The sequence below is a fragment of the Streptomyces sp. NPDC048434 genome, from assembly GCF_043200375.1.
Lineage (GTDB): Bacteria > Actinomycetota > Actinomycetes > Streptomycetales > Streptomycetaceae > Streptomyces.
Window position 1 is genome coordinate 1 of sequence record NZ_JBICXQ010000044.1, and the last position, 48,914, is coordinate 48,914.

General features: G+C 73.5%; 46 protein-coding genes, 1 pseudogene and 1 riboswitch. Of the genes and pseudogenes, 22 read left to right on the forward strand and 25 right to left on the reverse strand.

The annotated features are described in order from the left end of the window. Positions 1–140: 140 nt before the first annotated feature. The gene (locus ACGFWI_RS36020; RefSeq protein WP_393910288.1) at positions 141–1,778 is read right to left on the reverse strand and encodes a cation acetate symporter; all 1,638 of its coding nucleotides are present in this window, start codon (positions 1,776–1,778) and stop codon (positions 141–143) included. Next, entirely contained in the window at positions 1,775–2,119 is a 345-nt protein-coding gene (locus ACGFWI_RS36025) for a DUF485 domain-containing protein (RefSeq protein ID WP_393910289.1), read from the reverse strand. The genes ACGFWI_RS36020 and ACGFWI_RS36025 overlap by 4 nt, the downstream gene beginning before the upstream one ends. Before the next feature lie 220 nt (positions 2,120–2,339). On the opposite strand from ACGFWI_RS36025, the gene ACGFWI_RS36030 reads away from it, so the two are divergent. Then, positions 2,340–2,537 carry a hypothetical protein gene (locus ACGFWI_RS36030; RefSeq protein WP_393910290.1) on the forward strand — a complete coding sequence of 66 codons (198 nt, stop codon included), beginning with the start codon at positions 2,340–2,342 and terminating at the stop codon, positions 2,535–2,537. Positions 2,538–2,735: 198 nt separating this feature from the next. Further along, the gene (locus ACGFWI_RS36035; RefSeq protein WP_393910291.1) at positions 2,736–4,250 is read left to right on the forward strand and encodes a S8 family serine peptidase; all 1,515 of its coding nucleotides are present in this window, start codon (positions 2,736–2,738) and stop codon (positions 4,248–4,250) included. Positions 4,251–4,345: 95 nt separating this feature from the next. Here the strand turns inward: ACGFWI_RS36035 and ACGFWI_RS36040 are convergent, their stop codons facing one another. From ACGFWI_RS36040 to ACGFWI_RS36060, 5 genes and pseudogenes are all read right to left on the reverse strand, one after another. Continuing rightward, on the reverse strand, positions 4,346–5,761 hold the full coding sequence (locus ACGFWI_RS36040; RefSeq protein ID WP_393910292.1) for a TIGR03086 family metal-binding protein: 1,416 nt from the start codon (positions 5,759–5,761) through the stop codon (positions 4,346–4,348). 3 nt (positions 5,762–5,764) lie between these two features. Beyond that, positions 5,765–5,854, reverse strand: a pseudogene (locus ACGFWI_RS36045) (hypothetical protein); the annotation flags it as partial. Between the two features lie 195 nt (positions 5,855–6,049). Continuing rightward, positions 6,050–7,093, reverse strand: coding sequence for a zinc-dependent alcohol dehydrogenase family protein (locus ACGFWI_RS36050; RefSeq protein WP_393910293.1), 1,044 nt, complete (start codon positions 7,091–7,093; stop codon positions 6,050–6,052). Between the two features lie 39 nt (positions 7,094–7,132). Further along, positions 7,133–7,840 carry a lysoplasmalogenase gene (locus ACGFWI_RS36055; RefSeq protein ID WP_393910294.1) on the reverse strand — a complete coding sequence of 236 codons (708 nt, stop codon included), beginning with the start codon at positions 7,838–7,840 and terminating at the stop codon, positions 7,133–7,135. Beyond that, complete coding sequence (locus tag ACGFWI_RS36060) at positions 7,837–8,748, reverse strand: sterol desaturase family protein (RefSeq protein WP_393910295.1); 912 nt, start codon at positions 8,746–8,748, stop codon at positions 7,837–7,839. The genes ACGFWI_RS36055 and ACGFWI_RS36060 overlap by 4 nt, the downstream gene beginning before the upstream one ends. A 133-nt stretch (positions 8,749–8,881) precedes the next feature. Here ACGFWI_RS36060 and ACGFWI_RS36065 point away from each other — a divergent pair, with 133 nt between their 5' ends. Further along, the gene (locus ACGFWI_RS36065) at positions 8,882–9,586 is read left to right on the forward strand and encodes a Type 1 glutamine amidotransferase-like domain-containing protein (protein WP_393910296.1); all 705 of its coding nucleotides are present in this window, start codon (positions 8,882–8,884) and stop codon (positions 9,584–9,586) included. Positions 9,587–9,621: 35 nt separating this feature from the next. Here the strand turns inward: ACGFWI_RS36065 and ACGFWI_RS36070 are convergent, their stop codons facing one another. From ACGFWI_RS36070 to ACGFWI_RS36085, 4 genes are read right to left on the reverse strand one after another with little or no spacing between them, the layout of a single operon-like run. Beyond that, on the reverse strand, positions 9,622–10,860 hold the full coding sequence (locus tag ACGFWI_RS36070) for an amidohydrolase family protein (protein WP_393910297.1): 1,239 nt from the start codon (positions 10,858–10,860) through the stop codon (positions 9,622–9,624). Continuing rightward, on the reverse strand, positions 10,857–12,182 hold the full coding sequence (locus ACGFWI_RS36075) for an amidohydrolase family protein (RefSeq protein WP_393910298.1): 1,326 nt from the start codon (positions 12,180–12,182) through the stop codon (positions 10,857–10,859). Before ACGFWI_RS36075 ends, ACGFWI_RS36070 begins: the two co-directional genes overlap by 4 nt. Positions 12,183–12,195: 13 nt before the next feature. Then, positions 12,196–13,089: an SDR family NAD(P)-dependent oxidoreductase gene (locus ACGFWI_RS36080; RefSeq protein ID WP_393910299.1), complete on the reverse strand. Its 894-nt coding sequence runs from the start codon at positions 13,087–13,089 to the stop codon at positions 12,196–12,198. After that, positions 13,089–13,886 carry an acetoacetate decarboxylase family protein gene (locus ACGFWI_RS36085; RefSeq protein ID WP_393910300.1) on the reverse strand — a complete coding sequence of 266 codons (798 nt, stop codon included), beginning with the start codon at positions 13,884–13,886 and terminating at the stop codon, positions 13,089–13,091. The genes ACGFWI_RS36080 and ACGFWI_RS36085 overlap by 1 nt, the downstream gene beginning before the upstream one ends. Positions 13,887–14,013: 127 nt before the next feature. Here ACGFWI_RS36085 and ACGFWI_RS36090 point away from each other — a divergent pair, with 127 nt between their 5' ends. The 6 genes from ACGFWI_RS36090 to ACGFWI_RS36115 all read left to right on the forward strand — a co-directional run bounded on the left by ACGFWI_RS36090 (position 14,014) and on the right by ACGFWI_RS36115 (position 19,755). Then, positions 14,014–14,646, forward strand: a complete 633-nt coding sequence (locus ACGFWI_RS36090) for a TetR/AcrR family transcriptional regulator (protein WP_393910301.1) — start codon at positions 14,014–14,016, stop codon at positions 14,644–14,646. 164 nt (positions 14,647–14,810) lie between these two features. Continuing rightward, entirely contained in the window at positions 14,811–15,839 is a 1,029-nt protein-coding gene (locus tag ACGFWI_RS36095; protein ID WP_393910302.1) for a DEDDh family exonuclease, read from the forward strand. A 63-nt stretch (positions 15,840–15,902) separates the two neighbouring features. After that, positions 15,903–16,136 carry a hypothetical protein gene (locus ACGFWI_RS36100; RefSeq protein ID WP_030087516.1) on the forward strand — a complete coding sequence of 78 codons (234 nt, stop codon included), beginning with the start codon at positions 15,903–15,905 and terminating at the stop codon, positions 16,134–16,136. Positions 16,137–16,247: 111 nt separating this feature from the next. Then, positions 16,248–17,156: an SURF1 family protein gene (locus ACGFWI_RS36105; RefSeq protein ID WP_393910303.1), complete on the forward strand. Its 909-nt coding sequence runs from the start codon at positions 16,248–16,250 to the stop codon at positions 17,154–17,156. Positions 17,157–17,210: 54 nt separating this feature from the next. Further along, positions 17,211–18,995, forward strand: a complete 1,785-nt coding sequence (locus ACGFWI_RS36110) for a glycoside hydrolase family 15 protein (protein WP_393910304.1) — start codon at positions 17,211–17,213, stop codon at positions 18,993–18,995. Between the two features lie 4 nt (positions 18,996–18,999). Further along, positions 19,000–19,755 (forward strand): SDR family oxidoreductase, encoded by a 756-nt coding sequence (locus ACGFWI_RS36115; RefSeq protein WP_393910305.1) that lies wholly within the window; start codon positions 19,000–19,002, stop codon positions 19,753–19,755. Between the two features lie 33 nt (positions 19,756–19,788). On the opposite strand, the gene amaP is transcribed toward ACGFWI_RS36115, so the two are convergent. Genes amaP through ACGFWI_RS36140 form a run of 5 tightly spaced genes read right to left on the reverse strand, consistent with a single transcriptional unit; the run spans position 19,789 to position 22,155 of the window. After that, complete coding sequence (gene amaP, locus ACGFWI_RS36120; RefSeq protein WP_393910306.1) at positions 19,789–20,394, reverse strand: alkaline shock response membrane anchor protein AmaP; 606 nt, start codon at positions 20,392–20,394, stop codon at positions 19,789–19,791. 7 nt (positions 20,395–20,401) lie between these two features. Further along, positions 20,402–21,067 (reverse strand): DUF6286 domain-containing protein, encoded by a 666-nt coding sequence (locus ACGFWI_RS36125; protein WP_393910307.1) that lies wholly within the window; start codon positions 21,065–21,067, stop codon positions 20,402–20,404. Beyond that, positions 21,064–21,453 (reverse strand): hypothetical protein, encoded by a 390-nt coding sequence (locus ACGFWI_RS36130; RefSeq protein ID WP_393910308.1) that lies wholly within the window; start codon positions 21,451–21,453, stop codon positions 21,064–21,066. Before ACGFWI_RS36130 ends, ACGFWI_RS36125 begins: the two co-directional genes overlap by 4 nt. 6 nt (positions 21,454–21,459) lie before the next feature. Beyond that, the gene (locus tag ACGFWI_RS36135) at positions 21,460–21,657 is read right to left on the reverse strand and encodes a hypothetical protein (protein WP_393910309.1); all 198 of its coding nucleotides are present in this window, start codon (positions 21,655–21,657) and stop codon (positions 21,460–21,462) included. A gap of 36 nt (positions 21,658–21,693) precedes the next feature. Next, positions 21,694–22,155 (reverse strand): Asp23/Gls24 family envelope stress response protein, encoded by a 462-nt coding sequence (locus tag ACGFWI_RS36140; RefSeq protein WP_393910310.1) that lies wholly within the window; start codon positions 22,153–22,155, stop codon positions 21,694–21,696. 221 nt (positions 22,156–22,376) lie between these two features. On the opposite strand from ACGFWI_RS36140, the gene ACGFWI_RS36145 reads away from it, so the two are divergent. Beyond that, complete coding sequence (locus ACGFWI_RS36145; RefSeq protein WP_393910311.1) at positions 22,377–23,102, forward strand: hypothetical protein; 726 nt, start codon at positions 22,377–22,379, stop codon at positions 23,100–23,102. 48 nt (positions 23,103–23,150) lie between these two features. On the opposite strand, the gene ACGFWI_RS36150 is transcribed toward ACGFWI_RS36145, so the two are convergent. The 6 genes from ACGFWI_RS36150 to ACGFWI_RS36175 all read right to left on the reverse strand — a co-directional run bounded on the left by ACGFWI_RS36150 (position 23,151) and on the right by ACGFWI_RS36175 (position 30,075). After that, a complete protein-coding gene (locus tag ACGFWI_RS36150) occupies positions 23,151–23,930 on the reverse strand; it encodes an enoyl-CoA hydratase/isomerase family protein (protein WP_393910312.1) in 780 nt (259 codons plus the stop codon). Positions 23,931–24,043: 113 nt separating this feature from the next. Further along, positions 24,044–24,265: a helix-turn-helix domain-containing protein gene (locus tag ACGFWI_RS36155; RefSeq protein ID WP_006606369.1), complete on the reverse strand. Its 222-nt coding sequence runs from the start codon at positions 24,263–24,265 to the stop codon at positions 24,044–24,046. A gap of 335 nt (positions 24,266–24,600) precedes the next feature. Continuing rightward, complete coding sequence (abc-f, locus tag ACGFWI_RS36160) at positions 24,601–26,199, reverse strand: ribosomal protection-like ABC-F family protein (RefSeq protein WP_393910313.1); 1,599 nt, start codon at positions 26,197–26,199, stop codon at positions 24,601–24,603. A 329-nt stretch (positions 26,200–26,528) separates the two neighbouring features. Beyond that, entirely contained in the window at positions 26,529–27,968 is a 1,440-nt protein-coding gene (locus ACGFWI_RS36165; RefSeq protein WP_393910314.1) for a hypothetical protein, read from the reverse strand. A 218-nt stretch (positions 27,969–28,186) separates the two neighbouring features. Then, positions 28,187–29,314, reverse strand: a complete 1,128-nt coding sequence (locus tag ACGFWI_RS36170; protein WP_393910315.1) for an alpha/beta hydrolase — start codon at positions 29,312–29,314, stop codon at positions 28,187–28,189. A 104-nt stretch (positions 29,315–29,418) separates the two neighbouring features. After that, complete coding sequence (locus ACGFWI_RS36175; RefSeq protein ID WP_393910316.1) at positions 29,419–30,075, reverse strand: class II aldolase/adducin family protein; 657 nt, start codon at positions 30,073–30,075, stop codon at positions 29,419–29,421. A 386-nt stretch (positions 30,076–30,461) separates the two neighbouring features. Here ACGFWI_RS36175 and ACGFWI_RS36180 point away from each other — a divergent pair, with 386 nt between their 5' ends. Next, on the forward strand, positions 30,462–31,787 hold the full coding sequence (locus ACGFWI_RS36180; protein WP_393910317.1) for an anion permease: 1,326 nt from the start codon (positions 30,462–30,464) through the stop codon (positions 31,785–31,787). Positions 31,788–31,809: 22 nt separating this feature from the next. After that, positions 31,810–32,046 (forward strand): hypothetical protein, encoded by a 237-nt coding sequence (locus tag ACGFWI_RS36185; protein ID WP_393910318.1) that lies wholly within the window; start codon positions 31,810–31,812, stop codon positions 32,044–32,046. Positions 32,047–32,103: 57 nt separating this feature from the next. Here ACGFWI_RS36185 and ACGFWI_RS36190 read toward each other — a convergent pair whose 3' ends face one another. Genes ACGFWI_RS36190 through ACGFWI_RS36200 form a run of 3 tightly spaced genes read right to left on the reverse strand, consistent with a single transcriptional unit; the run spans position 32,104 to position 36,583 of the window. Next, positions 32,104–33,504, reverse strand: a complete 1,401-nt coding sequence (locus ACGFWI_RS36190) for an extracellular solute-binding protein (RefSeq protein ID WP_393910319.1) — start codon at positions 33,502–33,504, stop codon at positions 32,104–32,106. Further along, positions 33,501–36,134, reverse strand: a complete 2,634-nt coding sequence (locus ACGFWI_RS36195; protein ID WP_393910320.1) for a caspase family protein — start codon at positions 36,132–36,134, stop codon at positions 33,501–33,503. The genes ACGFWI_RS36190 and ACGFWI_RS36195 overlap by 4 nt, the downstream gene beginning before the upstream one ends. Positions 36,135–36,139: 5 nt before the next feature. Next, a complete protein-coding gene (locus ACGFWI_RS36200; protein ID WP_393910321.1) occupies positions 36,140–36,583 on the reverse strand; it encodes a hypothetical protein in 444 nt (147 codons plus the stop codon). 202 nt (positions 36,584–36,785) lie between these two features. Continuing rightward, positions 36,786–36,939, forward strand: a riboswitch (cobalamin riboswitch). Between the two features lie 132 nt (positions 36,940–37,071). On the opposite strand from ACGFWI_RS36200, the gene ACGFWI_RS36205 reads away from it, so the two are divergent. From ACGFWI_RS36205 to ACGFWI_RS36250, 10 genes are all read left to right on the forward strand, one after another. Further along, positions 37,072–38,133: a cobalamin biosynthesis protein gene (locus ACGFWI_RS36205; RefSeq protein ID WP_393910322.1), complete on the forward strand. Its 1,062-nt coding sequence runs from the start codon at positions 37,072–37,074 to the stop codon at positions 38,131–38,133. Between the two features lie 10 nt (positions 38,134–38,143). Next, the gene (locus tag ACGFWI_RS36210) at positions 38,144–39,685 is read left to right on the forward strand and encodes a cobyric acid synthase (RefSeq protein ID WP_393910323.1); all 1,542 of its coding nucleotides are present in this window, start codon (positions 38,144–38,146) and stop codon (positions 39,683–39,685) included. Positions 39,686–39,755: 70 nt separating this feature from the next. After that, positions 39,756–41,885, forward strand: a complete 2,130-nt coding sequence (locus tag ACGFWI_RS36215) for a putative cobaltochelatase (protein WP_393910324.1) — start codon at positions 39,756–39,758, stop codon at positions 41,883–41,885. Beyond that, a complete protein-coding gene (gene cobO, locus ACGFWI_RS36220; protein WP_393910325.1) occupies positions 41,885–42,481 on the forward strand; it encodes a cob(I)yrinic acid a,c-diamide adenosyltransferase in 597 nt (198 codons plus the stop codon). The genes ACGFWI_RS36215 and cobO overlap by 1 nt, the downstream gene beginning before the upstream one ends. Before the next feature lie 16 nt (positions 42,482–42,497). After that, complete coding sequence (locus ACGFWI_RS36225; RefSeq protein WP_393910326.1) at positions 42,498–43,907, forward strand: cobyrinate a,c-diamide synthase; 1,410 nt, start codon at positions 42,498–42,500, stop codon at positions 43,905–43,907. After that, positions 43,904–44,581 carry a VOC family protein gene (locus ACGFWI_RS36230; protein ID WP_393910327.1) on the forward strand — a complete coding sequence of 226 codons (678 nt, stop codon included), beginning with the start codon at positions 43,904–43,906 and terminating at the stop codon, positions 44,579–44,581. Before ACGFWI_RS36225 ends, ACGFWI_RS36230 begins: the two co-directional genes overlap by 4 nt. Further along, positions 44,578–45,177 (forward strand): cobalamin biosynthesis protein, encoded by a 600-nt coding sequence (locus ACGFWI_RS36235; RefSeq protein WP_393910328.1) that lies wholly within the window; start codon positions 44,578–44,580, stop codon positions 45,175–45,177. The genes ACGFWI_RS36230 and ACGFWI_RS36235 overlap by 4 nt, the downstream gene beginning before the upstream one ends. Next, positions 45,174–46,082 (forward strand): sirohydrochlorin chelatase, encoded by a 909-nt coding sequence (locus ACGFWI_RS36240; RefSeq protein WP_393910329.1) that lies wholly within the window; start codon positions 45,174–45,176, stop codon positions 46,080–46,082. Before ACGFWI_RS36235 ends, ACGFWI_RS36240 begins: the two co-directional genes overlap by 4 nt. A 2-nt stretch (positions 46,083–46,084) precedes the next feature. Next, positions 46,085–47,176 (forward strand): Rv2231c family pyridoxal phosphate-dependent protein CobC, encoded by a 1,092-nt coding sequence (gene cobC / locus ACGFWI_RS36245; RefSeq protein ID WP_393910330.1) that lies wholly within the window; start codon positions 46,085–46,087, stop codon positions 47,174–47,176. A 122-nt stretch (positions 47,177–47,298) separates the two neighbouring features. Further along, positions 47,299–48,663: a vanadium-dependent haloperoxidase gene (locus ACGFWI_RS36250; protein ID WP_393910331.1), complete on the forward strand. Its 1,365-nt coding sequence runs from the start codon at positions 47,299–47,301 to the stop codon at positions 48,661–48,663. Positions 48,664–48,914 lie beyond the last annotated feature (251 nt).

A 48,914-nucleotide genomic window follows, 5' to 3' on the forward strand; every position in this document is an offset into this window, starting at 1 on the left:
GTTGTCCCCTCCCCGCGTCGCGCGGGGGGGGTGGGGGGGGGGGGGGGTGGGGGGGGGGGGGGGGGGGGGGGGCCCCCCCCCCACCACCCCCCCCCCCCCCCCCCGCCCGGGGCCTGCAGGGACGGCTGAGCGGGACCGCCTCAGTGGGCTCCGGTCCCGGTCAGCGAGCGGACCTCCAGCTCGGCGTACTTCTGGACGTCCGGCTCCTCCTTGGACAGCAGGGACCCCAGCCAGCCGAGCAGGAAGCCCAGCGGGATGGAGATCAGGCCCGGGTTCTCCAGCGGGAAGACGTCGAAGTCGGCGCCGGGGAACATCGAGGTCTCCTTGCCGGAGACGACCGGGGAGAAGAGGACCAGGACGACGGAGGAGACCAGGCCTCCGTAAATGGACCACAGGGCGCCCTGGGTGGTGAAACGCTTCCAGAACAGGCTGTAGAGGAGGGTGGGGAGGTTGGCGGAGGCGGCGACCGCGAAGGCGAGCGCCACCAGGCCCGCGACGTTCAGCCCGCGTGCGAAGACCCCCAGAACGATGGCGACCGCACCGATGCCGACGGTCGCCCAGCGGGCCGCGCCGACCTCTTCCTTCTCGGTGGCCTTGCCCTTGCGCAGGACATTGACGTACAGGTCGTGCGCGAAGGACGAGGACGAGGCGAGGGTGAGGCCGGCGACCACCGCGAGGATGGTGGCGAAGGCCACCGCGGAGATGACGGCGAGCAGGATGGCGCCGCCGGTCGAGTCGGCGCCGCCGCCGATCTGCTGGGCGAGCAGCGGTGCCGCGGTGTTGCCCGCCTTGTTGGACGCGATGATCGTCTCGGGCTTGATGAGGGCCGCGGCGCCGAAGCCGAGCGCGATGGTCATCAGGTAGAAGACGCCGATGATGCCGATCGCCCAGTTCACGGACTTACGGGCGGCCTTGGCGGTGGGGACCGTGTAGAAGCGGATGAGGATGTGCGGCAGGCCCGCGGTGCCCAGGACGAGGGCGATGCCCAGCGAGATGAAGTCGATCTTCGAGGTGGCGGTGGCGCCGTACTTGAGGCCGGGCTCCAGGAAGGCTGCGCCCTTGCCGCTGTTCTCCGCGGCGGCGCCGAGCAGCGTGGAGATGTTGAAGTCGAACTTGAGCGCCACCAGGAACGTGATCAGCAGGGTGCCGGCGATCAGCAGGACCGCCTTGACCATCTGGACCCAGGTGGTGCCCTTCATGCCGCCGATGGTGACGTAGAGGATCATCACGATGCCGACGAGGACGACGACCAGGATCTTGCCCGCCTCGCTGGTGATGCCCAGGAGCAGGGTGACCAGGGCGCCCGCGCCCGCCATCTGGGCGAGCAGGTAGAAGATCGAGACGATGATGGTGGAGGTGCCGGCGGCCGTACGGACCGGGCGCTGGCGCATCCGGTAGGCGAGGACGTCGCCCATCGTGAAGCGGCCGGAGTTGCGCAGCGGTTCGGCAACCAGGAGCAGCGCGACGAGCCAGGCGACGAGGAAGCCGATGGAGTAGAGGAAGCCGTCGTAGCCGAAGAGGGCGATGGCGCCGGCGATGCCGAGGAAGGATGCGGCCGACATGTAGTCACCGGAGATGGCCAGGCCGTTCTGGAATCCGCTGAACTGCCGGCCGGCCGCGTAGAAGTCCTCCGCGCCCTTCGTCTGCCGGCCGGCCCAGACGGTGATGCCGAGGGTGGCGGCGACGAAGACCGCGAAGAGGGTGACGATCAGGGCGCGGTGCTCGCCGGCGCCGCCGGCCGCGAGCTGGAGCGCGAGCGGCTGCTGGAGAGGGCTCATGCGTCACCCTCCAGGCGGGACTTGATGGCCTCGGCCTTGGGGTCGAGCTTGGTGGCGGCGTGCCGGGAGTACCACCAGGCGATGAGGAAGGTCGTGACGAACTGGGCGATGCCGAGGACGAAGGCCACGTTGATGTGGCCGAGGACCTTGGTGCCCATGAAGCCGCCGGCGTAGCTCGACAGCAGCACGTACGCGAGGTACCAGAGGATGAAGGCGACGGTGAGCGGGAAGGCGAACGAGCGGTGTGCGCGGCGGAGTTCGTCGAATTCCGCACTCGACTGCACCTGGATGTAGTCGGGCGGCTCGTGCGTCCCCGGGTCGAGGGTCGGTGCGGCGCTCACGGAATCTCCTGACGCGAAGGGGCGGGTTCCCGTGCCGGTCCGGCGGATCGGCACGGGAAGAGGCCCGGGCCGGCAATAAAGCTCACATAAGTGATCCAGATCACGCATGGTAGAGGCGCATCAGACGATGCGACAGGGGTGCGTTCGTTGAATCCCAGAAGAAAACCGGGAATGACCGCGCCGACCGCCACCGTGGGCGGGGCGCTTCGTTGAGCCCGGTGTGAATCCGCCGCCACAGCAGGCCCCGCAGCCACCCGCTCCCCGCCGGCGCCCCTACGGCAGCATCCGGCTGCCGGCGCCGCTCGACCTCGCCCCGTCGGAGCCGCGACCGGGGACGGCCACCACCGCTCGCCGCTGGTACGGGCCGCGGATCGCGCTGCCCCCGCTGAGCATCGCCACCCTGCGACGCCACGGCTGACCGGCCCTGTCGGGTCCTCACCACGGGGCCGAGATCGGCTGACGCGCTATCAATTCCACACTCCTGGCGGGTTTTCTCCCTGTTTTTTCTCCGCATTCCATTGCTGTGTACGAGTGATCGCCGATAACTTCACATCGCATTGCATCCGCCCGTGCGCAACCCGTGCACGGGCGGTCTCACGGATGATGTGGAGTACCCATGGCACATCCCCGATCCAGACGCATGCGGGCGCTGGCCGTACCGCTCGGACTGGCTCTGACGGCGTCCCTCGGTTTCCTGCCGAACGCGGCCACCGCCGCGTCCCAGGACTCCGCCCCGGCCGCCGCGGTCTCGGCCGACGGCCCGCTGCTCTCGTACGTCGTTAACGCCACGCCCGGCCACGCCGCGGTCGGCAAGGTCGAGAAGGCGATAGCCAAGGCCGGCGGGAAGGTGATCATCGCCCATGAGCAGATAGGCGTGATCGTCGTCCACTCGGCCAACCCGCAGTTCGCCGCCTCCCTGCGGACGGTGCCGGGCGTGCAGTCGGCGGGCGCGACCCGCACCGCGCCGCTGAAGGCACAGGGCACCACCGACGTCGGCAAGCCGCAGAAGATCGACCTGCCGAAGTCCCAGCTCATGGCGGCCGGCAAGGCGGCGAAGGCGAACGGCGAGGAGCCGCTCGAACCGCTGCAGTGGGACCTGCCCGCCATCAAGGCCGACAAGGCCGCGAAGGTGAACCCGGGCAGCAAGAACGTCACCGTCGCCATCATCGACACCGGTGTGGACGACACCCACCCCGATCTGAAGGCCAACTTCTCCGCGAAGCAGTCCGCCAACTGCGTGGGCGGTGTGGCCGATACCTCCAAGGGCGCCTGGCGCCCCTGGGACCCGGACAACGACTACCACGGCACCCATGTCGCGGGCACGATCGCCGCGGCCCGTAACGGCGTCGGCGTGGCGGGGGTCGCGCCGGGGGTGAAGATCTCCGCCCTCAAGGTCAGCGAGCCGGAGACGAGCCTCTTCTACGCCGAGAGCGTGGTGTGCGCCTTCGTCTTCGCGGCCGATCACGGCGTCGAGGTCACCAACAACAGCTACTACGTCGACCCGTGGATGTTCAACTGCAAGGATGACGCCGACCAGGCCGCCATCATCGACGCGGTCGGACGCGCGGCGAGCTACGCCCAGCGCAAGGGCGCGATCAACATCGCCGCGGCGGGCAACTCCGGTCTCGACCTGGCGGCGCCCCAGCTTCCCGACGCCTCCAGCCCGAACGACTCCACCCCGGTCGAGCGCACCATCAACCCGAAGACCTGCTGGGACGTTCCCACCCAGCTGCCGGGCACGGTGACGGTCGCGGCGACCGGTGTCAACAAGCTCAAGTCGTACTACTCGAACTACGGCCTCGGCCAGATCGATGTGGCCGCACCGGGCGGCGACTCGAAGCAGGTGCCCGAGCTGCCCGCCAAGAACGGCAACATCCTCTCCACCATGCCGGGCGGCGACTGGGCCTACCTGGCCGGCACGTCCATGGCGACCCCGCACGTCACGGGCGTCGCGGCGCTGCTCAAGAGTGCCCACCCGAAGTCCAGCCCGCAGGAGATCCAGTGGCTCCTCAAGGAGCAGGCGGACAACCCCGGCTGCGCCACGGGTGACGCGACCTGCACCGGCACCAAGCATGTCAACAGCCACTTCGGCTATGGCATCGTCGATGCGCTGGACGCGGTGAAGAAGTAACTCCCGGACAGTTTCCGGTAGTTGCGGGGAAGGGCCGGGTGGTGCGTCACCCGGCCCTTCCGTTGCGGTGTGAGTGGGCCCGCGGGGCGGGCCGGTCAGGCCGGGTCGCGGCCGAGGAAGGCCGCCAGCCGGTCCGTGGCGCTCGCGCCGGGCGGCGCGGGGCGCTCCGGGGCGAACGAGCTGCCCTCGGTGCGCGGTGCGGCGCCGTAGATCCGGCGGGCCGCCGCCAGGGTCTCCTCGGCGACCTCCGGCGCCGGCCCGGTCGGTGCGCCCGTCGCCCGCGCCAGGTCCCAGCCGTGCGCGAGGAGTTCGACCACGACCTGCTGGACGATCATCGCGCCGGGCGCCTCGTACGGCCCGTAGGTGCGCTGGAGCATCCCGCTGCCGGTGAAGGCGGCGAGGGCGGCGCGCGTGGAGTCCTCGAAGGCGGCGCGGTGATCGTCACCGAGGTGGTCGGCGGTGTGGTCGCCGCGCGGGGCGTCCTCGGCGATCGAGGTGGCCATCAGGTTCTCCCACACCATGTGGTCGAGCAGCTGCCGTACGGTCCACCCCGCGCACGGCGTCGGCAGCGCGAGGTCCTCCGGCGGTACGGCGGCGACCAGGGCGGCGACGTCCCGGGTCACCTGCTCGTAGGCGTGCAGCACCCGGTCCGGATCGGTGTCCTCGAACGCGGACCGGTCCAGCCGGTACGGCCCGGGGTGGGCACGCAGCGCGGCCGCGGTCCAGGCGCCCGCGGTGTCCCAGCGGGGCGGGGCGGGCCGGCCGGTGACGGTGCACAGCAGCTGCCAGTAGCGCGCGACGGCCGGCTCGGCGGCGGCCTCCAGTTGCTCCAGCAGCCGGCCGCGGGCCTGCGGGCCGTCCTCGGCGGGCGGGTCGGCGGTGCCGGTCTGGGTGGGGAGCCAGGCGGCGACCAGCTCGGCGACGACGGGCTCCGCGGCCGGGGAGTCCGGGGCGACGCCGACCGCGACGGCCGCCTCACCGCGCACCCGCATCAGCTCCGCGACGCGCACGGCGGCCTGCTCCTGCCCGGCCGCGTCCGGCTCCCCCTCGGCGTGCGGCTGCCCCGCCTGTGGTGCCGTCCGGGCGCTGTACTCGGCCAGCCGGCGCAGCGCCGCCCGTAGTTCCGGTTCGCGGACCAGGGCGGCCAGCTCGATCCAGGCGCCGAACTGCTCGGGGGTGGGGTCGTCGGGAAGATCGGGGGTGGCGGCCAGCAGACCGCTGCGGTAGGCGGGGGCGTGCACACCGTCGAGGGCGTCATCGACGAAGTCCGTGATGATCCGGCGGCGTTCCCGGGCCGACAGGCGGGCCAGTTCGGTCATGTGTGGCAGCTCCTCTGCTGCGCTGCCCCGCGCGGCCACCGACCGCAGCACGGCGCGCTGCAACTGCAGGGTGCGGATCTGCGCGTCCAGCGCGTCCGCCCACTGCGCGGCCGTCTCGGCGACGGTGCGCTCGCGGTGCAGCACGGACCGGATCGCCACCATGCCGATGCCCAGGTCGCGCAGACTGCGCACGATCTCCAGGCGGGCCGGGGCGTCCGGGCCGTAGAGCCGGTAGCCCGCGGGGGTGCGGGCGGCGGGCGGCAGCAGGTCCTGGTCCGACCAGATGGGGGTCCCCCCTGCTCCTCAAGAGCTCGGGGGAGGATCGTCTTGACCGGGACACCGGTCAGCCGCGCCAGCGCGCCGATGGTGAGCAGGCCCGTGCCGTCCTCGTACATGCCGTCCACTGTCGGGTCTCCCACGGGGGGAGACTCAAGCGGCGGTGCGTCCGGCCGCCTGCGGCCGCCCTTCACCGGCCGCCGCTCAGGGCTTGACCAGCACCTTCAGGGCGGTGCGGTCGTCCATGGCGCGGTAGCCGTCCGGTACGCCCGCCAGGTCGACGGTGAGGTCGAAGACCGGCGCGGGGTCGAGGGTGCCGTTCAGGATGTCGGGGAGGAGTTCCGGGATGTAGCTGCGGACCGGGGCGACGCCGCCGCGGACGGCGATGTTGTGGTCGAACAGGGTGCGCATGTCCAGGCCGCTGCCGCTGCCGTGCGGCACGCCGACCCAGCCGATGGCGCCGCCGGGCCGGGTGATGCCGAGCGCGGTACGCATCGACTGCTCGGTGCCGACCGCTTCGATGACGGCGTGGGCGCCCTGGCCGCGGGTCAGTTCGCGGACCGCGGCGACGGCCGCCTCGCCGCGCTCGGCGACGACGTCGGTGGCGCCGAAGGTCCGGGCGATATCGGTACGTGCCCGGTGGCGGCCGAGGGCGATGATCCGCTCGGCGCCCAGCCGCCTGGCGGCCAGCACCCCGCACAGGCCGACCGCGCCGTCGCCGACCACCGCGACCGTCGAGCCGGGCCGTACGCCGGCGCCAAGGGCGGCGTGATGACCGGTGCCCAGGACATCGGAGAGCGCCAGCAGACCGGTGAGCAGCCGTTCGTCGCCCACCGCCGCGGCGGGCAGCTTGACCAGGGTGGCGTCGGCGTACGGCACCCGGACGGCCTCGCCCTGGCCACCGTCGGAGCCGGGCTCGCCCCAGAATCCGCCGTCCACACAGGAGGTGGTCAGGCCGTCGGCGCAGTACTCGCAGCTGCCGTCGGACCACATGAAGGGCGCCACCACCAGGTCGCCGACGGCGAGGCCGGACACCTCGGCGCCGGTCTCGGCGATCACGCCGAGGAACTCATGGCCGATCCGCTGCCCCGCCTCGCGCTCGGCCTCGCCGCGGTACGCCCACAGGTCGCTGCCGCAGATACAGGCCCGCAGCACCTGCACCACCGCGTCGTGGGGCTTGAGGACGGCGGCGTCGGGGACCTCGTCGATGCGGATGTCGTGGGCGGCGTGGATGGTGGTGGCGCGCATGCGGGGCGTTGTCCTTGCGTATCCGGAGGGTGTACCCGGTTACGGTACGCCTGCCTTCCGCGGCGTCTGCGCCCGGTCCGGTGCGGGCCGGGGAGCCGTGGCGGCGGAGCGCAACACCCCACCGGCCAGCGCGTACTGGGCCGCGAGATAGGTGAACATGATCCAGAACTGCGGGCCCGGCAGCTGCGGCCAGTGGGCGATACCACTCGCGATCAGGGTGTCGGAGAGCAGGAAGAGCAGCCCGCCGACGGCGGCCCAGGGACCCGCCCGGAGCGCGCCGAACGCCATGGCGGTGAGCAGCAGGCTGTAGCCGGCGACCGGGATCCGCAGATCTGCCGGGAGATCCGGCCACAGGAGCACGACCGTGCCGGCCAGCAGTACGGCATACGCGGCGCCGGCCGCGGCTGTCCGGCCCCGCCGGCCGTCCCCGGGCGCCGTCCCGTGCCGGGCGAAGAGCAGCAGATAGCAGACGTGCCCCGCGGCGAACGAGCCCATCCCCACCAGGAAGGCGATGTCCCCGCCGATCTGGAGGAAGGTGTCGCCACCGCAGCCGAGGAGCAGCGCACCGGCGAGCAGCGGCGGGCCGCCGCGCGCCAGCGCGTATCCGGCGAGCACCGGCATCAGCGCGGGCTTGGTGAGCTGTCCGACAGCCGTGCTGCCGGCGAGCAGCGCCGCCAGGTGCACGACGGCCAGTACGGCGAAGGCCCACAGCAGCGGCCGTACGGCCCGCGGCCACCGTGCCGTCACGCGGCCGGCTCCTCGACGGAGGCGCGCGCCCCGGCTCCCGGACGGCCGGCCTGCGGGGTCTCCCCCGCGGCGGCCGGCCCGGCCGGCTGCCAGCCCGGCCCGCGGAACACCCGTCCGGCGCGCTCGCGCCAGCTGTCCGCGGCCCGTACGTCGCGCGCGATGGCGGCGTACTCATGGGTGGCCACCCGCAGCGGGTTGAAGGACTCGATGTTCTTGGTGAGTCCGTAGACCGGCCGCTCGGTCTCGGCGGCGAACGAGCCGAACATCCGGTCCCAGATGATCAGGATGCCGCCGTAGTTGCGGTCCAGGTAGCCGCCCTGCGAGGCGTGGTGGACCCGGTGGTGGGACGGGGTGTTGAGCACGAACTCGAAGGGCCGGGGCAGTTTGCCGATCCGCTCGGTGTGCACCCAGAACTGGTAGACGAGGTTGGCCCCGGAGGTGAAGGCGATCGCGGCCGGATGGACGCCGAGGGCGATCATCGGGACGTAGAACGGCCAGACGGTCCAGGTCGTCCAGGGCTGCCGCAGGGCGGTGGTGAGGTTGAAGTTCTTGCTGGAGTGGTGCACCACATGGCAGGCCCACAGGACGCGGATGACGTGGTGGCCGCGGTGCGACCAGTAGTAGAAGAAGTCCTGCGCGAGCAGCATCAGCAGCATCGTCCACCACAGCACGGGTATCCGCAGCGGGGTGAGTTCGTAGACGGTGGCGTAGATCGCCACGATGGGGATTTTCCACAGCGCGTCGAACACGAGGCTGCCCAGGCCCATACCGACGCTGGTGGCGGCGTCCTTGGCCTCATAGCCCGTCGCCTCCTCGTCGGGATGCAGGCGGTAGCTCACCATCTCCACCACGGTGAGCAGGACAAAGGCGGGTACGGACCACAACACGACATCGGGCAGGTGCGGCATGCTCCGCACCATAAAGCCGTGGACTGCGGCGCCGCTAGAGGTTGTTACCGAGAAGTATGTAAGACGTGCTGTCAGCTGTGCCGCCACGATGTTTTCCGCGGCAGGTCCCCACGACGACCGGAATCGAGGTCCCATGACCGGCACCCCCACCATCGCCCTGCTCGGCGGCGGCTTCTCCGACGACCCCGACACCCTGCTGGACGACTTCGTCCTGGAGGCCGCCGGGCGGACCCGTCCGAAGATCTGCTTCCTGCCGACCGCGAGCGGTGACGCGCCGGGGTACATCGAGGGATTCCACGCGGCATTCGGTCCGCGCGCATGCGAACCGAGCCATCTGGAGCTGTTCCGGCGCACCGTGACCGATCTGCGGTCGTTCGTCCTGGCGCAGGACATCGTCTACGTCGGGGGCGGCAACACCGCCAACATGCTCGCCGTCTGGCGGGTGCACGGCCTGGACACGATCCTGCGCGAGGCGTACGAGTCCGGGGTGCTGCTGTGCGGCATCAGCGCCGGGGCGTGCTGCTGGTTCGAGACCGCGTTCTCCGACTCCTTCGGCCCGCCGGTGCCGCTGACCGACGGGCTGGGGCTACTGCCGGGCAGTGTGTGCCCGCACTACGACAGCGAGCCGGAGCGCCGGCCCGGGTATCTGACGGCGGTCAACGACCGTGTGCTGCCGGGAGGTTGGGCGGTCGACGACGGCGCCGCCGGGTTGTTCACCGACGGCCGCCTCGTGGACGTCGTCACCCGCAGGCCGGGCGCCACGCTCCGCCGGGTCGGCGTCGGCGAGGACGGCTCGGTGGCGGAGGTGGCGCAGACGGCGCGGGCGCTGGGGGCGTAGCGCCGTTTCCCGTCACCGTCCCCGCGGGCCGGCCCTCACCACACCCGCACCGCACCGCCCCGTGCGAACGCCGGACTGGTGGCGTCCGCGGGGATCTTTTCCAGGGGTGCGGCGATATCGGCGACCGTGGGGCCGACGCGGGCGGCGTGCGGGGCGAGGCGGGTGAGGTCGAAGCCGTAGACGCGGGCCGCGTTGGTGCCGAGCATGGCCGCGGTCTCGTCGGCCGGGAGGCCGGCGTAGGCGAGGCGGAGGGCCTCGCGGGAGTAGGGGTGGGTGCCTTCGTCGTGGGGGTAGTCGCTACCCCACATGATCTTGTCGAGGCCGATGCGATGGCGCAGCGGGACCTCGTGCGGGCGCATGAAGCTGGCGCCCACCGAGCAGTTCTCGCGCCAGATCTCGGACGGGGCAGAGCCCATGGTGGCCGCCAGGCCGGAGCCGAACCTGGACTCGGCGGTGGTGGCCCGGGACGCGGCCGCGACCAGCCGGCCGTGGTAGTAGTCCAGCATGTCCAGGACGCCGGGGATCCAGCCGGAGCCCTGTTCGGTGAGGACGAGGCGGAGGCCGGGGTGGCGGCGGAAGGCGCCGCCGAAGATCAGGTGCCACAGGGCACGGTGCGAGAACCAGGTCGTCTCGACCATGAAGACGGCGCGGGCGGCCGGTTCGTCGCCGAGCGGCGGGGAGGCCGAGCCGCCGTGGTGGTTGACGGGGACCTCCAGCTCCGCGCAGACCGCCCAGAGGGGGTCGTAGTACTCCGAGTGGAGTTCGGGGAGGCCGGAGCCGGGCGGGGTGCCCGGGAGCATGATGCCGCCGGTGAGACCCGCCGCCTTGGTGCGGCGGACTTCCCGTACGGCCTCGTCGACATCGTTGAGCAGGATCTGGGCGACACCGGCCCGGCGGCCGGGGGCCTCGGCGCAGAAGTCGGCGAGCCAGCGGTTGTGGGCGCGCAGGCCCGCCCAGCGCTGCTCGGACTCCTCGCGGGTGGGCGCCGGGGCCATGAGGGAGGCGCTGGGGAAGAACGGCGGGATGGTGTTCGGGAAGACGACCTCGGCGACGATGCCGTCGGCTTCCAGTTCGGCCAGCCGGCGGCCGGAGTTCCAGTTGCGGTCGGCGGTGTCGGCGAGCAGGTCCTCGTGCGGATTGACGTAGACCGCCGCCCAGACGTCGAAGGCCTCGTGGTGCCGGGCCTCCAAGTACGGCCGGTAGTCCAGGAGGTCGGCGCCGGCGTGGCAGTCGGCGGAGATGACGGTGTAGCGGTCGTCGGCTCGATGCGTCACTGTGCGGCCCCCAATACCGGGAAGTCGTGGTCCGTCAGCCAATGGCGGCCCACCTCGCGCGAGCGGGCCCAGGAGGCCTCAACCGCCGGCTGGTCGGCGCTCTGACCGAGTGCGGCCGGGGTGGGGCCGATGCGGCGGGCCGCCGGGGCGAGCGCGGCGCTGTCGAAGCCGAAGGCCTCGGCGGCGGCCAGGCCGAGCATCCGGCGGGTCTCCGTGACCGGGATGTCGTGGAAGGTCTTCTTCAGCCAGGCGCGGGTGTCGGGCCAGGTCCCTTCGGGGTGCGGGAAGTCGCTGCCCCAGAGGATGTTGTCGACGCCGATCTCGTAGCGCTGGGCGAGCTCGCGGCGTTTGGTGTTGGTGGCGCAGACGAAGACCTGCCGGTCCAGGTACTCGTGCGGCGGGCGCCGGAGCGCCGCGAACGGGGAGAGTTTTCGGCCGCCGTGGGCGCCCAGGTAGAGGCGGTCCATGAACCACAGGAGGTTGGGCAGCCACCAGCAGCCGGATTCGGCGATCCCGAACCGCAGGTCCGGGTGGCGCTCGAAGACGCCGGACCAGAGCAGGAACCACAGGGGCCGCGCGGGCCACCAGGTCACCTCGGAGACATAGATCCCGAGGTGGTCGCCGTACTCGTGGCGGGGCGCGGCCCCGGAGTGGGTCACCACCGGCATCGCGCATGCGGCGGCCGCCGCCCACACCGGGTCGTAGCGGCGGTCGTGGTACGGCGCCTGGTCGACCCACATGGAGGGGATCATCAGGGCGCCGAGCCCCGACTCCTTGGCGCGGTAGATCTCGGCCACCACCCGGTCGGTGTCGGCGGTGACCGGCAACAGGGCCACTCCGCAGTGCCGTTCGGGGTGTACGGAGACGAAGTCGGCGAGCCAGCGGTTGTGCGCCTGTGCACCCGCCATGCCGAGGTCGGGGTCCTGGTCGCCGGAGAGGCCGAGGCCCACGCCGAAGGGAGCGGCCGTACCACTGTCCACGGCGTCCGCGTCCGGGAAGACGACCTCGGCGGCCACACCGTCGCCGTCGAGTTCCTTGATGCGCTGTGCGGGGTCCCAGCCGCCGCGCAGGCCCTCCTCGTTGTCCCGGAACCACCGTTCGGCGAAGGCCTCGTTGCGGATGCCGAGGCGGGTGGCCTCCGCGCGGCGGGCGTCCCGCCCGCCGAGGAACTCGTCGAAGGCGCGGTGGAAGCGGGCGTCGAGGTAGGGGCGGTACTCCTCGGTGGGGAGCCCGGCGTGGCAGTCGGAGGAGATGATCAGGTACGGCTCGTGCAGGGTGTCCTGCGCGTCCGGCGGGTCCGTGGGGCCCTGTGGGTCCGTCATGGCGGAACCTCCCTCAGTCGTCCGGGTCGAGAATGAAGTGCTCCAGATACGCGGGGGCGGTGCGGTCGAGCATCGAGGCGGACCGCGCCCGGATCTGTGCGTCGGTGTGTTCGCCGGGCGGCAGCAGCCAGAAACGGCCGGCCCGGATGCCGTCCACGACCTGCGCCGCGACATCCTCGACCGGGGTGAAGACGACCTCCTTCCCGGCGTGCCGCATGGCCGACTCCCACTGCGCGAGGCTGCGGTACGGGCTGCGGCGCGGCCGGGTCTTGGCGTAGCGCGCGGGCCGGTTGCGGTGCGACTCCCACAGGCCGGTGCGCAGCATGTGCGGGCCGGGGAAGAGCACCGAGGCACCGATGGGGGCCCGCTCGGCCTTCAGATGGGCGTAGAGCGACTCGGTCATGGTCACCACGGCCGCCTTGGTGACGGCGTAGACGGACGCGGTGGGCAGCGGCGCGATGCCGCCGTCCGTCGAGGAGGTGTTGACGACATGGCCGGGCCCGCCGCCCGCCAGCATCCGGGGCAGAAAGCACTGGATGCCGTGGAAAACGCCCCAGACGTTCACCGCGAACGCCCATGCCCAGTCGCGGGGTTCGTGTTCCCACATCCGCCCCTCAGCGCCGGAGCCCACCCCCGCGTTGTTGCACAGCACATGGACGGCGCCGAAGGCGTCGTACGCGGCGTCGGCGAGCGCGGCGACCTCTTCGCGGACGCCGACGTCCACGGTGTGTGCCATTACGTGGGCGCCGTCCGCGGTGAGTGCGTCGGCGGCGGCGCGCAGCGGCGCCTCCTCGACGTCCGCGAGGACGACCTTCAGCCCGTCCGCGGCGAAGCGGCGCGCCATGGCCAGACCGATTCCGCTCGCGGCGCCGGTGACGACCGCGACCTGTCCCGCCCGCAGCTCCATCAGGCGCTCCCCTCGGGCGGTTTGTCGAGGAGCTGGTGCGGATCGTCATAGCGCTGGTGGGCGTACGGGAGCAGGGACCGGGCGCTGACCCGCTCGACGACCCGGCCCCGCTGGTCGGTGGTCTTCTCGCCGAGGGTGAGCTCGACGAGGGTGCGTACGGGGAGGTCGGCCACCGGGTCGTACACCGACTCCCGCAGGACGACATCGCCGGTGATCTTCTCCAGTCTGCGGACCTTCTCGTGACGGACGCAGTGCACCAGCACCGGGTCGAGGTCGAACCCCGAACCGTCCACGGCGGGCAGGAACTTGAAGTAGAAGTCGGTCTTCCGGGCCGGCTCCGGGACCGGCAGCGGGCCGCTCACCGCACCGCGCACCTCGACGAAGGCGATGCCGTGCCGGGCGAGCGCGGCCCGCACGACCGGCCCCTCGCGCTCGACGGTGACCTCGCCCAGCTTCTTGGGTTCGCCGAAGACCTCACGGCCGCCGGTCAGAGCCCGCTCATGGGTCATCGGCATGACCAGCGGATACCAGCCCTCGACGCCCCGGTGCCGGGCCGCGACGGCCACCGAGCCCGCGCCCAGGGGGTAGCCGGGCAGCGCGACCCGGCTGATGGTGACGCGGACCAGCGGGCGTCCGGTGGGCGCGAGCGGCGGTGGCAGGACGGCCGCGACCGCGTCCGGGTCGCTCTCCCAGACGGCGACCACGCCGGTGGACCAGATCTCGGGGAGCCGGGAGCTCGCGGTGCGCGCCGCGGTGATCTCCGCCTCGGTACGCGCTCCGTAGCGAATGCGTGCCATGTCGTACCACCCTTCGTCGTCGGTGACTTACGGGGGTTGCGCGAGACGCCTGTAACACTGTTACACCGAGCGGGACGAAGGGTAAAGGGCCTTGTGCCCAAGGGAGTTGAGGGATAGTGAGAGGGATATGACACGTACCGCGCTGACCGGCGAAGAGGTGCTGACGACCGCCGCCCGGCTGGTGCGGGCGCACGGCCCCGGGGCGCTGACCATGCGCCGCCTCGCCACGGAACTGGGCACCGCCGTCACCTCCATCTACTGGCACGTCGGCAACCGCGAGTCACTGCTGGACGCCCTCGTCGAACGCACCGTCCGGGAGATGGGCGAGATCCACCCCGCAGGCCGCACCCCGCATGCGCGCATCGTCTCGGTCGCCCGCACCCTGCACACGGCGCTGCGCGAGCGCCCGCAGCTGATCGCGATGGTGCACGAACGCGGCCTGACGGAGCGGATGTTCCTGCCCGCGCAGCAGGCCCTGGTCCATGAGATGCACGCCGCCGGGCTGCGCGGCGAGACGGCCGCCGAGGCGGTGCGGGCCGTCCAGTTCCAGGTCGTCGGGTTCGTCCTGGTCGAGCGCAACCGCGAACGGTCGCCCGCGCAGCATCCGAGCGAGGGCGAGCTGTGGGACTCCCCCACCGCCGGGCACGATCCGGCGCTGGCCCGTGCGCTGGCCGGCCCGGTCGACACCGAGCGGCTGTTCCTCGTCTCGCTGGAGGCGCTGGTGGCCTCGCTGCTCGCCCCCGCGCGGCCCGGCTCCTGAGGCCGCCGCTGCCCGGCGGGGCCCGGCCGCGTCGGCGCCCGGACTCCGGCCCGCCGTCAATTCCGGTACCGGCCCCGCGACTACGGGGCGACGGGCGCGCGGGCGCCCCGTGCGCCCCACACCGGTTCGGTGGCTGTCAGTGGCGGCCCGTATCCTCAGTGACCATGCTCGAAGACCGCATGGCAGCAGCCGACCCGATCGCGCCGAAGATCGGGCAGCAGCCGGGCCCGCAGACGCCGCCGGCTCCCTGGCCGTCCGCCTATCCCGAGGGATACGCGGTGGTCGACGTCGAGACCACGGGCCTGGCCCGCGACGACCGGATCATCTCCGCCGCCGTGTATCAACTCGACGCACACGGCGAGGTCCAGGACCACTGGTACACCCTCGTCAACCCGCAGCGGGACCCGGGGCCGGTCTGGATCCACGGGCTCACCAGCGCCGTGCTGGCCGACGCCCCGCTCTTCCCGGAGATCGTCCCGGAGCTGTCCCGGCGCCTGGCGGACCGGGTACTGGTCGCGCACAACGCCATGTTCGACTGGTCGATGATCGCCCGCGAGTACGCCCGCGCCGCGACGAAGGCACCGGTGCAGCAGCGGCTGTGCACCATCGCCCTGTCCAAGGAACTGCGGCTCCCGCTGCCCAACCACAAGCTGGAGTCCCTCGCCGCGCATTACGGCGTGGTGCAGGAGCGCGCCCACCATGCGCTGGACGACGCCCGGGTGCTGGCCGAGTCGTTCCGTCCCAGTTTGCGAAGGGCCGCACAGGAGAATCTGCGGCTGCCGCTGCTGAGCTGCCAGCCGCTGACGGAGTGGTCGGACGCGCCCGCACCCCGGCAGCACTCCAGTGCCTCGGCGTACCGCCCCACGTCCTGGCGGCCCTCCCGTAAGCGCCCGGCGTGCCCGTACCCCAACCCGGGGCGCTACGAGTCGGGCGGCCGGCTCGTCCAGGGGATGCGGGTCGCCTTCTCGGGCGACACCTCCGTGGACCGCGAGCTGCTGGAGGACCGGGCGATCGAGGCCGGGCTCCATGTCGCCACGAGCGTGTCCCGGCTGACCAGCCTGCTGGTGACCAACGACCCCGACGCCAAGACCTCCAAGACCGCCAAGGCCGCCTCGTACGGCACGGTCGTGATCGACGAGGCGGCCTTCATGCAGCTGCTGCAGGATGTGACCCCGGCGCCTGCGTCCGGGTGAAGCCCGCCCAACACACCCGTCGGCACCTCGCACCGCAGGGGCGCCGCCCGCACCCTGTGGCGCATGGCACGTTGTGAGGTCTGCGGAAACGAATACGGCATGACATTCGAGGTGCACGCGCAGGGCGCGGTGCACGTCTTCGACTGTTTCGCCTGCGCCATCCACCGCATGGCGCCGATCTGTGAGCACTGCCGGTGCCAGATCATCGGCCAGGGCGTGGAGGCCGACGGACAGTGGTACTGCGGTGCGCACTGCGCCCGGTCGGACGGGAGGGTGGGCATCGTCGACCGGGTCTGAGCCGGACGGTCCGCCGGACCGGCGCGGGCGGCGCCCGGCCGGCCCCTCCCCGGCCACGTCGGAGGGGACCCCCGGCTCGGGGGCGGCGGCGCCCCAGGTACCGTCGAGGCCGTGTACCGCTTCCTGTTGTCCCGGCAGTGGGTGATCCTCACCCTCGTGGCTCTCGTGCTGATCCCCGTCATGATCAAGCTGGGCTTCTGGCAGCTCCACCGCCATGAGCACAAGGTGGCGCAGAACCAGCTGATCGCGAGCAGCCTGGCCGCCAGGCCGGTCCCGGTCACCGAGCTGGCCGCGCCCGGCCGGGACCTCCCCCACCACGACATGTGGCGCACGGTCAACGCCACCGGCACCTACGACACCGCGCACGAGGTCGTGGTCCGCCAGCGCACCGCCGCCGACGAGCAGAGCATCGGCTACTACGTACTCACCCCGCTGGTCCTCGGCGACGGCAGGGCCGTGCTGGTCAACCGCGGCTGGATCTCGGCGGGCAACGACCTCACCAAGTTCCCGGACGTCCCGGCCACCCCCAAGGGCAAGGTCACCGTGACCGGCCGGATGATGGCCGACGAGACCACCGCCGTCAGCGGTATCAAGGACACCAGGGGCCTGCCCGCCCGCCAGATCATGCTGATCAACAGCAAGGAGCAGACGAAGCGGGTCGGCCGGCCGCTGCTCGGCGGCTATATCGAGCAGACCGGGCCCCAGCCGTCCGGCGGCAAGCCGGAGCTGGTCCCCGAGCCGGACCACGACTCCATCGGCCCGCACATGGCGTATGCGATCCAGTGGTGGCTGTTCGCCGCGGCGGTGCCGGTCGGCTGGATCATCCTCGTCCGCCGTGAGCGCCGCGACCGGGTGGAAGCCGCTGCCAAGGAGGCCGCGGAGGCACGGGAGGCCGAGGCGTCCCCGGAGACCGAGGACGCCGGGGAGGCGGAGACCGGCGGGCCGGCCGACCCATCCGCCGGATCCGGGGGGACCGAAGCAGCCGGCGAGGACGCGGCGCCGGTCCCGGCCAACCCGTAGCCCGTACAGCCGCCACCCCGCGTGGCGCACCCCTCGCGCGGGAAAAGGCGCTGAGTGCACCCACATATCGAGGACTATGCGCTCATCGGCGATCTGCAGACCGCCGCACTCGTCGGCCGCGACGGCTCCATCGACTGGCTGTGCCTGCCCCGTTTCGACTCCGGGGCCTGCTTCGCCGCGCTCCTCGGTGGCAAGGACAACGGCCACTGGCGGCTGTCCCCCCGGTCCTCCGAGGCCCGCGCGGAGCGCTCCTACCGCGGCGATTCGCTGATCCTCGACACGGTGTGGGACACCCCGACGGGCAGCGTCCGGGTCATCGACTTCATGCCGCAGCGCGACCGTCAGCCCGATGTCGTACGGATCGTCGAGGGCCTGAGCGGCAGCGTCGAGATGCGCGGGGTGCTGCGGCTGCGGTTCGACTACGGCCGGGTGGTGCCCTGGGTACGGGCCACCGAGGGCTGCCGGGTCGCGGTCGCCGGGCCGGACTCCGTGTGGCTGCGCACCCCGTCCCAAGGCCATACCTACGGCAAGGACTTCAGCACCCGCTCGGACTTCACCGTCGCCGCGGGCGAGCGCACCGCCTTCGTGCTGACCTGGCACCCCTCGCACGAGCCCCGGCCGACCCGGATCGACCCGTTCGAGGCGCTCCAGGACACCCTGGAGGACTGGCACACCTGGTCCGCGCGCTGCCGCTACAACGGGCCCTACCGCGAGGCCGTGATGCGCTCGCTGATCACCCTCAAGGCGCTCACCTACGCGCCCACCGGCGGCATCGTCGCGGCCCCCACCACCTCGCTGCCCGAGCAGCTGGGCGGCGTACGCAACTGGGACTACCGCTACTGCTGGCTGCGCGACGCCAGCCTCACCCTGAACTCGCTGCTCTCGGCCGGATATCTGGAGGAGGCCAGTGCCTGGCGGGACTGGCTGCTGCGCGCGGTGGCCGGCGCCCCCGACGATCTGCAGATCATGTACGGGCTGTCCGGTGAACGGCGGCTGCCGGAGGCCGAGCTGCCGTGGCTGTCCGGATACGCCGACTCCGTGCCCGTACGCATCGGCAACGCCGCCGTCGAACAGCGCCAGCTCGACGTCTACGGGGAGGTGCTCGACTCCTTCCACATCGCGCGCATGGCCGGGCTGGCGTCGGAACCGCACGCCTGGAGCATCCAGCGCGCGCTGTTGGACTACCTGGAGTCCAGCTGGCGCGACCCCGACGAGGGGCTGTGGGAGATCCGCGGGCCGCGCCGGCACTTCGTGCACTCCAAGGTCATGGCCTGGGTGGCGGCGGACCGGGCGGTGCAGGCGATCGAGGGGAATCCGAAGTTCGGCGGGGACCTCGATCGCTGGCGGGCGATGCGCGACGAGGTCCGCCGCGAGGTGTGCGAGCGCGGCTACGACGCCGACCGTGGCACCTTCACCCAGTTCTACGGCTCCGGGGAACTGGACGCCGCGACCCTGCTGATCCCCCGTGTCGGGTTTCTGCCGGGTGACGACCCGCGGGTCCTGAGCACCATCGACACCGTGCGCCGCGAACTGACGCACGACGGGCTGGTGCGGCGTTACAGCACCGAGGGCGGTTCGGTCGACGGGCTGCCGGGGGACGAGGGCACGTTCCTGGTCTGCTCGTTCTGGCTCGCGGACGCGCTGCGGCTGAGCGGCCGGCGGCACGAGGCCCGGGAGATGTTCGAGCGGCTGCTGGACCTGCGCAACGATGTGGGGCTGCTCTCCGAGGAGTACGACCCGGCCACCGGCCGCCAGCTGGGCAACTATCCGCAGGCGTTCAGCCATATCGGCCTGGTGGGGACCGCCTTCGGTCTGCAGGAGGGGGCCGAGGCAGACTAGGGCCATGGATCTTGGACTCACCGACCGGACATACCTCGTCACCGGGGCGACCCGCGGCCTGGGCTTCGCCACCGCCCGTGAACTGGTCGCCGACGGCGCCAATGTCGTGATCACCGGACGCACCGAGGAGAGCGCGGCCGCGGCCGCCGCCTCCCTCGGCGAGCGCGCCCTGGGGGTGGCGGCCGACAACGCCGGCCCGGAGACCCCCGACCGTCTGGTGGCCGCGGCCCGGGAGCGCTTCGGCCGCCTGGACGGCGTGCTCATCAGCGTGGGCGGCCCGCCGCCCGGCAGCGCCCTCGACAACACCGACGAACAGTGGCAGCAGGCCTTCGAGTCGGTGTTCCTCGGCGCGGTACGGCTGGCCCGCACGGCCGCCGCCGAGCTGACCGAGGGCGGCGTGATCGGCTTCGTGCTGTCCGGCTCAGTGCATGAGCCGATCCCCGGACTGACCATCTCCAACGGGCTCCGCCCCGGTCTCGCCGGCTTCGCCAAGTCACTCGCCAACGAGCTGGGCCCGCGCGGCATCCGGGTCCTCGGCGTACTGCCCGGCCGGATCGCCACCGACCGGATGACCCAGCTCGACGCGCTCTCCGGCGACCCGGAGGGCACCCGCGCCCGTAACTCCGCTTCGATCCCGCTGGGCCGCTACGGCAAGCCGGAGGAGTTCGGCCGGGCCGCGGCATTCCTGCTGTCGCCGGCCGCGTCGTATGTCACCGGGGTGATGGTGCCGGTGGACGGCGGGGCCCTGCACGGCTTCTGACGGGGAGCCCGCGAGGAACCGCCGGACCGGCGCTTAACTGACCCGCTCGGGCCGGTGCTTGACCGCACGCAGCCGGACGTCCGCCGGCAGCCGGTCGAGCCCGGCCGAGCGGCGGGCGTGGGCCACCGCCTCGTCCGACAGGCGCCGGACCACGGTCTCCGGGTCGGCGTGCGGGGCGAGAGCCAGCAGGGCCCGGACCCGCGGTTCGCTCCGGCGCCCGGTCAGCAGCACGCCGGCCCGGTCGACGCCTTCCAGCGACTCCGATTCGGCCGCGAGGACGCCCTCCAGCGCCCGGCCGCGCAGCGTGGCGCCCTCGCCGTCGCCGCTGTCGACGAGGATCTCGTTCACCCGGTGCCGCCGCAGCTGGGACAGCAGCCACCACAGCATCAGCAGCACGAAGACGGCCAGGGCGGCGATCACGACGGGCCACCACCAGCCCTGGCCGGTCCAGCGGGTGCGCTGATGCGCGGAGAGCAGTACGTCGTCGGGGCGGGACCAGGGCCAGTGGGCGGGCAGGTGGAGATGCCATTTCGCGGGCAGGCCGAGGCCGCCGAGCAGCACCAGGCCACCGGCGCCGAGCAGCACCACGCCGGTGGCGCCGAGGAGCACCCGGTTGATCGCTCTGCTGACCCTGCGCATCGCTCGCTCACCTCTTCTTCGGGCGCCGGACATCCACACTCAGGCCGAGCCGGTGCGCCAGCCCCAGTTGCCGCAGGCCCTCGCCCAGCGCGGCATCGAGATCGGCGCGGACCTCGTCCAGCTCGCGGAAGTGGGAGACGGCGTGCGCCTTGGCCTTGTGGCGGCTGACCTTCATCCGTACGGACTGGACGCCGGCGACCTCCATGGCGCGGTCGCGCAGCACCAGCGCGGCGGCCGCCCGGTCCAGCCCGGCCCGGATGTCCGGCGCCGTCCGCCGCATCGGCAGCACCTGGCGCAGTCCGGGCGTGACGGCCAGCACGATCAGCCAGATACCGAGCACCACGGCGACCGCGGCGGCGGCCAGCACCCAGGGGTTGTCGAGGTGACGGGTGGCCAGTTCGCGGGCGAGCCGCCGGCGCCAGGCCATCGCGGGGCGGTGGGCGCGCACCGTGACCACGTCGTAGAGCAACAGGCCGCCGGCGGCCAGCAGCAGCAGCGCGACCACGGCGGCCGGCACCCGGCGGGCCGACCAGAAGCGCCCGGTCCGGCCGTCGTCCGCGGTGCCCGTCGCAGCCGCGTCCGGGGCGGACCCGGTCGTATCGGCCGGCTCCGGCGTCTTGTCGAGGGTGGGCAGCCGCCGGGTGTCCGGCTGCTCCGCTCCGTCGTCGCTCATCGCACCCTCCCGCGGCCCGTACCCTCCAGCAGCGGGGAGTGCAGACGCTCGACCTCCACGGCGACCTCGGGCACCTCCATGCTCGCCAACGCCGTTACCCGCTCGGTGACATGACGGCGTACCACCCGGCACTGGGCACCGATGTCGGAGGGGTAGCCCAGCTCCACGGCGATCCGCACCCGCGCCTCGCCGAAGTGCCGGCGGTCCTCGCGCCGGTGAACGGTCACCGTCGCATGGGCGCTGGTGGGAGCCTGCGGGGACTCCCCGCGCAGCGCCTCCCGGGCCGCCTGCGCGGCGATCTTCGCCACCACCCGGTCCGCGATTCTGGTCGCGCCCCGCTCACCCGCCGGTACGGCGGCAGCGGCGGCCGGGGACACCGTCGCCACCCGGCTTCACCGCCGCCGGTCGTCGCGGTCGCCGCTGCGCGGACGGAAGAAATCGCCGGCCTGCAGATCCCCGTCGAGGAATCTGCCGGCCACGAAACCGAGGGCGCCCAGCGCCGCCACCAGCACGAAGGCGCCGAAGCCGCCAAAGTATCCGGCGAAGCCCAGCGCCATACCGGCCAAGAGGCCGACCACGGCCATGCTCATCGTGCGCTCCTTCGCTGCCGCTCCGGACGGGCCCGGCTATTGGAGCCGTGGCTCCGATCCTTCTTCTTCGTCTTCCTCGTCGGGCAGCTTGACGTCGCTGACCGCGATATTGACCTCGACGACCTCCAGGCCCGTCATCCGCTCCACGGCGGAGATGACGTTCTCCCGGACCGAGCGCGCGACATCGGCGATGGAGACGCCGTAGTCGACCACGATCTCCAGATCCAGTGCGGTCTGCACCTCGCCGACCTCGGCCTTGACCCCACGGGTCACGGTCGCGGACCTGCCACCACCGGGCACCCGGTCACGTACGGCGCCGAGCGTACGGGCGAGGCCGCTGCCCATGGCATGCACACCGAGAACGTCCCGCGCCGCCAGGCCGGCGATCTTCTCCACCACACCGTCGGCGATGGTGGTCCGCCCACGGGTCGCGGGGTCGCCGCCACCTCGTCTGGCAGGAGTCCGGGGCCCCTCCGCCTGCTGCTGGCTCTCGCTCATCTCCGTACGTCCCTTCCGCGGGGAGAAGCGGTCCGCCCGCTCCGTTGCCCACAGTAGGTCCGGTCTCCCCGGGCCGCTCCGGGGATGCGGCAGCGGAGTGTTCCCCTCGGCGCCGTCCGGCACACCGCCCTGCCGTACGGACCGGTCTGCGGCAGGCTGGGGGAGTTGTCCGGGACGTGTCCGGGAACAGGTCCGGGACCTGCCGGGAAAGGGGTGACGCGGTGGCCGCGAACCAGTTGGCGCAGACGGTGCGGGCGCAGCTCGGGATCGGCCGGGTGCTGCCGCTCGGCGGGCCCGCCGACGGGTCATGGATCACCGAGCGGGCGGCAATCGGGGCGCTGCGGGCGGCCGCCGGGACACCGGCCGGAGTACGCATCGGCACGCTGCGGCTGTCCGTCGCCGACCCGGGCCACGCCCCGGAGCCCGCGGTGCCGGCCCCGCCGAGCGCCCTGCCGCCCGGCCCGCTGCGGATCGAGGCGGACTTCGCCGCGGTCGCCGACCGGCCGCTGCCCACCGTCGCCGACCAGGTGCGCACCGCGCTGCTGGAGGCGGCGGTCCGGGCCCTGGGGCTGGTGGTGGGCGTGGTGGATCTGCAGGTCAGCGGGCTGTTGGAAGCGGGCGAGGCACCGGAACCGCCGCCCGCTGACCGTACGGAGCCGCCGCCCGCCGTCCCCGTGGCCGATGACCGGACCGGTGCGACTCAGGAGGGCCCGGCGGGGGTCACCGCCGTCGCGCGGAGCGTGCCGGGCGTGGCCCGGCTGGCACCGGTGCTCGGCGGACCGTCCCGTCCGGTGCGGTTCACCGACGGACATGTGCTGATCCAGCTGGCGACCGCGCCCGGCTACCGGGCGCTGGATGTCTCCTGCGCCGTGCGGCGGGCGGTGGCGGCCACGCCGGCGGCGCCGTCGACGGTTGCCGTGCTGGTCACCGCCGTGGAAGAGGACTGACGGGCGTGCCCGGCCGGGGCCGACCGTCAGTGCCGGGGTCCGGCGGGGCTACTCCCCCACGCCCGCGAGATCCCGCAGTCGGCGCGCCTGCGCGGCCCGTTCGGCGCTGCGCTGCTCCTCGTACGTACGGCCCGCGGCGCCGGCCAGCAGGGCCTTGGTCTCGATGACGGCGTCCCGCGGCGCGGCGGTGAGCGCGGCGGCCAAGTCGGCGACGGTGGCATCGAGTTCATCCGCGGGCACCACGAGGTTGGCGAGGCCGGTCCGCTCGGCCTCCTCGGCATGCACAAAGCGCCCGGTGGCGCAGATCTCCAGCGCCCGGGCGTAGCCCACCAGCCCGACCAGGGGGTGGGTACCGGTCAGGTCCGGTACGAGTCCCAGGCTGGTCTCGCGCATGGCGAACTGGACGTCCGGCGCGACCACCCGCAGATCGCAGGCCAGGGCGAGCTGGAAGCCCGCGCCGATGGCATGCCCCTGCACGGCGGCGATGGACACCAGGTCGTTGCGCCGCCACCAGGTGAACGCTTCCTGGTACTCGGCGATCGTGGCATCGAGGTCACTGTCCGTGCCGCGCGCCAGATCGATGAACGACGGCTCGCCGTCGAAGCCTTCGGGCGTGAACGCCTGACGGTCGAGGCCCGCGGAGAAGGACTGGCCCTCACCACGCAGCACCGCGACCCGCACCGTCCCCGGCAGCAGCGAACCCGCCTCGGCGAGCGCCCGCCACATGGCCGGCGACTGCGCATTGCGCTTCGCTGCGTTGGCCAGGGTCACCGTGGCGATCGCACCGTCGACGGTGAGTCGCACACCGTCCTTGTCGAGCAGAGTCATGAGCGCCTCCGAGTCAGCCAGCCGCACCTGCGTGCGTAAGTGACTGAACGGTAACCTCCCGGCCGACTGCTCGGCCGACCGGGGGGACACCGCTGCACCCGGAGTCGCAGCAGTCAGGCCGATGCGGCCTTCTTGCCCCTCGTGGCTCCGCCGCGACCGCGCAGGACCACACCGGATTCGCTGAGCATCCGGTGCACGAATCCGTAGGAGCGGCCGGTTTCCTCGGCCAGCGCCCGGATGCTCGCACCGGAGTCGTACTTCTTCTTCAGGTCTGCCGCGAGCTTCTCGCGCGCGGCGCCGGTTACCCGGCTGCCCTTCTTCAGAGTCTCGGCCACCCGTGCCTCCTCGTGGGAAGTGCGCTCTGGACTCTCATGATCACCCCTCCCCGGCTTCCTGGCCACCCATTCCGCAAGGTCAGTACGACATCCTTTGCCGTCCGGCGCCCGCTCTCGCGGGCCGGAATCTCACATTCCGCCCTCGCGGAAGGCCGCTCGCGCGCGGCTTTGCGCGAGAAGGGGCAGGTCAGGTGGTGTGCCGCCGAAATGGCGACGGCCGGGCCCCAAGGGCCCGGCCGTATGCCGCAGGCTCGCCGGTGTACGAGCCGTTCTCACTCAGATGATGGATCACACATCGGCCGAATGATCCATACGGCATGATCCATCCGCCGTGATCAGGCCAGCGCGACCAGGTCCGCGTAGTCCTGGCCCCACAGGTCCTCGACGCCGTCGGGCAGCAGGATGATGCGCTCCGGCTCCAGCGCGTCCACCGCGCCCTCGTCGTGGGAGACCAGGACCACGGCGCCCGTGAAGGTGTGCAGCGCGCCGAGGATCTCCTCGCGGCTGGCCGGGTCGAGGTTGTTGGTGGGCTCGTCGAGCAGCAGCACATTGGCGGAGGAGACCACCAGCGTCGCCAGGGCGAGCCGGGTCTTCTCGCCGCCGGAGAGCACCCCGGCGGGCTTGTCGACGTCGTCCCCGGAGAAGAGGAAGGAGCCCAGCGTCTTACGGATGGCGACCAGGTCCATGTCCGGGGCGGCCGAGCGCATGTTCTCCAGGACCGTGCGGTCCGGGTCCAGGGTCTCGTGCTCCTGGGCGTAGTAGCCGAGCTTGAGGCCGTGCCCGGGGCGGACCTCGCCGGTGTCCGGTGTCTCGACACCGGCCAGCAGCCTCAGCAGGGTGGTCTTGCCGGCACCGTTCAGACCGAGGATGACGACCCGGGAGCCCTTGTCGATGGCCAGGTCGACGTCGGTGAAGATCTCCAGGGAGCCGTAGGACTTCGACAGGCCCTCGGCGGTGAGCGGGGTCTTGCCGCACGGCGCCGGGTCCGGGAAGCGCAGCTTGGCGACCTTGTCGGAGGCGCGCACCGCCTCCAGGCCGGCGAGCAGCTTGTCGGCGCGCTTGGCCATGTTCTGGGCGGCGACGGTCTTGGTGGCCTTGGCCCGCATCTTGTCGGCCTGGGTGTTGAGCGCCGCGGCCTTCTTCTCGGCGTTCGCGCGCTCGCGCTTGCGGCGCTTCTCGTCGGCCTCGCGCTGCTGCTGGTAGAGCTTCCAGCCCATGTTGTAGATGTCGATCTGGGAGCGGTTGGCGTCGAGGTAGAACACCTTGTTGACCACGGTCTCGACCAGGTCAACGTCGTGGGAGATGACGATGAAGCCGCCGCGGTAGGTCTTGAGGTAGTCGCGCAGCCAGACGATGGAGTCGGCGTCGAGGTGGTTGGTCGGCTCGTCGAGCAGCAGGGTGTCGGAGTCCGAGAACAGGATCCGGGCCAGCTCGACGCGGCGCCGCTGACCGCCGGAGAGGGTGTGCAGCGGCTGGCCGAGGATGCGGTCGGGCAGTCCGAGGCTGGCGGCGATGGTCGCGGCCTCCGCCTCGGCGGCGTACCCGCCCTTGGTCAGGAACTCGGTCTCCAGGCGCTCGTACTTCTTCATCGCCTTATCGCGGGTGGCGCCCTTGCCGTTGGCCATCCGGTCCTCGTTCTCGCGCATCTTGCGCAGCACGGAGTCGAGGTCGCGGGCGGACAGGACGCGGTCGCGGGCCAGCACGTCGAGGTCGCCGGTGCGCGGGTCCTGCGGGAGATAGCCGACCTCGCCACCGCGGGTGACCGTGCCGGAGGCGGGGATGCCCTCGCCCGCCAGCACCTTGGTGAGGGTCGTCTTGCCGGCGCCGTTACGGCCGACGAGGCCGATGCGGTCGCCCTTGGCGATACGGAAGGAAGCGGACTCGATGAGGATGCGGGCGCCGGCGCGCAGCTCAAGGCCGGAGGCGGTGATCACGGAAAAGGCTCCAGGGCAGGAAGACGGCGGAATGGACGGACGGTCCGAGAGCGGGCTGCGCCGTCTAATGAACCCGAGGGAGAACTGCCATGGGAGGCAGTCTAACGGCCCTGTGCAAATACTTTTCCGGGCGACGGCCGGAGGCGCAGCCCCCGCGGGGTGCGCCGTGCGGCCGCTCGTTCGCACCGGCCCGCGTCGGGGCGCACCGAGCTGCGGCGGGCGGGCCGGACGCCTGGTCGGGCCCCGCCGCGAGACTGTGAGGCAGGTCTCACCGGGCCGCCTCGGGCCGCGCCACGGGGCGTGGTGTCACCGGCCGCCCGCCGCGGCGCTCAGACGCCGCCCGTGTGGACCTGGAACGCCGCGCGCCGTACGGCCTTGGCGAGCGCCGGGTCGGGGTGCGCCGCGGCCAGCGCCACCAGCACCTGGACGGTGCGGGGGTGGCCGATGGCGCGCACCTCCTGCAGGAGGCGCGGCACCGAGCCCTGGACCGCCGAGTCCAGGTGCCGCACCAGCAGTTGGGTCTCGCCGTGGTCGGCGACGGCCGCCGCGGTGTCCACCCACAGCCAGGTCGACTCCTCACGGGTGAGCACATCGGGGGCGGTCTCCGGGTCGCCGCCCTCGTGCTCGACCAGCCACAGCAGGGCGTACGGCCGCAGCCCCGGCTCGTCGGCCGCGGCGCGTACGGCGGGCTCGGCCGGGGCGCCGACCGCCCGCAGCGCCTCGAAGGCGAGACCGCGCAGCAAGGCGTCCTCACCGCGGGCCACGGTCAGCAGCTCCTCGACGGCCGAGCCGACGGAGCGGGCGGCGAGCCAGGCGCGGTATTCGGCACGGGCCGGTCCGGGGGTGAGCCGGGCACAGCCGCGGAGCATCGCCTCGGCGGACTGTTCGATATGGCCGGCCGGGCTCTGCGCGGCGACACAGATCTGCTCCAGCTTGACCCACACCGACCAGTTGCCGAGCGGCGTCAGCTGCGCCTCGGACGCCTCGTGGGGAACCTCGTGGACGCCGTCGTACGCACCGTTCGCAGGCACCAGCGCGCCGACGGTCAGCAGGGCGTCCAGCGCCCAGCGCAGCAGCTCGGCCAGCGACGCCCCCGCGGCGTCGTCGGCCGCCACCGCGGCATCGTCGGCGCTGCCCGGGGCCTGGTCCTGGCCGTAGGGGACCTCGCAGCGTTCCGTACGCAGCTCGGCGACGCGCTGGTCCAGCATGTCGAGCAGCACCGGCAGCCGGACGGGCCCGGCCGACAGATGCAGCAGGGACAGCAACTGCGGCAGTGCCTCGACGACTTCGGCGACTATCGCGGGGCCGGCCGCGGCCGGCGCGGGGCGGGCCAGCGACCAGGCGTCGAAGAGGGCGACCCAGCCGCGCAGCACGGCGGTGTCGTCGCGGTCCCAGGCGCGCAGCCGCCAGCCCGGGCGGGCGAGGCCGCCATGGAGCTCGACGAGGCCGGAGAGCCGGGCCCGGTCCCAGTCGGTGCGGACCTGCTGCGGCGTCAGGCGCAGGGCCTCGGCGGCGCGTTCCGCCACGGCCTTCGGCAGCGCTCCGTCCGGGCCGGCGCGCAGCGCGGCGCCGTCGGCCCAGCGGGCCAGGCGGGCCGCGCCGGCCAGCACGGCACGGGCCTGCCGGGCCAGTTCCGCGGGCGGCGGCGTGCCCTCGGGCGGGCGGGGCGCCGGACGCTTGGTCCGGGTTGTCACCGCCCGGCGGGCGGCCGCAACCGATTGACGGGGTACGAGTCGGAGCCGGGAGTCGCGCGGGGTACGGGACGTCACAGGAGCAGTGTTGCCGCTGTCGGCCCGAAAGCCCAATCGGAACCCTGCTTGCGATCTGCCGGGGGCATGTCATCCCGGCGACCCGTCCCTGATGGGGGGAGTTGTCTTCCCGTACGCCCTGGCGTCATCGGGGCAGCGGCTCCCGGCAGGGGGCGGCGGCGGCCCGGCGGGGACCGGTGCCCGGCTCCGCTCCGGGCCGGTCCTGCCCGGAGCGGGGGTCACATGAGCGGGGTGAGGAAGCGCCGCAGTGCCTCTTCGTAGCTCGGCGGATCGGCGTTCCACATCGCGGCGTGCGGTGCGTGCGGGACCGGCTGAAAGGTGATCAGGTCGGGTCGCCGGGCGGCGAGGGAGCGGGAGGCCGACCAGGGGGCGATGATGTCGTCCGGCCCGTGGAAGAGCAGGATCGGGACGTTCAGCCCGTCCGGGTCGACGGCGGCGGCGGGCCGGTCGACGGGCATCCCCGTGGAGCCCTCGGCGGCGCGTACGACCAGCGGCAGCAGGGCGCGCGGGACCCGCCGGGCGGCGGCCAGCGCACGGATCGTGGCGCTGCGGTCGAGGACCGGGGAGTCCAGGATCAGACCGCTGATGCGGGCGCGCAGCGCGGAGTGGGCGGCGGCGCGCAGCGCCATGGTCGCGCCGGTGGACCAGCCGTGGAGGACGACGTCCTGGGCGCCGTAGCGGACCGCGTAGCGGATCGCGGCGTCGAGGTCACGCCACTCGGTGTCGCCGAGGTGGTTGATGCCGTCGGCGGTGCGCGGGGCGCCGATGTCGTTGCGGTAGGCCAGGTCGAGGACGGGCAACTGATGGCGGTGCAGGAACGGCAGCACCACCATGGGGTGTTCGCGGGTGGTGCCCAGTCCGTGGCTGGTGATGACCCAGGTGTCGCGTGCGCCCGGGAAGAACCACGCCGGGAGGGCGCCGAGTTCGCCGGGGATGTCGACGTCGGCGCAGTCCAGGCCGAGGGCGTCACGGGGGTTGCCGAGGTGCACCTGCGGGGTGAGCCGCATCCGGTTGCCCGGCTTGAGGATGCCGTGGGTGACCCGCACCAGGCGCCGTACCACCGCGTCGGCGGGGTGCGGGATCCCGTGGATGACGTCGCCCACCACCGCATGGCAGCCGGAGCCGGTGAGCCCGTAGGTGCCGGGCCGCAGGGACGCCAGACTGCGGGTGAGGGCGATGCGGTCCTCCGTGGCGGAGTGCACGGTGAGACGGGGATCGCCCGGGAAGGGGTCGTCGGGCGACGGTTTCAGGGCAATGTCGCTGGCGTACCGGCCGACCGCCACGGCGGCCGCCCCGGCACCGATCACGGTGGTGGCGGCCACGGCCGCCGCGGTAACCAGGCGCACCCCATCAGTGTGCGCAGCGGTGCAGGAGGCGGCCACCTGGCGCAGTCGGGCGGGTGAGTGGCGGGCCGCCCGCCGGGTGCCGGGCCGCCCGCCACGACGGGCGCTCAGCCCTGCTGCCCGTAGCCCTGCAGCCGGGCGGCGGCCGCGTCGAGCTGCCCGGCCGACAACAGGCTCGGGGTGTGGCCCGGCACGGAGCTCGCGGTCAGCCAGACCCGGCACATCCACTCCAGCTGGGCGGTGCGGTCCAGCGCCTGGTCGAGGCTGTCGCCGTGGGTGAGGGTGCCGTGGTTCTGCAGCAGGCAGCCGGTGCGGTCGCGGAGTGCGTCGAGCATGTGCGCGGCGAGCTCGTCGCTGCCGTACAGGGCATAGGGGGCGACGCGCACGGGGCCGCCGAGCGCCGCGGTCATGTAGTGGACCGGGGGGAGTTCGGTGACGAGGGTGGAGACGGCGGCGGCGTACGGAGCGTGGGTGTGGACGACGGCGGTGGCCGTGGTGCTGCGGTAGACCGCCAGGTGCATCGGGACCTCGCTGGTCGGCCGGAGCTTCCCGAGGATCTGGCGCCCTTCGAGGTCGACCGCGGTGGTGTCGCCGGGCCCGAGCCGGTCGTAGGGGACGCCGCTGGGGGTGACCAGGACCAGGTCCCTGATACGGCGTGAGACATTGCCAGAGGTGCCGACGACCAGTCCCTCGGCCACGGTCCTGCGGGCGGTGGCGACCAGTTCGCCCCAGGCTTCGGCGAGGCGGTCGGCGTGGTCCTTCATGGGTCCTCCGGCGCGGTGCGGCGAATGCGGATGCGGTGCGCGACACCGTACGAGCAGGCCGGGGCACAGTACGCCGGGGGCTCGTCCGGACGATATCCGCCATATAGGGACATTTACGCCACTGCGGAGAATGGGCCGGGGTGGGCCTTCGTGCGTTGCTCCTCCGTTAACGTCGTCGAGGAGTTGCCGCGCCGGCGGAACCACCGGAGCGAATCGCCGCACAGCTCATCAAGTTCGCCAACAGGTGAGGCGGAAGTGACGCCGGAGACACCTCCGCGTGAACAGTGCGGGGGTGTCACCACCGCGCCCGTCCCAGTTCACTTTCCGTTCACCCACTCTCCGTACGGTCCCAGCGACACTGACCTTCGAACTGATTGCCTGGGTGAATGGAACACATCACGCTTCTCATCGGGATCGTGATCGTCACGGCCTTGGTGTTCGACTTTACGAACGGCTTCCACGACACGGCCAATGCAATGGCCACCACCATCTCCACCGGGGCATTGCGACCCAAGACCGCGGTGGCGATGTCGGCAGGGCTCAACCTCGTCGGTGCGTTTCTCTCCGTGGAGGTGGCCAAGACCATCTCGGGCGGAATCATCGACGAGAGCGCCGGCATCAGACCTGAAGTGATCTTCGCCGGCCTGGTCGGCGCAATCGTCTGGAACCTGCTGACCTGGCTCGCGGGTCTCCCCTCCAGCTCCTCCCACGCTCTGTTCGGCGGTCTGATCGGCGCGACCCTGGTGTCCGTCGGCACCAACGGGGTGCACGGCGACGCCGTCGTGATGAAGGTTCTGATCCCGGCGGTGGCCGCCCCGATCGTCGCGGGCCTGGCCGCGATGGCGGCGACCCGGCTGACCTACCGGCTGACCCGGAACCGCGACGAGGCGGACACCGCCAAGGGCTACCGCGCGGGCCAGATCGCCTCCGCCGCCCTGGTCTCCCTCGCCCATGGCACCAATGACGCCCAGAAGACGATGGGTGTGATCACGCTCGCGCTGATCACCGGCGGAGTGGTCGCCCCGCACGCCGACCCGCCGCTGTGGGTCATCGCCTCGGCCGGTCTCGCCATTGCGCTCGGTACGTACCTGGGCGGCTGGCGGATCATCCGCACGATGGGCAAGGGCATCACCGACATCCAGCCGCCGCAGGGCTTCGCCGCCCAGACCGGCGCCGCGGCCACCATCCTGGCCTCCTCCCACCTGGGCTTCGCGCTCTCCACCACCCAGGTCTGCTCCGGCTCCGTGATGGGCTCGGGCCTGGGCCGCAAGGGCGGCGTGGTGCGCTGGTCCACGGCCGGCCGGATGGTCCTCGCCTGGGGCCTGACGCTGCCGGCCGCGGGTCTGGTCGCGGCGGGCGCCGCGTTCCTCGCCGGTCAGGGCAGCTGGGGCGTGGCGGCGGTGGCCGTCCTCGCGCTGGGCATCTGCGGCGCGATCTGGGCCGCCTCCCGGCGCAAGCCGATCGACCACACCAATGTCAACGAAGGCTCGGCCGCTGAGCCGGTGGGCGTGGTGACCGCCGCGCTGCGCACCGTCTCCCCTCCCCCCGCAGGCCAGCCGGCGCCGGTGGCCGACATCCCGGAAACCACCGACGCCCCGGAAACCGCCGAGGTGCCGGAAACCGCCGAGGTGCCGGTTCCGGCATCCGGCACCGACACCGCCACACCCACCACCCCCGCCCGGCGCACCAAGGCCACGACGGTCTCCCGCTAGCTGTCATCACCTAAGGATCACCATGAGCATCGATTGGGCAGCTCTCGGCCAGGTCTTCGGCGTCACCCTCGCGGTGACGGTCGGGATCGTGGGCCTGTTCACCGTCGGCATCGTCGGTACGGCCCGCAAGCCGCAGCCGGAAGGCGGGGCCGTCGCGGTCGCCGCACCGGGTACCGGTGCGCGGGCCGGCGCGGTGACCGCCTTCGCCCTGTGCGCGGCGGCGGTGGCCTATGGCATCTATCTGATCGTCGCCGCCTGACCCCACCGGGGACGGCAGCGGCAACGGGCAGGACGAGGGGCCCGGCGGACCACGGCATCAGCCGTCGTCCGCCGGGCCCCTCGTCGGTGGGACGCCCCGCCCGCCGAGCGCGTCATCGGCCTCCCGGGCCAGCCGGTCGGCGATGGCCGTGCCGCCGCGGCCGTTGAGGAAGGCGGACACCCCGAGCTGCACGACCTTGCTGAAGGTCTGGTAGTGGGCGCTGCGCGGGCGCGGTTCGGCCGCCAGCAGCGCCTCGTGCAGGGTGCGGGTGTCGGGCCGCGGCTCCGGCTGCCCCGCGGCGCCGTGCTCACCGCGCTCCGCGTCGGCGGGCGGCAGCGGGCAGCGCGGCGCCTCGGCCGTCTCCCGGTACGCCGAGTCGCGGGTCGCCGCGAACCCCCGCTCCAGCAGACAGCGTTCACTGCGCGGGCCGGTCAGCGCCTCGATCAGGGACCGGGCCCCGGCCGGGCGCTTGCTGCCGGCCGAGATCGCGAGGTTCTGCCCGCCCAGTACGGACATCCGTTTGCCGTCGCTGCGGCGGGCCGGCAGCTGGGTGACGTCGAACTGCTCGCCGGGGGCGAGCTTCTCGGCGACCGAGGCGTACTCGACCGGCCAGTTGCGCATGAACAGGGCGCGGCCGTCGGCGAACCAGCGGCGGCTCTCCGTCTCGTCCATCGTGGTGGCCTCGTGCGGCATGATCGAGTCGAGCCGGCCCTTGAGGTCGGTGACGCCCTGCTGGAGCGCACCGATCTGCTCGCCCTTGGTGAAGCTGGTGGCGTCGGGGTCGCCGCCGTTGGCCCAGGCCGACTCCAGGGTGTTGACCGTCAGCCCTTCGTAGGGCCGCAGCTGGGCGACCATGCCGTACATCGTCGGCGGCTTCGTCCGGTGGCTCCCGGTGCCCTCGGCGGCCTTGCGGTTGTAGGCGCTCGCCACCTCCTGCGCCGTCTTCTTCAGCTCGTCCCAGTCGGACGGGACGGCATGGTGGTACTCCTTGAGGAGGTCCTTGCGGTAGTAGAGCAGCCCGGCATCGGTGTTGAAGGGCACCCCCCACACCTTGCCGTCGTACTCCACCGTCTTGGCCACGCTGTCGAGGAAGTCGCCGTCCAGACGGGTGGCCCAGGGACGGATCACGCCCGCCTCGGCGAACTCCGCGGTCCAGGCGACATCGAGGTTGAGCACGTCATAGCCGCCGTTGCCGGACTGGCCCGCCGCCAGCAGCTGGCTGCGCTGGCCGTCGGCGGTGTCCGGGAGTCTGACGATCCGGACCGTGCGGCCGTGCTCCTTCTCCCAGGCGTGGATCAGATCCTGGCGGATGCCGGAGCTGCTGAGGTCGCTGCCGGTGGCAAGGACGATCGCGCCCCGCTCCGGGAGGGTCTGCTCCTCCGGCGTACAGCTGCTCACCGCCGGCAGCAGGGCCAGACAGGCCAGCGCGGCGGCCGCCCTGGTGCGCGGGGCGGTCATCGGTCCCCCTTCGTGGCCGTGCCGATGGAGGCGATCCGCCCGGCCAGCGTGTCGACGGCCTGCGGGCCGCTGGGCACGCACTGGCCCCGGGAGGCGCCGGCCAGTTGCTGGAGGGCGAAGGTGTCACACCCCGATTTGCCCATCACCAGCGCCAGGATGGGCACATGGGGTCCCTCCTTGACCAGTGCGCTCAGGGTGCGTTCCACGCTCGCCGCCCGCCCGGGACCCGCGCCGTCGTCCTGATCGAGGATGAGCAGGATGGCCTTGTTGGTGGCCGAGGAGGTCTTCATCTTCCGGACGGCACGGGTCAGTGCCTCCTCCATGGCGGCACCGTGGTCGACCAGTTCGCCGTCCGGGCTGCCCGCGATCCGGTCCAGCGCGGCCTTGCCCGGGGCGGGGTCGGCGCTGCCGAGCGGGACGAGTTCCCGTACCGCGGCACGGTCCTGGGGGTGTGCGCGGTCCGGGAAGGTCCACAGGCCGTAGGTGTGCCGTGCGCCGGCCAGCTCCATGGCGCGGCCGGCCGCGCTCAGGGCGACCGGGAGCTTGCCGCTCTCGGCCATGGAGGTGGAGGTGTCCATGAGGATCAGCACCTGGCTGGAGCGCTGTGCCTTGTCGTAGCCGTCCAGGACCCGGGACACCTGGTCCGGGGCGGCGGTGAAGGGGACCGTGGAGGCGAGCGGACTGACGTCCGCGTGGCTGTCGAGCAGGGGTGAGTCCCGCCCCGGGCCGCCGTCCGGCACCCCGCGGTAGCCCTGCGCGGTCAGGGTGCGCCCGCCGCCGTCCGGGGCACGCAGCCACTGCGCAAAGCGCGCCACGGCGGCCTGCCGCGGGGTGGAGTCCACGGCGCCGTGCCAGTCGACGCGGACCAGGGGGTGGTCGAGCGCGGGGACGTTCTGCGGGTAGTAGGCGACGTACCGGTTGCGCAGCGGGAGCGGGGAGTCCAGGGCCGGGCAACTGCCGATGGCGCGGCCGAGGTTGTAGTCGGCGAGGGACTTCTCCGACACCAGGGGCGCGGACTTCGTACGGTCGACGGAGCCGGCGGCGTCCGTGTCGGGGCGCAGCGAGCACAGCAGTTCGGTGCTGCCCGCGTACTGGCTGCCCGGGGCGGAGAGCCGCTCCTCGGCGTGCCGGGCCAGGGTGGGGTCGGGCGCGCTCGTCGCGGCGGTGCCCGAGCCGTCGTGGGCGAGGTAGAGGCCGATGGTGTGCAGCAGACCGGTGCCGGACAGCACGGGGCTCGGCCGCAGGAGTTTGAGGTCGTGGTGGCTGCTGTCGGTTCCGGTGAGCAGCTCCTGCCAGGTGGCGGCGGCCGGTTCGACGTCGTCCAGCCGACGGCGCGCCGGGATGCCGACGACCAGGGGGGTGTAGGCGACCGGGGCGGAGTAGTGCAGGGTCGCCGGGGATCCCGTGGCGGGCATACCGCGGCGGGCCTCGTAGTAGTCGGCGGTGGATTCCGGGATCCAGATGTCGGGCTGTGGTCCGGGCCGGTGGAGGGGGTCGATGCCCTGGTCTTCCGGACGGTCCTTGCGGGTGCCGCGGGCCTCGCCCTGCCAGCGGTCGGCGGCCGCGAAGCCCTGGTCGACCTGGTCCTTGGCGGCGGAGTAGACGGTGATCTGGGCGCGCCGGCAGCCGTCGGGGAGGTCGCCCTCGCCGCTGAGGGGCCGGGTGTTGGCCTCGGACATCTCGTAGTCGAAGGCCGCCTGGCGCAGCGCGGGTTCGGCCTCGGGGGCGGTGAGCAGCCGCAGTTCGAGGGCGGGCGGGCAGGGCGCTTCGCCGTTCGGGAGATTGAGCAGGACGACGCCCGTGGTGGCCGGTACGAAGATGATCGCCAGGATCAGCAGAAATCTGAACCAGTGCCGGAAGTACGACTTCAGCCAGCGGCGTAAGCGGATCCGCAGCGGGGTCGGGGGGCGGGTCTCGGGGGTGGCGAAGGACAGGATGACGTCGTCGACGGTGTTCTGCTTCGCCGAGCGCGGCTCCCAGACGTCGCCCATCGGGGTCCGCTCACCGGCCAGTTGTTCGCGCAGTTCCCGGACGAGGTCTTCGAAGGTGACGAACCGCTTGCCGGGGATGCCCCGTTCCAGGATCTGCACCAGGGCACGGTTGAAGACGCTGCCTCCGGTGGGTTCCTCGCCGCTGAAGATACGGCGGTTGGGCTGCGCGGCCATCAGCAGCGAAGTGGGCTTGCGGCAGGCGTAGAAGGCCTCGCTCGAGTTGCCGGCGTAACAGCACTCCAGGACGACCACGATCCGGTCGGCCCGCGCGTTGTCCACATAGGACAGCACCGTGTCCTGCCACGAGACGGTCTTGTGACGCCGTTCCGAGGCGCCGACCATGAGTTGCAGATTGCCGCCGTCGCGGCCCACCCGGCCGTGGCCGGAGAAGTACACCAGCAGCAGGCCGCGCGCCTCCTGGGTGACCGCGTCCAGCGCCTGTTCCACCTCCCAGGGCTCCTGGGGCCGGCAGGTGATGACCTCGCCCTTGGTGAACAGATCGGTGCCGGGGGCGAGCAGGGCCTGCTCCAGTTTCCGGGCGTTGTCCTTCACCGCGGGCAGCGGGCGCAGCGTGCGGTAGTCGTCGACACAGATCAGCAGCGCCCGGTTGACCTTGCCCCGTGCGTCGTATTCGGACATCCGGCTCAGTCCCCTGCGGTGCTGCCGCTCTCGTCCGCCGGGCTGCCGGGATCGGGGCGTTCGGGGGCCACGGCGCCCGGCCCCGCGTCGCCGAGCGCGTGCAGGTCCCCGTCGCCGCCCCCGACCGCGACGGCGGGCCGTTCGCCGGTGTCGCGTTCCTCCCGGCGCCGTCGCAGCCACTCCTGCAGGGCGATGCTGAGACTTTTGCTGACTTCGGCGGCGACGGCGCCGACGATGACCAGGATCAGATCGTCGACACCGAGGGCCATGTCGCGGGGGCCGTCGTCGCTCTCGTCCGCCGGCCGTGGCCGCAGCTCCCAGTCGTGCCGGCGCCGGTCCAGCCACGGCTCGCGCTCCAGCCACGCCTTGAGGTCCTCGATGTCCTGCTCCGGATTGTTCGTGCCCGTGATCCTGATGCGGATCTCGTGGCGGTCAGCGCGCTGCGTCATCCCCCGGCCCCCTTCCGGCGGCCCCATCGCCGCCGTGCACCAGATAGTGACGTGAGATCAGGGGCGCAGGCAACCGTCTGTGACACGACTGCCACGCTGTGGCGTGCACCACAGGGCGTGCCACAGGGCACCGTCGCAGGTCAAGGGTGAGTTGACGGGCATTCGCGGGGCGTGGTGGACTGCCGGAGCCATTCGGCGACAGATGAGGAAGTCCGGTGAGAATCCGGCGCGGTCCCGCCACTGTCACCGGGGAGCGTTCCTCCAGCGAAGGCCACGGTCCGCCTCGCGTACGTCCGATGACGTACGCAGGGACTGGAAGGCCGGAGGACTCGCCGATCCGGGGAGCCAGGAGACTCTTGTCGCCGTCACGTCGAGCCAGGGCGCGGACCCTGAGTGAGGACATACCGCCATGCCCGGCCGCCCTTCGAGATCTCCACTGCCCGCTGTCGCAGGGCCCCTTCGGCACGCCCTGGCGGCGGTCTGATCCGATGCGCGGCGAACACGCGGGATATGCGTGCGGCGCGGCCCTCGGCTTCCTCGGTGACCTGATCGCGGCGGACCCGCGGCGCGGCCATCCGGTGGCCGCCTTCGGCCGGGCCGCGGGCGCCGTCGAGCGCCGGCTGTGGCGCGATCACCGCGGATACGGGGCGGCTCACGCCGTGCTGTGCGCGGGCGGTGCCGCCGCCGGTGCCGCGCTGCTGCAGCGCGCGGTACGGGCCGCCGCCCCGGCTCCGCTGCGCGGCGGAGCCCGGATCGCGCTGACCGCGGCGACGGTCTGGGCCGTGCTGGGCGGCACCTCACTCGGCCGCGAGGCCCGCGCCGTCGGCGGTGCGCTGACGGCGGGCGACCTGGACGTGGCGCGGGAGCGGCTGCCGCATCTGTGCGGGCGCGATCCACAGGCGCTGGACGGGCCCCAGATGGCCCGCGCGGTGGTGGAGTCGGTCGCCGAGAACACCTCGGACGCCGTGGTGGGCGCCCTGGTCTGGGGCGCGCTGGGCGGGGTGCCCGGCCTGGTGGCGTTCCGGGCGGTGAACACCCTGGACGCGATGGTGGGGCACAAGTCGCCGCGCCACCGCCGCTTCGGCTGGGCCTCGGCCCGGCTCGACGACCTCGCCGGCTGGCCCGGCTCCCGGCTGACCGCCGCGCTCACCGTGCTCGCGGGCCCCGACCGGCGCGGTGCGCTGCGGGCCTGGCGGGCGGACGGCGGCGCGCACCCGAGCCCCAACGCGGGCCCCGTGGAGGCCTCGTTCGCGGGCGCGCTGGGTGTCCGGCTGGGCGGCACGCTGGCGTACGGCGGGCGGGTGGAACACCGTCCGGTGCTCAACGACGGGGCGCCGCCGGTCGCGGTGCCCGACATCGCCCGGGCCGTGCGGCTCTCGCGCCGGGTGAGCGTGCTGGCGCTGGTGACGACGGTGGCGGCGCGGCCGGCGGCCGGCGCGCTACGCCGGGCCCTGTTGCGCACCACCCGCCCGGCCGCAGGCGCAGTGACGCGCAGGGCCGCACGTGCGGTGGCGCGTACGGCTCACGACAGCCGGGGTCCCGGCGCATGAGGAGGACCCGGTGAACGGGCGGTTGAAGGCATCCGGTGGGGCCGTCGGCGGTGGCCTGTTGGTGGCCGGTACGACGTCCGACGCCGGCAAGAGCGTGGTGACGGCGGGCATCTGCCGCTGGCTGGCCCGGCAGGGCGTGCGGGTGGCGCCGTTCAAGGCGCAGAACATGTCGCTGAATTCGTTCGTCACGCGCGAGGGCGCGGAGATCGGACGGGCCCAGGCGATGCAGGCCGCCGCGGCGCGGGTGGAGCCGACCGCGCTGATGAACCCCGTACTGCTCAAGCCCGGCAGCGACCGCAGCAGCCAGGTGGTGCTGCTGGGGAAGCCGGTGGGCGAGCTCAGCGCCCGGGGCTACCACGAGGGGCGCCAGGAGCAGTTGCTCGGCACGGTCACCGACTGCCTCCAGGAGCTGCGGCGTACCCACGACGCGGTGATCTGCGAGGGCGCCGGCAGCCCCGCCGAGATCAATCTGCGGCGGACCGACATCGTGAACATGGGCCTTGCGCGGGCCGCCCGGATCCCGGTGATGGTGGTCGGCGACATCGACCGCGGCGGGGTGTTCGCCTCCTTCTTCGGCACCACCGCGCTGCTGTCCAAGGAGGACCAGGCGCTGGTCGCGGGGTATCTCGTCAATAAGTTCCGGGGCGATGTCACGCTGCTGGAGCCGGGCTTGGAGATGCTGCGCGGTCTCACCGGGCGGCAGACGCTGGGCGTACTGCCCTTCTCGCACGGTCTGGGCATCGACGAGGAGGACGGTCTGCGGGTGTCCCTGCGCGGTGCGGTGCGCGAGAGCGTGGTGGCGCCGCCGCACGGCGCCCAGGTGCTGCGGGTGGCGGTGGCCGCCGTGCCGCTGATGTCGAACTTCACGGACGTGGACGCGCTCGCCGCGGAGCCGGGCGTGGTGGTGCGGTTCGTGGACCGGGCCGAGGAGCTGGCCGATGCGGACCTGGTGGTGCTGCCGGGGACCCGCGGCACGGTCCGGGCGCTGCAGTGGCTGCGCGAGCGCGGACTGGCGGACGCGGTCGCCCGGCGGGCCGCCGAGGGCCGCCCGGTGCTGGGCATCTGCGGCGGCTTCCAGATGCTGGGCGAGCGCATCGAGGACGACGTCGAGTCGAAGGCGGGCGCGGTCGACGGGCTGGGGCTGCTGCCCGTACGCGTGCGGTTCGCGGCGGAGAAGACCCTGGCGCGGCCGGTCGGCGAGGCGCTGGGCGAGCCGGTGACGGGCTACGAGATCCACCACGGGGTCGCCGAAGTGACCGGCGGGGACGAAGAGTTCCTGGACGGGTGCCGGACCGGCTCCGTATGGGGCACGCACTGGCACGGCTCGCTGGAGAGCGACGGCTTCCGGCGGGCCTTCCTGCGACGGGTCGCGGCGGACGCGGGCCGGGCCTTCGTACCGGCCCCCGGCACCAGCTTCGCCACCCTGCGCGAGGAGCAGCTGGACCGGCTGGGCGATCTGATCGAGGAGCACGCGGACACCGGCGCCCTGCTGCGGCTGATCGAGGAAGGCGTACCGGAGGGGCTGCCGTTCGTGCCTCCGGGGGCGCCATGAGGGTACGCAGTGGAGGACCGCGACAGACGCAGAAGATCCGGCCGGCCGACGACGTGGAGGACGACACAGCATGACAACCGCTCACAACACGACCCAGCAGTACCCCTTCACCGCGGTGGTCGGGATGGACGATCTGCGGCTGGCGCTGCTGCTGAACGCGGTGAGCCCCGCGGTGGGCGGTGTGCTGGTCCGCGGGGAGAAGGGCACCGCCAAGAGCACCGCCGTGCGGGCGCTGTCGGCGCTGATGCCGCATGTGGACGTGATCAGCGGCTGCCGCTTCGCCTGTGCCCCGGAGGCGCCCGACCCCGGCTGCCCGGACGGGCCGCACGAGGCGGGTGCCGTCGAGGACCGCCCGACGCGGATGGTCGAACTGCCCGTCGGCGCCTCGGAGGACCGGCTCGTCGGCGCGCTGGACATCGAGCGGGCGCTGTCGGAGGGCGTGAAGGCCTTCGAGCCGGGCCTGCTGGCTGATGCGCACCGCGGCATCCTCTACGTCGACGAGGTCAACCTGCTCCACGACCACTTGGTGGACCTGCTGCTGGACGCGGCCGCCATGGGCGCCTCGTACGTGGAGCGCGAGGGCGTGTCCGTGCGGCATGCGGCCCGCTTCCTGCTCGTCGGCACCATGAACCCCGAGGAGGGCGAGCTGCGGCCGCAGCTGCTGGACCGCTTCGGGCTCACCGTCGAGGTCGCCGCCTCACGCGAGCCCGACCAGCGGGTGGCGGTGGTCCGGCGCCGGCTGGCGTACGACGCCGACCCGGCCGGCTTCGCGGCACGCTGGGCGGCCGAGGAGGACGAGCTGCGCCACCGCATCACCGCGGCACGGGAGTTGCTGCCGGGCGTGACGCTGGGCGATGCGGCGCTGCGGCAGATCGCGGCGACCTGCGCGGCGTTCGAGGTGGACGGGATGCGCGCCGACATCGTGATGGCGCGCACCGCCACGGCGCTGGCCGCGTGGGCGGGGCGGACCGCTGTCCTGGAGGAGGACGTACGTCAGGCGGCGCTGCTGGCGCTGCCGCACCGCCGGCGCCGTAACCCCTTCGACGCGCCCGGCCTGGACGAGGACAAGCTCGACCAGACGCTGGAGGAGTTCGGCGGGGCGGACGAGGGCACGGACGGCGAGGACGATCGGGACCCGGACGGGCCGGACGGCGGCCCCGACGGGGGCGGTCCGGACGGCGGCGGACAGCCACCGCAGGACGGCGGGGACGGCGGGCCGCAGGAGTCGCCCCTGACGCAGAGCCCCGAACTCCCGCACCAGCAGGAGGGGGAGGCACCCCCGGCTCCCGAGGCCCCCGAGCAGCCCCGGGAACAGCCCGCGGCCCCGGAGCAGGCCCAGGAGGGCGCCCCTGCCGCGGGCGGCGAGAAGGCCGCGGTCGGTGCCACCGAGCCGTTCCGTACCCGGCGGCTGGATGTGCCGGGCCTGGGCGAGGGCGCGGACGGCCGCCGGTCGCGGGCGCGGACCGCACACGGCCGGACGACCGGGGCGCGGCGCCCGCACGGCACCCTGGGCAAGCTGCATCTGGCGGCGACGGTGCAGGCCGCGGCGCCGCACCAGCGGGCGCGCGGCCGCCACGGGCGGGGTCTGGTGGTGCGCCGGGACGATCTGCGCGAGGCGGTACGCGAGGGGCGGGAGGGCAATCTGGTCCTGTTCGTCGTGGACGCGTCCGGGTCGATGGCGGCGCGGAAGCGGATGAGCGCGGTCAAGGGCGCGGTGCTCTCGCTGCTGCTGGACGCCTATCAGCGGCGCGACAAGATCGGCATGATCACCTTCCGTGGCACCGGCGCCGAGCTGGCGCTGCCCCCGACGTCCTCGGTCGAGGCGGGCGCGGCGCGGCTGGAGCAGCTGCCGACGGGCGGCCGTACGCCGCTGTCGGAGGGGCTGCTGAGGGCCCATGAGGTGCTGCGGGTGGAGCGGATGCGGGATGCCTCGCGGCGGCCGCTGCTGGTGGTCGTCACCGACGGACGGGCGACCGGCGGCCCGGAGCCCGTCGTACGGGCCACCCGCGCGGCCCGGCTGCTGGCGGGTGAGGGCACCGCCTCGGTGGTCGTGGACTGCGAGGCGGGTCCGGTGCGGCTGGGTCTCGCGGGCGAGCTGGCCCATGAGCTGCAGGGCACCGCCATCACCCTCGACGAGCTGCGCGCGGACAGCGTCTCCGCGCTCGTACGGACCGTACAAGGCAACAGGAAGGCCGCGTAATGCCGCAGGGACAGCCGTCCGTCGTACCGAACGACGGGCTCACCACCCGCCAGCGCCGCAACCGCCCGCTGGTGTTCGTCCACACCGGCCAGGGCAAGGGCAAGTCCACCGCCGCCTTCGGGCTGGCGCTGCGCGCCTGGAACCAGGGCTGGCCGGTAGGGGTGTTCCAGTTCGTGAAGTCCGCGAAGTGGAAGGTCGGCGAGGAGCGGGCGCTGAAGGTGCTCGGTGACTCCGGCGAGGGCGGCACCGTCGCCTGGCACAAGATGGGCGAGGGCTGGTCCTGGGTGCAGCGCGACATCGCCTCCAGTGAGGACGCGGCGCGCGAGGGCTGGGAGCAGGTCAAGCGGGACCTGGCCGCGGAGACGTACAAGCTGCTGGTGCTGGACGAGTTCGCGTACCCGCTGAAGTGGGGCTGGATCGACACCCAGGAGGTGGTGTCGGCGCTGCGCGACCGCCCCGGTACGCAGCATGTCGTCATCACCGGGCGGGGCGCCCCCGAACCGCTGCTGGAGTTCGCCGATCTGGTGACGGACATGACCAAGGTCAAGCACCCGATGGACGAGGGCCAGAAGGGCCAGCGGGGCATCGAATGGTGACGGCGGTGAGCGCGGGATGAGCGGCGGTTCGATCCCCCGGCTGGTGATCGCCGCACCGTCCTCGGGCGCGGGGAAGACGACGGTGGCCACCGGACTGATGGCGGCGTTCGCCGAGTCCGGGCTCGTGGTGTCGCCGCACAAGGTGGGACCCGACTACATCGATCCGGGCTATCACTCGCTGGCCACCGGCCGTCCCGGCCGCAATCTGGACGCCTATCTGTGCGGGCCCGACCGGATCGCGCCGCTGTTCCTGCACGGCGCGGCCGGCGCCGATCTCGCGGTCGTCGAGGGCGTGATGGGGCTGTTCGACGGGGCGTCCGGAATGGGCGAACTGTCCTCGACGGCGCACGTGGCCAAGCTGCTGCGGGCGCCGGTGGTGCTGGTGGTGGACGCGTCCTCGCAGTCCCGGTCGGTGGCCGCGCTGGTGCACGGCTTCGCCTCCTGGGACCCGGAGGTACGGCTCGCCGGGGTGATCCTCAACAAGGTCGGCTCGGACCGGCACGAGGAGCTGCTGCGCGAGGCGATGGACTCCTCCGGGGTGCCGGTGCTGGGCGCGCTGCGCCGCGACGGGCGGGCCGGTACGCCGTCGCGTCACCTGGGGCTGGTGCCGGTCGCCGAACGGCGGGCCGAGGCGGTGGAGTCGGTGAGCGAGCTGGCCGCGCGGGTCCGCGCGGGCTGCGATCTGCCGGCGCTGCTGGCGCTGGCGCGTACGGTGCCCGAGCTGCCGGACGCGCCCTGGGATCCGGCGGCGGAGGCGGCGCCGGCCGCGGGGACCACCGCCGCGGCCGCCCCCTCGGACAAGCCGCTGATCGCCGTCGCGGGCGGCGCCGCGTTCACGTTTTCGTACGCCGAGCACGCCGAGCTGCTGACCGCGGCGGGCGCCGAGGTGGCCCCCTTGGACCCGCTGCGGGACGAGCAACTGCCGCCCGGCTCCCAGGGTCTGGTGATCGGCGGCGGCTTCCCGGAGATGTATGCGCCGGATCTGTCGGCGAACGCGCCGCTGCGCACGGCGGTGGCCGCGCTGGCCGCGTCCGGGGCACCGGTCTCGGCCGAATGCGCCGGGCTGCTCTACCTCTCCCGGTCGCTGGACGGGAAGCCGATGTGCGGGGTGCTGCCCGCCGAGGCCCGGATGACCGAACGGCTCACCCTCGGCTACCGCGAGGCGGTGGCGCTGCGGGACAACGCGCTGGCGGCGGCCGGGACCCGGGTGCGCGGCCATGAGTTCCACCGCACGGTGCTGGAGCCGGGCGCGGGCGCGGACCCGGCGTGGGGGCTGACGCACCCCGAGCGGCGGGTGGAGGGCTTTGTGTCCGGCGGGGTGCATGCCTCGTATCTGCATGTGCACTGGGCCGCCGAACCGTCGCTGGCCGGGCGTCTGGTGGCGAGCGCGGCGCGGAGCGCTCCGGCCGGGAGCGCCGCCCGGTGACGCCCGGGAGCGGCAGCCAGGATCCGGCGGCCCCGGCCGTCCTCGACCACCTCGTCTACGCCACACCCGATCTGGACCGCACGGTCGCCGAGGTCGCCGAACTGACCGGCGTACGGCCGGTGCCAGGCGGCAGCCATCCGGGCCGAGGCACCCGCAACCATCTGCTGGGGCTGGGCGACGGGGCGTACTTCGAGATCGTCGGGCTCGATCCGGAGCAGCCCGCCCCGGACGGGCCGCGGTGGTTCGGCATCGATGCGCTGACCGGGCCGCGGCTGGTCACCTGGGCGGTCCGGGTCACCGGCATCGCCGACCGGGTCGCGGCGGCGCGGGCGCGCGGCTACGACCCCGGCACCCCGTTCGCCATGTCCCGGCGCGCCCCGGACGGCGGCCGCCTCGCCTGGCAGCTGACCCCGCCGGGGACGGGCACGGGCCCGGCCCCGTTCCTGCTCGACTGGGGCGGGACCCCGCACCCGTCCGGCGGCGGGCTCCCGGAGCTGCCGCTGGTCTCGCTCACCGCTTCGTACCCCGACCCCGGGGCGGCCCGCGCCGAACTGGCGGCGCTCGGCGTCCGGTGGCCGGGGGAGCCGCTCACGGCTGGGCCGGCCGGGCTCACCGCGGTCCTGGCGGGCCGGCACGGACCGGTCGCCTTCGGCCGGGGAGCCGTCGCGGTATGAGGGACCGGGCGGCCGACGAGGCCGGTGCGCCGGCCGTGCCGCTGGTCGCCGGCGTGGGGGCGCGCCGTGGCGTCCCGGTGTCCGAGGTGCTGGAGCTGATCACGGCCACCTGTACGGCAGCGGGGTACGCGGCCCGGCAGGTCGTCGCGCTGGCGACGGTGGCGGCCAAGGCGGCCGAGCCGGGGCTGACCGGGGCGGCGCGAGAGCTGGGGGTGCCGTTGCGGTCGTTCCCGGCGGCGGCCCTGGCGGCGGTACGGGTACCGGCGCCGTCCGCGGCCGCGGCGGCCGCCGCCGGAACGCCGAGCGTGGCCGAGGCGGCCGCGCTGCTGGCCGCGGGGCCGGGTGCCACGTTGGCCGTCGGCAAGCGGAAGTCACCGCCGCCGGCCCGGGCGACCTGTGCGCTCGCCGGACCGGCAGTAACGGACAGCGGTGCCTTTACCGCTGGTAGGGAGGGAGCGGCCGCCGTGCCCTCCGCCGGGGCGGTTATCGTCAATGACCTTCCCAACCCGCCCCGCCGTGGCCCGGATCGGCGGACGGCGGTCGTCGGCGACCCGGCGCCCGACAGCGCAACCCCCGGTACCAAGGAGATCCAGTGACCACTCCTCCCGCACTGCTCATCGCCGGTCACGGCACCCGTGACGAAGGCGGGGCCGAGGCTCTGCGCGCGCTGGTGCGTGTGCTCGGCGAGCGCCATCCCCACGTGCCCGTCGCCGGGGGGTTCTTCGGCCATCCGGCCGCTCCCCTGCCGCTCGGCGACGCCGTCGACGGGCTCGTCGAGCGGGGCGCGACCCGGCTCGCCGTGATACCGCTGCTGCTGGCCCCGACCGGGCCGGTGCCGGAGGCGCTGCCCTCGGCGCTGGAACGGGCGGCGGAGCGCCACCCGGGGCTCGGCTACGCCTGCGGCGCCGAGCTGGGGCCCCATCCCAAGGTCCTCGAAGTGCTGGAACGACGGCTGGACGAGGCGCTGGGCGGCGGCGCCCGCAGGCCCGAGGACCGGGCCCGCACCACGGTGCTGCTGGTGGGGCGCGGCGCGGCCGATCCGTACGCCAACGCCGAGGTGGCGCGGGCCGCGCGGCTGCTGTGGGAGGGTCGCGGCTTCGCGGGCGTGGAGACCGCGTTCGTCTCGCAGGCGGCGCCCGATGTGCCGACGGGCCTGGACCGGTGCCGGGCACTGGCGGCCGCGGCGGCAGCCGGCCGGCCGGGCCGGATCGTGGTCCTGCCCTACTTCTTCTTCCCCGGCGGCCTGTTGGAGCGACTGCATATGCAGGCCGAGGGGTGGGCCGCGGCCCACCCCGGCGCGGAGGTGATCGGCGCGGAGGTGATCGGCCCGGAGGCCGAGGTGGCCGAGGTCGTCATGGAGCGCTACCGCGCGACGGTGGCGGGCGATGCGCTGCTGAGCGACGCGTCGTGCGGCTGCCGGGCGGCGGCGGAGGACGCCCGGGAGACGGACGGCGCGGCGGGGCGGACCGCTCTCCCGGCCACGGACGCCGGGGAGCGGTGAGCATGCCGGCGCACACCGGGTCCGCGCCGCTCCGCGACCCCGCCCCGGACGCACCGCCGCACGAGCCCGATCTGCGGCACCACGGCGATGCCGAAGTGCGGGGCGCGGAGGGCGGATTGACGGATCTGGCGGTGAATGTCCGCACCGGTACTCCCCCGGCCTGGCTCAAGGCGCGGATCGCCGCGTCGCTGGACGGCCTCGCCGCGTACCCCGACGGCCGCGCGGCGCGCCGGGCGGTCGCGGCGCGGCACGGTCTGCCCGTGGAACGGGTGCTGCTGACGTCGGGGGCCGCGGAGGCGTTCGTGCTGATCGCGCGCGCCGTGCGGGCCCGCCGGCCGGTCGTGGTGCATCCGCAGTTCACCGAGCCCGAGGCGGCGCTGCGGGACGCCGGGCACGACGTCGCGCGGGTGCTGCTCGACGCACGGGACGGCTTCCGGCTGGATCCGGCCGCGGTGCCCGAGGACGCCGATCTGGTCGTCGTCGGCAACCCCACCAACCCCACCTCGGTCCTGCACCCGGCAGACGAGCTGGCCCGCCTGGCGCGGCCGGGCCGGACGCTGGTGGTGGACGAGGCCTTCATGGACGCGGTGCCCGGGGAGCGGGAGGCGCTGGCCGGGCGCACGGACCTGCCGGGGCTGGTCGTGCTGCGCAGCCTCACCAAGACCTGGGGGCTGGCCGGGCTGCGGATCGGCTATGTGCTGGCCGCCCCGGACACCGTCGCCGCCCTGGAGCGGGCGCAGCCGCTGTGGCCGGTCTCCAGTCCCGCGCTGGCCGCCGCCGAGGCGTGCTGTACACCGCAGGCGCTGGCGGAGGCGGCCGCGGCGGCCGGGCAGATCGCCGTGGACCGGGCCCATCTGCTGGCCCGGCTGGGCGAGTTCGGGCAGATCCGGGCGGCCGGCCCGGCGGCGGGCCCGTTCGTGCTGATCCGGCTGCCGGACGCGGACGCGGTACGGGCCGCGCTGCGGGCCCGCGGCTTCGCGGTCCGCCGTGGTGACACCTTCCCCGGCCTGGGCCCCGGCTGGCTGCGCCTCGCGGTGCGGGACCGGGCCACGACGGACCGGTTCGCGGCGGCGCTGGGCGAGGTGCTCGGGTAGGGGTGTCCGGGGATCTCCGGGGAGCAACGGGCGGGGCCGGCCGGCAGATTGGGTGCGCCGGCGCACCCCTTCCCGTTGGCGAATCGGGGTGACCGTTCACCCTTTTAGCTGTTAAGTCAGTTATGGATACTTCTCGTTCGGGCCGACGGGCCGTCGTCGGCGCCCTCGCCTCACTCCTGCTCCTCGTCCTCACGGCCCTGGCCGGCCCCACCGCCACCGCCACCGCCGACGGTCACGCGCCGCCTGCGGCGGACCCCCAGGCGGTGCGCGACTGGAACGCCATCGCCTCCGACACCATCAGCGCCAACCTCGGCGCCACCCGCCCCTCCGGGCAGGCGGTCATCTGGCACGGGTTCGTCTCGGCCGCCGTCTACAACGCCGTGGTCGGCATCCAGGGCCGCTACGCCCCGTACAAATGGCGAGCGCGCGGGCCCTCCACGGCCTCGCCCGAGGCGGCGGCCGTGACCGCCGCGCACCGCGTACTGCTGACCTACTTCCCCGCCTCCCAGGCCCCGCTCGATACCGCGTACGCCGCCTCCCTCGCCAGGATCCCCGACGGCACGGCGAAGCGGCAGGGCGTGGCCTTCGGGGAACGCGCCGCCGACCACCTCGTCGAACTGCGCGAAGGAGACGGCCGCTTCGCCACGGTGGAGTTCACCGCCACGCCCGCGCCCGGCGTCTGGCGGCCCACCCCGCCCGCCCATCTGCCCTTCATCGACCCCTGGCTCGGCAGACTGCGCCCCATGCTGCTGACGTCCCCGGCCCAGTTCCGTCCCGGCGGGCCGCCCGCCCTGTCCTCGGCCCGCTACGCCCAGGACCTCAACGAGGTGAAGACCATGGGGGCGAGGACCGGATCGCCCCGCACCCCGCAGCAGACCGAAACCGCGCAGTTCTTCGGGGGCAATCTGACGGTCCAGCTCCAATCGGCGTTCCGGGACCACTCCGCCCGGCACCACCTGCGCATCGCCGAGACAGCCCGGCTGGTCGCCGCGGCGAACGCATCGGCAACCGACGCCGTGGTCACCGCATGGGACGCCAAACTCCACTACGGCTTCTGGCGGCCGATCACCGCTGTCCAGCTGGCCGACACCGACGGCAACCCCGCGACCGAAGCCGACCCGCAGTGGCAGCCGCTGCTCGTCACCCCTCCGCACCCCGACTACCTCAGCGGCCACACCGCGGTCACCGGCGCCGTGACCCGGACTCTGGCCGGGATCCTCGGCACCCCCCACCTCGACCTCACGTTTTCCTCCGAGGCCACCGGCACCACACGGCACTACGATGACGCCGGCCGGCTCAACGAGGACATGATCAACGCCCGGGTCTGGGGCGGAATCCACTTCCGCACCGCCGACATCGACGGATGCGACGCCGGCGGCCGCATCGGCGCCTGGACACTGACCCACTACTTCCAGCCGCTGCGCCCGGCACGCCCGCACGCCTCGCCGCCGGCCCCGTCGACGTGCCCGCACGGCAGCGCCGACTGACCGGGCCCGTACCGCCCGCCGGCCTCCGCCGACAGGGACCACGGCCGGGAGGAGCCGAACGCACCCGGTAGCGGAGGCCCCTACGGGCAGACCTCGCCGGGGTCCCGACACACCACGCGTGGGCCCCCGGCGAGGGTGAGGTGGGGGGGGGGGGGGGGGGGCGCCGCGCGCGGGGGGGGCCCCGCCCGGGCGGGGCCCCCCGCGGCCCCCCCCCCCCCCCCCCCCGGGGGGGGGGCGGGGGGGGCGGCGCC

Excerpts from the sequence above, each read along its gene's own strand:
- ACGFWI_RS36020 (WP_393910288.1), bottom strand. The coding sequence starts at position 1,778 with ATGAGCCCTCTCCAGCAGCCGCTCGCGCTCCAGCTCGCGGCCGGCGGC.
- ACGFWI_RS36035 (WP_393910291.1), top strand. The coding sequence starts at position 2,736 with ATGGCACATCCCCGATCCAGACGCATGCGGGCGCTGGCCGTACCGCTC.
- ACGFWI_RS36050 (WP_393910293.1), bottom strand. The coding sequence starts at position 7,093 with ATGCGCGCCACCACCATCCACGCCGCCCACGACATCCGCATCGACGAG.
- ACGFWI_RS36060 (WP_393910295.1), bottom strand. The coding sequence starts at position 8,748 with ATGCCGCACCTGCCCGATGTCGTGTTGTGGTCCGTACCCGCCTTTGTC.
- ACGFWI_RS36065 (WP_393910296.1), top strand. The coding sequence starts at position 8,882 with ATGACCGGCACCCCCACCATCGCCCTGCTCGGCGGCGGCTTCTCCGAC.
- ACGFWI_RS36075 (WP_393910298.1), bottom strand. The coding sequence starts at position 12,182 with ATGACGGACCCACAGGGCCCCACGGACCCGCCGGACGCGCAGGACACC.
- ACGFWI_RS36080 (WP_393910299.1), bottom strand. The coding sequence starts at position 13,089 with ATGGAGCTGCGGGCGGGACAGGTCGCGGTCGTCACCGGCGCCGCGAGC.
- ACGFWI_RS36085 (WP_393910300.1), bottom strand. The coding sequence starts at position 13,886 with ATGGCACGCATTCGCTACGGAGCGCGTACCGAGGCGGAGATCACCGCG.
- ACGFWI_RS36090 (WP_393910301.1), top strand. The coding sequence starts at position 14,014 with ATGACACGTACCGCGCTGACCGGCGAAGAGGTGCTGACGACCGCCGCC.
- ACGFWI_RS36095 (WP_393910302.1), top strand. The coding sequence starts at position 14,811 with ATGCTCGAAGACCGCATGGCAGCAGCCGACCCGATCGCGCCGAAGATC.
- ACGFWI_RS36100 (WP_030087516.1), top strand. The coding sequence starts at position 15,903 with ATGGCACGTTGTGAGGTCTGCGGAAACGAATACGGCATGACATTCGAG.
- ACGFWI_RS36115 (WP_393910305.1), top strand. The coding sequence starts at position 19,000 with ATGGATCTTGGACTCACCGACCGGACATACCTCGTCACCGGGGCGACC.
- amaP (WP_393910306.1), bottom strand. The coding sequence starts at position 20,394 with ATGCGCAGGGTCAGCAGAGCGATCAACCGGGTGCTCCTCGGCGCCACC.
- ACGFWI_RS36125 (WP_393910307.1), bottom strand. The coding sequence starts at position 21,067 with ATGAGCGACGACGGAGCGGAGCAGCCGGACACCCGGCGGCTGCCCACC.
- ACGFWI_RS36135 (WP_393910309.1), bottom strand. The coding sequence starts at position 21,657 with ATGAGCATGGCCGTGGTCGGCCTCTTGGCCGGTATGGCGCTGGGCTTC.
- ACGFWI_RS36140 (WP_393910310.1), bottom strand. The coding sequence starts at position 22,155 with ATGAGCGAGAGCCAGCAGCAGGCGGAGGGGCCCCGGACTCCTGCCAGA.
- ACGFWI_RS36150 (WP_393910312.1), bottom strand. The coding sequence starts at position 23,930 with ATGACTCTGCTCGACAAGGACGGTGTGCGACTCACCGTCGACGGTGCG.
- ACGFWI_RS36175 (WP_393910316.1), bottom strand. The coding sequence starts at position 30,075 with ATGAAGGACCACGCCGACCGCCTCGCCGAAGCCTGGGGCGAACTGGTC.
- ACGFWI_RS36180 (WP_393910317.1), top strand. The coding sequence starts at position 30,462 with ATGGAACACATCACGCTTCTCATCGGGATCGTGATCGTCACGGCCTTG.
- ACGFWI_RS36185 (WP_393910318.1), top strand. The coding sequence starts at position 31,810 with ATGAGCATCGATTGGGCAGCTCTCGGCCAGGTCTTCGGCGTCACCCTC.
- ACGFWI_RS36190 (WP_393910319.1), bottom strand. The coding sequence starts at position 33,504 with ATGACCGCCCCGCGCACCAGGGCGGCCGCCGCGCTGGCCTGTCTGGCC.
- ACGFWI_RS36195 (WP_393910320.1), bottom strand. The coding sequence starts at position 36,134 with ATGTCCGAATACGACGCACGGGGCAAGGTCAACCGGGCGCTGCTGATC.
- ACGFWI_RS36200 (WP_393910321.1), bottom strand. The coding sequence starts at position 36,583 with ATGACGCAGCGCGCTGACCGCCACGAGATCCGCATCAGGATCACGGGC.
- ACGFWI_RS36205 (WP_393910322.1), top strand. The coding sequence starts at position 37,072 with ATGCGCGGCGAACACGCGGGATATGCGTGCGGCGCGGCCCTCGGCTTC.
- ACGFWI_RS36215 (WP_393910324.1), top strand. The coding sequence starts at position 39,756 with ATGACAACCGCTCACAACACGACCCAGCAGTACCCCTTCACCGCGGTG.
- cobO (WP_393910325.1), top strand. The coding sequence starts at position 41,885 with ATGCCGCAGGGACAGCCGTCCGTCGTACCGAACGACGGGCTCACCACC.
- ACGFWI_RS36225 (WP_393910326.1), top strand. The coding sequence starts at position 42,498 with ATGAGCGGCGGTTCGATCCCCCGGCTGGTGATCGCCGCACCGTCCTCG.
- ACGFWI_RS36235 (WP_393910328.1), top strand. The coding sequence starts at position 44,578 with ATGAGGGACCGGGCGGCCGACGAGGCCGGTGCGCCGGCCGTGCCGCTG.
- cobC (WP_393910330.1), top strand. The coding sequence starts at position 46,085 with ATGCCGGCGCACACCGGGTCCGCGCCGCTCCGCGACCCCGCCCCGGAC.
- ACGFWI_RS36250 (WP_393910331.1), top strand. The coding sequence starts at position 47,299 with ATGGATACTTCTCGTTCGGGCCGACGGGCCGTCGTCGGCGCCCTCGCC.